The sequence below is a fragment of the Pseudomonas sivasensis genome, assembly GCF_013778505.1.
Taxonomy (GTDB): domain Bacteria; phylum Pseudomonadota; class Gammaproteobacteria; order Pseudomonadales; family Pseudomonadaceae; genus Aquipseudomonas; species Aquipseudomonas sivasensis.
In genome coordinates this window covers 448844-505647 of sequence record NZ_JAAOWU010000002.1, presented here as the reverse complement: position 1 = coordinate 505647, position 56804 = coordinate 448844, and the positions used below count along the sequence as shown (strand labels likewise).

Sequence of the window (56804 nt, the reverse complement as noted above, 5' to 3'; positions counted from 1 at the left end):
CGGGCACTTCATGTCCACACCACCGTCGTCGGTAGGGAACGTGTGGGCCGGCAGGTTTTCCACTTCACCACCGGACTCCACGCCACGGATGCGCGAGCACCAGCCGTAGTGCTTGAACGAACGGTTGATGTTCACCGCCATCGCGTATGCGGCGTTGGCCCAGGTGTACTTGGAGCTGTCGGCGCCGTCGGTATTTTCTTCGAAGGCGAAAGCTTCCACCGGGTCGGTCTTGGCGCCATAAGGCAGACGCGCCAGGAAGCGCGGCATGGTCAGGCCGATGTAGCGCGAATCTTCCGATTCACGCAGCGAGCGCCAGCCGGCGTATTCCGGGGTGGTGAAGATCTTGGTCAGGTCGCGCGGGTTCGACAGTTCCTGCCACGAGCCCATGCCCATCACGGTCGGCGAGGCCGCAGCGATGAACGGGGAGTGCATGGCCGCGCAGACTTTCGACAGCTCGCCCAGCAACTCGACGTCCGGAGGCGACTGATCGAAGTAGTAGTCGCCGACCAGGCAGCCATACGGTTCGCCGCCGAACTGGCCGTATTCTTCTTCGTACATTTTCTTGAAGATCGGGCTCTGGTCCCACGCGGTGCCCTTGAATTTCTTCAGGGTCTTGTGCAGGTCCGGCTTGGAGATGTTGAGCACGCGGATCTTGAGCTGCTCATCGCTCTCGGTGTTGTTGACCAGGTAGTGCAAGCCACGCCAGGCGCTTTCCAGCTGCTGGAAGTCCTGATGGTGGATGATCTGATTGACCTGGGCGGTGAGCTTGGCGTCGATGGCGGCGATGATCGATTCGATCGACTTGATCGCGTCGTTGGACACCAGGTCTGTTTGCGCCAGAGCCTGTTCGGCCAATGTACGCACAGCGGTTTCCACGGCTTCGCGGGCACGCTCGGTCTTGGGTTTGAACTCTTGTAGCAGCAGGTTGGCGAACTCGCTGGCTTCTTCGGTGGCACCCAGGATCTGGCTGCCTTCGCGGGCGGTATTGTCAGTCATGATTATTGGTCCCCTGCAGGCTTAGGCGCGCTGGCAAGTGCCTGAAGCAGTGCCGGGTCCTTGATTGCCTTCATGATGATTTCTTCAGCGCCGGTCTTGCCGTCCATGTAGGTCAGCAGGTTGGCCAGCTGGGTGCGGGCTTCGAGCAACTGGTTCAGCGAGTCGACTTTGCGCGCCACGGCGGCCGGGCTGAAGTCGTCCATGCTTTCGAACGTGATATCCAGGCTCAGGTTGCCTTCGCCGGTCAATTCGTTCGGTACGTGGAACGCTACGCGCGGCTGCATGGCCTTGAGGCGCGAGTCGAAGTTGTCGACGTCCACTTCAAGGAACTTGCGATCAGCCACTGGCGCCAGAGGCTCGGCAGGTTTGCCGGCGAGGTCGGCCATCACACCCATCACGAAGGGCAGCTGGACCTTTTTCTCGGCGCCGTAGAGCTCGACGTCGTACTCGATCTGCACCCGAGGCGCGCGGTTGCGCGCGATGAATTTCTGAGAACTTTGCTTCGCCACGTTGCTGCTCCTGGTCGCTTGAGCGACGGTGTTGTTACTGCGCAGTCGGACGGCTTACTCGCCGTCCGGCCCACGCAGGTTTTCAAATTGGGACATGCCATCGGGAATCAGATTGCGCACGATCGCGGCAAAGTCGGCATGCACCAGATTCTTCGCTCGGTTCAACAGCACCGGCAGCGGGCTCGAAGGCTCGTGACGGGTGTAGTACGCAAGGATCTTGTCCAGGCTGCGCAGTACATCATCGCGGCTGGCGATATCGCCGGCCGGGCGCGATGCCGCAGGGGCAGCGGCGTACTCGACCGAGGGGGCATTGTCGTCACTGACGGCCTCGGGTTCGCTGCTGCCTTGGGTGTCTGGAACCGCTTGATTAAGCACTTGCAGCGCCTGCTTGAGCGGTTGTTTCAAGAGGGTCAGGTCCACGCCTTGGGCTGAACCGACCTGGTCGCTGACCTGCTGCTCGATGGCTTCGCAAGCCGCACGCGCGGCGCTCAAGGCGTCGCGGGTGGCTTGCAGGTGTTCGGGGTCGCTGTCGAGGAACGCGGCGTTCAGTTGCTGGGCGCCGAGCTGTTCGTCGGGGAAATTCATCAGGCCGCTGGCATTCAGCGCGGCGCGCAGGCTCACGGGGCCGAAGGTGCGCGAGCGCGTGAGGATGCTTTCGCGCAGCAGGCGAATGGTCGCGTCACTGGTCAGGCCAGACAGGGCGTTGATGCGCACGGTCGGGTCGTTGTCGTCGTCGGCATCCAGGCGCGGGTGCAGGTCGGACCAGTATTCGCGCAACAGGGCGTCGATCAGTTTCAGAACGTCGGCCAGCCCGGCCACACCCTGGAGGGCGAGGGAACTTTGCAGGAGGAAATGGGTGATGCGCAGGTCTTTGCTGCGCTGCAGCAAGTCGAGGCTCTGCTGCTGGATGCTGCGCCAGTCCGGCGGCTCGGCGGGCAAGATGGAATCACCCATGCTGCGCTCAGGCTGGCCCTTGGCATCACGCTCCAGTTGGAGAAATTGCGCGTCATATTCCATGTCTTCGCCACAAGGCGAAGTCGCGGAAACGGCGGTGAGCAGCAACGGCACATCCACTGAAATTGATCTCCCTATCAGCCCGTTATATGGCGGGCAATTCATGCATTAGTTGCGCGAGGAACTTTGCATGTTTTCTTGGTCATATAAGCACGGTGCTACTAATGTGCCATCATTGGTGTTCAAGAAGTTGTGCATTTTTGGTGTAGTAGTTAGGGCTTGTCAAGGTAAGCTATTCGCCCTCTGTGACAGATGTGCGGTGCTTAACAACCTGCGCGACTGGTGGGTCGAACGGCGCACCGGGACAGGATTTTTGTCATAGAGCCCAGTTAAGATCAGCGATCATGCTGGCATCGGCAGGTTGTAGACGGTCGGAGGCACGATCTGATGGGGAACTCGCGGGATTCTCTGTCCCGTGAATCGCTCGCGCGCGAAGTATCAGCAAGGAGGCAAGATGTCGCTGTGTTTGACTATCACTAGTTATCACAAGATTACCCCAGGGCAGTGCGCCGAAAAGTCCATGAATCAGGGCTCGATGGCGATCGGCCGCAGTTCGGATAATGACTGGGTATTGCCTGATCCTGAGCGGCTGGTGTCTTCACAACATTGCGTAATTCAATACAAAGATGGCCGTTATTATTTAACCGATAACAGCACAAACGGTGTGGAGTTGGTTAACGCCGGTGTTCGCATGCGCCGGGGTAATAGCGAGCTGCTGCAAAATGGCGAGCTGATCCGCATCGGCGATTACGAGATTCAAGCGCGTATCGACTTCAACGTTCAGGTCGCCGATAGCCAGCCGTTTGCCGGTGAATCGCCGAACAGCTTTGAAGCACTGATGGGGGCCGTGGTGAACGCTCCGCTGGCGACCCCAGTAATTGCGCCGCAGTTTCAGGGCGCCTCGTCGATGGACACCTTGCCGGACTTGTTCGACTTCCTCAGCCCCACCGCCGTGCCGCCGCCGACCGTGCCGGACCACGTGCCCTGCGAACAACACGACTTCCGTCCGCCGACACCTGTGGCTGTACCGGTGGTCGAAGCGCCCCCAGTGTCGGGCTCGGTGATTCCTGAAGACTGGGACTTGTTCGGCGACGCGCCAGCGCCGTTGGTCAGCGCGCCGCCACCCCCACCTCCAAGCGCGCCGATCATCCCGCCGCCACCCGTGGTCGAGCCTATGCTCCCCGTGGCCGACAGCCAACAACCCGACCTCTTGCAAGCCTTCCTGCGCGGCGCTGGCCTCGACCAGTTGCGTCTGGACAAAGCCCAAGCAGAAGCCCAGATGGAAAGCATCGGCCGCAGCTACCGGCTGATGGTCGAAGGCTTGATCGATGTGTTGCGCGCACGCGCCAGCCTCAAGGGCGAATTCCGCATGCAGCAGACGATGATCCAGCCTGCTGAAAACAATCCGTTGAAATTTGCCCCGAATGCTGAGGAAGCGTTACTGCTTTTGCTTCGTCATGGAAACCAAGCGTTTATGGCGCCGGACCTTGCCGTGCGGGACAGTTTCGACGACTTGCGTGCCCATCAGTTGGCCGTGATGGCCGGGGTGGAAGCCGCAATCAAACACCTGCTCACGCGCTTCGAACCGGCTCAGCTGGAGGAACGCATGGGCAAGCCCGGCGGGCTGTCGAGCATTTTCAACGGCTCGCGCCAGGCCCAGTACTGGCAGCAGTTCACCGAGCTCTACAGCAATATTTCCCGCGAGGCCCAGGAAGACTTCCAGGACCTGTTCGGCCGCGAATTCAGCCGAGCCTACGAAGAACACAGCGCACGACAGCGTCGCTAATCGCCGCGCCGCAACAATGGATCAACGGATAGCTAAGTACGTCATTGAGGACGCAGGATGATTCCCAGGTTTTTACTCGCAGTCGCCACCGCGCTGCTGCTGACGGCGTGTGCCAATGACGCCGTCAAACCCGAAGCGGCGGCCGAGGAGCAAGCGGATACCGCTGCGGTCGAGTTGCACTTCCATGCGATTTCCGGGCTTAACCCCGGCCCCAACGGCCAGGCCGCGCCGGTTCGGGTGCGCATTTTCGAGCTGAAAAACGCCGCCACCTTCGGCCGCTCCGACTACTTCGCCCTGGCGGACCGCGCCCAATCTACCCTCGGCCTGGACCTGCTGGACCAAGACGAAGTGATGGTCCAGCCCGGCCAGCAACTGAGTATCCAGCGCGATCTCGACCCGTCCACGCGCCAGATCGGCTTGCTGGTGGGTTACCGCGAGTTGGACCGCGCGCAATGGCGCACGGTGATCAACGTGCCGGCGCGCCAGTACACCGAATACCAGATCAGCCTCGATGTGCGTGCCGTGCGCGCCGACGTCGTGGTTTCCCCATCCAGCCCTGCCCAATAACAAGCAATCGGAGCCCCCATGTCCTGGAACAATCGCGTGGTCTGGTCGGAAGGCATGTTCATCGGAACGCAGCACTTTCAGCAGCATGACCGTTACCTGGAAAACCTGATCGACGCCCGCAGCCGCCCGTTGGCCGCTGGTGCCTGGGGCTTTTCCGAGTTGCTGATCGACCAGGGCCTGCTGGCCCAGGGCAAGCTGGCCATCGTCTCGGCGCGTGGCCTTTTGCCCGACGGCACGCCGTTCAATATCCCCCAGGACGACCTGGCACCAAGCCCGCTGAACATCGACGACAACCTGCGCGATGGCCTGGTCTACCTGGCCTTGCCGCTCAAACGCGCGGGTGCGCGGGACACGGTTGACGAAGGTGAAGCGCTGGAAGCCGCACGTTACGTGAGCCAGGTGCGCGAAGTGCGCGACGACAACGCCCCGTTCGAAAACCGTGCGCCCGTGGCCGTGGGGTCCCGTGCCCTGCGCCTGCTCACTGCCCAGGATGGCATCAGCGATTACGCCGCCATCGGCCTGGTGCGTATCAAGGAAAAACGTGCAGACCGTGCCCTGGTGCTCGACGATACCTACATCCCTCCGGTACTGGACGTGGCCGCGAGCAAGCCGCTGACCGCGTTTCGCAGCGAACTGCTGGGCCTGTTGCACCAGCGCGGCGAAGCCCTGGCCGGCCGCGTGGTCGCCTCGGGCGCCGGTGGTGCGTCGGAGATTGCTGACTTCATGCTGCTGCAATTGGTCAACCGCGCCCAACCGCTTATCCAGCATTTCAGCCAGTTGAGCCCACTGCATCCGGAGCGCTTCTTCAGCGAACTGGTGAGCCTGGCCGGTGAGTTCTCGACCTTTTCCACCTCGGGTCGTCGTCCCCAGGAATACCCGCAGTACCAGCACGATGACTTGGCCCTGAGCTACGCCCCGGTGATGGCGGCTCTGCGTGAAGCGCTGTCGATGTTGATCGATAGCAAAGCCACACCGATCCCGATTGTCGAGAAAGCCTACGGCATCCACGTGGCGATGCTCGCCGACAAAACCCTGCTCGACAACGCCAGTTTCATCCTGGTGGTGCGTGCCGATGTGCCTGGCGAAACCCTGCGCGGCCGCTTCGGCCAGCAGAGCAAGGTCGGTGCGGTGGAGCACATCCGCGACATGGTCAACCTGCAACTGCCGGGCATTGGCCTGGTGCCGTTGCCGGTGGCGCCGCGCCAACTGCCGTACCACGCGGGCAGCACTTATTACGAGCTGGACCGGGGCAGTGAGCATTGGCAGCAACTAAGCAACTCCGGCGGCTTTGCCTTCCATATCGCCGGGCAGTTCCCGGGCTTGAACTTGGCCTTCTGGGCGATCCGAGGATAATCCGCGATGCATCCCAATGATGACGACCGCACCCAGTTCATGCCCCGCCCAGGTGGCCGCGCGCCTGAACCTGTGCGCGCAGAGCCGGCTCCGCTGTCGATGCCGGCAGCACCGATGCTCACCGGCAAAAGCCAGGGCCTCAACCCGCTGGAAAGCGCCGCCGGCCCGCTGCTGGCTTTGCTGACGCGCCTGCGCAACACCATCGCCCACCCCGCGCCAGCCAGCCTGCGTGCGCAGTTGCTGGCCTACCTGCGTCAGTTCGAAGAGCGCGCCGAAGCCGCCGGCGTGGCGCGCAACGAAGTGCTGCTGGCCCGTTATGCGCTGTGTACCGCCCTGGATGAAGCCGTATTGAGCACGCCATGGGGCAGCACCAGCGATTGGGGTAAGCAAAGCCTGCTGATCACTGTGCACAACGAAGCCTGGGGCGGCGAAAAAGTCTTCCAGTTGCTCGACCACTGCCTGCAAAGCCCACGGGAACGTCTGTACCTGCTGGAGCTGTTGTACCTGTGCATGTGCCTGGGTTTCGAAGGCCGCTACCGCGTGATGAACGACGGTCGCAGCCAGTTGGAAGCCCTGCGCGAGCGCACCGCTGCGGCGATTCGCAGTGCTCGTGGCGAGCATGAGCGCGAGCTGTCGCCGCACTGGCGTGGTGTGACCGTGGCCCGTGATCGCCTGGCGCAATTCATGCCGCCGTGGATCGCCGTAGCCATTGGCGTGGCGCTGTTGTTGGCGTTGCTGTTCACCTTGCGCATGCTCCTGGCGTCGCAGGCGGAGCCGGTGTTCAAGAATATCCATGCCCTGGGCGAGATCCCGGTGCAGGCCATCGACCGTCCGGTGGCGCAGCCTAAAGTCATCGAGCGGCCGCGTTTGGCGGGGTTCCTGGCTGAAGACATCAAGGCCGGTCGCGTTGCCGTTGAAGATAAAGTCGACCGTTCCGTGGTCACCATTCGTGGCGATGAACTGTTCGCATCGGCCAGCTCCAGCATTGTCGATGACTACCAGCCGCTGATGCTGCGCATCGCCGATGCCATTCGCAAAGTGAAGGGCCAGGTGCGCGTGACCGGCCACAGCGACAATCGTCCGATTGCCACGCTGCGCTTCCCGTCCAACTGGGCGCTGTCCGAAGCACGGGCCAAGTCGGTGCTGGAAATCCTCGCGGCCAAGACTGGCCAAGCGGATCGCTTCAGTGCCGAGGGCAGAAGCGACACCGAGCCGTTGGCCACCAACAGCACAGCCGAAGGCCGCGCCCGCAATCGTCGGGTTGAAATCACCGTATTGGCGGAGGGCGTCGAGTGAAGGCGTTTTTCAGTTTTATGATTCGCTGGGTGATCCCGCTGCTGGGCCTGATCGCCTTGAGCCTGATCATCTGGTTTCTCGGGCCGTTGCTCGACGTGCTGGTGCCGGAAGGGCGCCGTTGGGCGCTGATCATCCTGGTGTTCGCGGTGTGGATCGCCTACCGCGTGTTCCGCATCATCCAGGCGCGGCGCCAAGCGGCCGAAGTGATGCGCAGCCTGGCTGCCGAAACCCCGGCCGACCCCAACAGCGTGGCCACTGCCGAAGAGCTCACCACCCTGCGCCAGCGCATGGACGAAGCCCTGGCGCTGCTGAAAAAAGCCAAGCTCGGCGGTGACGAGCGCCGCAATCTCTATGAGCTGCCGTGGTACGTGATCATCGGCCCGCCGGGTTCGGGCAAGACCACCGCGCTGGTCAATTCCGGTTTGCACTTCCCGTTGGCTGCGCAGTTGGGCGCCGGTGCGGTGCGTGGCGTCGGCGGTACGCGCAACTGCGATTGGTGGTTCACCGATCAAGCAGTATTGCTCGACACCGCTGGCCGCTACACCACTCAGGACAGCAACTCCACGGTGGATAAAGCCGCGTGGCTGGGCTTCCTTGACCTGCTGAAAAAGCAGCGTTCACGCCGCCCTATCGACGGCGCATTTATCGCCATCAGCCTCTCGGATTTGCTGCTCGGCACTGATGCCGAGCGCGCTGCCCATGCTGCCGCGATTCGCCTGCGCATCCAGGAGCTGTACACCCAATTGGGCGTGCGTTTCCCGATCTACCTGATGCTGACCAAGCTCGACCTGGTGCCGGGTTTCATGGAGTACTTCGACAACCTGAGCAAGGAAGAGCGCGCCCAGGTGTGGGGCATGACCTTTGCCCTGGACGACGGTAAAAACAGCGACAGCCCTCTGGCCCATCTGCAAAGCGAATTCGCGGGTCTGGAGCAGCGCCTCAATGAGCGTTTGGTTGAGCGTCTGCAACAGGAGCGCGACCCGGCGCGGCGCGACCTGATCTACGGCTTCCCGCAGCAGTTCGGCGCGTTGAAGGATTGCCTGCAAAGCTTCCTCGAAGGCGTGTTCAAACCCAACGCCTTTGAAGAGCGCGTGTTGCTGCGCGGTGTGTATTTCACCAGCGGTACCCAAGAAGGCAGCCCGATTGACCGCCTGATCGGCGCCATGGCCCAGAGCATGAACCTGGACCGCCAGCACCTGGCACGGCAGAGCGGCACCGGGCGCAGTTACTTCATCGAAAAACTCTTCACCGCGGTGGCGTTTGCCGAGCGTGGCTTGGTGGGGGTGAACCCGAAGGTCGAGCGGCGGCGCAAGTGGATTGCGCGCGGCGTGCTGGCGGCCACCGTGGCGTTGGTGGTGGTGGTCAGCGGCCTGTGGTGGGTGAGTTATCGCGCCAACCAGGCGTATATCGCTCAGGTCGACCAAAAGGTCGCGCCGTTGGGCCAGACGGTGCAGAACCTAAGCCCGGCGCAGCGTGAAGTCCTCGCCGTGCTGCCGTTGCTCAACGCGGTGAAGAACCTCGCGGGCGACTCGCCGAGCTGGTCCGAAGGTCTTGGCTTGTATCAGGGCGACATGCTCGAAGCCGAATCCGCCAGCGTGTACCGCAAGTTGTTGATCGCGGTCTTCGCGCCACGCTTGGTGACGCGCATCGAGGAGCAGCTGCACGGCGGTGGCAATTCCGATTTCCTCTACGAAGGCCTCAAGGCCTACCTGATGCTCGCCGACAGCGAGCATTACGACCCGGACTTCATCAAGGCCTGGATCGCCCTCGATTGGGACCGCAACCTGCCGCGCGACCTGCCGGCCGATCAGCGCCAGGCGCTGACCGGGCACTTGCAGGCGCTGTTTGATCGTCACCCTCCGAGCGCACGCCTCGATCCGCGCTTGATTGATGACCTGCGTCGCCAGTTGCAACAGCTGCCAGTGGCCCAGCGGGTCTACGACCGGGTCAAACGCCAGAAACTGCCTGAAGGCATCCCGGACTTCCGTATCAACGAAGCCGCCGGCCGCGATGCCGCGCTGGTGTTCAGCCGTAAAAGCGGCAAGCCGTTGGGCGAGCCGTTGAGTGGTTTTTTCACCGCCAAGGGCTATCGCCAGGCATTCCTGCTGAGCAGCCTGAACCAGACCGGCACCTTGGCTGAAGAGCAGTGGGTGTTGGGCCGCGAGCAGGCCGATCAGCAGAACGTGGTCAGCCTCGCCGCCGATGTGCGTCGCCTGTACTTCCAGGACTACCAGCGCCAGTGGGATGCCTTGCTCGCCGACATCGACTTTGTGCCGATCACCAGCGTGGCCCAGGCGGCCGATGTCCTGCGGGTAATTTCCGGGCCGACTTCACCGCTGAAAAAGCTGCTGGTTGCGGTGGCCAAGGAAACCGATCTGCAAACTGAAGAGCGCCAATTGGCCGCCAAAGGCGTGCCGGTGGAAGGCGGCGTCGACAAGCTCAAGGAGCGCCTCGGCAGCCTGCTCGGCCAGGAGCAACCGACGGCCAATGCGCCGGCGGCAGCGGATGATCCGGTCACCGCGCACTTTGCCGAACTCAACAGCATCGTCAGTAAAAATGAAGGCGAGCCAGCCGCTATTGATGGTTTGTTGTCGGACATGAACGCGCTGTATGTGCAGGTCAGCGCCATGGTCGGTGCCAGTGGCGACGCGTTGCTCGGTGAGGCGAAGAACCAGGCGGCGGCTGCTGCCACGCGGGTCAGTCTGAACGCCGAACGCCAGCCGCCGCTGGTGCAGGGCATGGTCAAGTCGGTGGTCAACTCCACCACCAACAGCATGATGGGCGGGGTGCGTAACCAACTGAACGCGGCATGGGTCAGCGAAGTGGTCAACGTGTATCGCCAGTCCCTGGCGGGGCGTTATCCGATGTCGCCGGGCAGTGCGCGGGACGCCACGCTGGATGACTTCGGGCAGTTCTTTGGTGTGGGCGGGGTGATGGATAACTACTTCCGTAAATACCTGCAGCCGTATGTGGACACGTCCGCGCAGACTTGGCGCTGGCAGCCGGGCGCGGCGCAGAAGCTGGGGATCGCGCCGGGTGTGCTGCAAACCTTCCAGCGCGCCGCGACAATCCGCGATGCGTTTTTCCGCTCCGGGGGCACGCAGCCCATCGTCCGTTTCGAACTCAAACCGGTGTCGATGGACCCGACCATCACCCAGTTCTTGCTCGATCTCGACGGCCAGCAACTGAGCTACGACCACGGTCCAAGCCGTCCGGTGGCGATGCAATGGCCGAACCCCGGCAGCATTGGCGTGGTGCGCATTTCCATCATGCCGCCATCGGCCAGCGGCCGTTCGGGCGTGACACTTGACGGCCCATGGGCGTGGTTCCGCCTGTTGGAGCAATCGGACCTCACCGCTGGCAACTCGCCGGACCGCTTCAACCTGCGGCTGCGGGTCGACGGCGCGAGCATCGCCTACGAGTTGCGCGCCAACAGTGCTTTCAACCCGTTCAAGAACCGCGTGCTCAGTGGCTTCAGCCTGCCGGAGCGGCTATGACGACACTGGGTTTCTACGGCAAGTTGGCCAGTCGCGGGGATTTTGTCAGCCGCGCATTGCCCCAGAGTTTTGTCGGTCCGTGGGACAGTTGGCTGGCCGCGGGTTTGCTGGCCAGCCAGAACAGCCTGGGCGGTGATTGGCTCAACGTTTACCTAGTCAGTCCGCTTTGGCGTTTTGTACTGGCGCCGGGCGTGTGCGGGCCGGATGCGGCGGCGGGTGTGGTGATGCCGAGTATCGATCGGGTCGGGCGCTATTTTCCGTTGGCGGTGGTGGCCTTGCTTGATCACGACACCAATCCCGCCTCATTGGTAGGCGGGCCGGACACGTGGTTCGAGCATGCCGAAGAGCTGTTGCTCAGCACGTTGGACACCGGCGCGACCTTTGAAAGCTTCAACGATGGCCTCGATACCCTCGGCTTTCCAGCCAGTGAGCCGCGCGCGGTCGATAGCCGTTTCGCGGGCCTGCAAAGGGTGTCCGCCACCGTGCCCCATGGGCGCATGACCGCGCTCGCCGAACAGGCCTGCGAAGGCGCAAGCCTGTGGTGGGGCCGAGGGTCGGAACGTATTTCCCCTGGTTTATTACGGTGTCAGGGCTTACCTGCCGCCGGTGATTTTGCGCAGTTTTTGCTCGGACAAGAAGGTGTGGTGTAGATGGGGGCGACGTACAAATCCGCGAGCAAAAGCCATGTGGGCATGGTGCGCCAAGTTAACGAAGACGCGTGCCTGGACCTGCCGGAAAACCGCCTGTGGGTGGTGGCCGATGGCATGGGCGGGCATGCGGCAGGGGATTATGTCAGCAGCCTGATCGTCGACAGCCTGCGCAGTGTGCCGTTGGGCCGCTCCCTGGACGAATACTCGGCGGCCCTGCGCAATGACCTGATCCGCATCAACGCCGCCGTGCGCGAAGAAACCGCCAATCGTGGCGTGACCATGATGGGCAGCACCGTGGTCGTACTCGCCACGCGTGGCTTGCGCGGTGTATGCCTGTGGGCTGGTGACAGTCGCCTGTACCGCCTGCGCGATGGCGTGCTCGAAGGTATTTCCCGCGACCACAGCTACGTGCAAGATCTGCAAGACAGCGGCCTGCTCAGCGAAGCCGACGCCCGCGTGCATCCGCGCGCCAATATCGTCACTCGCGCCATTGGCGTGGAAGCCCAGCTTGAAGTGGCGGTGGTCGACCTGTTGATCGCCCCCGGCGACAGCTACCTGCTGTGCAGCGATGGCCTGAACAAGACCGTCGAAGACCATGAAATTCGCGAAGTGCTCAGCCACGACGCGCCGGATGAAATCGTGCGCAGCCTGGTGCACCTGGGGCTCAATCGCGGCGCGCCGGACAACATCACCGCCATCGTTGTGAAGGTATCGGCATGAACATTGTGATTCCTGGCTACGACATCGAAGGCGAGATCGGCGAAGGCGCCATGGCCAGCGTGTACCTGGCGACCCAGCGCTCGCTGGAGCGCAAGGTGGCATTGAAGGTGATGGCGGCGGCATTGGCAGCCGACCCGAGCTTCTGCGAGCGCTTCCTGCGCGAGGGCAAGACCCTGGCGCGCCTGTCGCACCCGCATACGGTGACCATCCATGACATCGGCAATGTCGGTGAGCTGTATTACATGGCCATGGAGTTCCTGCCCAACGGTACGCTCAAGGAGCGTATCGCCGCGGGTATGACCCCGGAGCAGGGCGTGACATTGATCCGCCAGATCGCTTCGGCGCTGGGGTATGCCCACGCTCAAGGATTGGTACACCGGGACGTCAAGCCGGCGAACATCCTGTTCCGCGCTGACGGTACGGCGGTGCTCTCGGACTTTGGCATCGCCAAGTCCCTGGACGACCGCACCCAGTTCACCCAGGCCGGTTTCGCCGTCGGTACGCCGAGCTACATGAGCCCGGAACAGGCGCGGGGCCAGGAGATCGACGGGCGCGCCGACCTGTATGCGTTGGGCGTGGTGCTCTATGAAATTCTCGTCGGCAAGCTGCCGTATAGCGGCACCGACGCGCTCTCCACCGCGCTGGCGCACCTGACCGAACCGTTGCCAGAATTGCCGGTGCACCACGGTCGTTATCAGGGCGTGTTGCGTAAGTTGTTGGCCAAGGATCCGGCCGAGCGGTTCCCGGATGCAGCGGCATTGCTGCTGGCGCTGGACCAACTGCCGGCGGATTCGCCGGAAGCCACGCTGGTGCGACCACTGCCGATCCCGGTGAGTTTTGACCTAGCGGGTATCACGCCGGAGTCCATCGAAATCCCGACAGCCAAACCCGAGCCAGTGCGCCAACCGGTGGTGCCGCCGACGCAGCACAGCGAGCAGCGTCGCGGGCCTGTGTTGGCGCTGGCAGCGGTGGCTGTGGCGGTTGCCCTGGCGATTGGCGGCGCTTCCTATTGGTGGCTGAGTGGCGATGATGAACCGGCCAAACCACCGGCCGCCGTAGTCCCCGCAGCAACACCCCCAGCAACACCTGCAGCGGCAGTGGTTGAGGCGGATGGCGGTCAACGTCCGCTGTTGATGGCGGGCAAGAAAACCCTGTTCCAGCGCGTCCTCAGCAAGCCGGGCGCGAAGCTTTCGGATGAGGCAGGCAGCGCGGCTGGCAAGGCGCTGCCGGCGTTCTCGGTGCTTTACGTGTACCAACGCAAAGACATTGAGGGGCAACCGTGGGTACGCGTCGGCACCGCCACCGATGGGCGCAGCGACGGTTGGTTGCCGGCCTCGCAAGTCAGCGACTGGAAACAAAGCCTGGTGCTCAAGTTCACCGAGCGCTCGGGCCGTGCGCCGGTGATGTTCCTGCGGCAATCGGGGGAAGTGGAAAAGCTGCTCGCCGACCCGGCCGCCGCCAAGAGCGCGCTGGCCAAAGCGCAGAAAAACAGCGAAGACAACGGGCAAATCCTTGCCCTGGAACCGACGGCCAGCGCCGTGCCGCAGAACCAGTTTTACCTGTTGCCGATCTTTGACTCCAAAGAGAGCTTCGACGAAAACGGTCAGCCGGTGCAGTTGCTCAATGTCGCTTCCATCGACCCCGGCAGCAGCGCCGTGGCCAAGCCTGCCACGCCGGTGATCAACGCCAATTCCGATGCCTTCCGCACTGCGGTGGTGCTGGTAGTGGATACCACCGTGTCGATGCAGCCGTATATCGACCAGATCCGTGACGTGGTTCATGAGCTGCAAACCCGCATCGCCGAACGCGGCGAACTCGATAGCGTCAGCTTCGGCATGGTCGGTTTTCGCAGCAGCATCAAGAAAACCCCTGGCCTGGAATACGTGGCCAAAACCCTGATCAGCCTCGACCAGGGGCGTGATCCACAACGCTTCCTCGACATGGCGCGGCAAGTCAAAGCGTCCAGCGTTTCCAGCCATTCGTTCAACGAAGACGCGTTTGCCGGGGTGATGCAGGCTGTGGACGGCATGGACTGGTCTGGTTATGGCGGGCGCATCATTCTGCTGGTCACCGATGCTGGCGCGCTGCGCAAGAACGACCCATTCGCCGCCACCCAGATGAACGAAGCCGAAGTGCGCCAGGCCGCGCTGGGCAAGCAGATCAAGATTTACGCTCTGCACCTGCGCACCGACGCCGGCAAGAAAACCCACGCTGGCGCCGAGAGCCAGTACCGCATCCTCACCGCCGACGCCAACCCGCAGATCGGCGACTTGTACACACCGGTGCCCGGTGGTGATGTGCGTAAGTTGGGTGAGCGCGTCGATGAGATCGGCAGCGTATTCGCCAACCTGGTGCATCAAGTGCGCAGCAACACGCCGCAACCGGTCCCGCTGCTCAGTTCGGCACCGACCTTGGCGGATAAATCTGCCGCCGTTGGTTACGCCATGCACATGGACTTCCTCGGCCGCAAAACCGCGAGCCAGGCGCCGCAGCTGGTTAGCGCCTGGACTGCCGATCGCGACCTGACCAACCCGGCGCTGCCGGCGTTCCAGGTGTGCGTGATGCTGACCAAGTTGCAGCTCAACGATTTGCAGCAGTCGCTGAAACTGATCGTCGACGCGGCGCGCAAGACCCAGACGTCACCCAAGGATTTCTTCCAGGAAATTGCCAGCGCCTCTGCCTACATGAGCCGCGACCCGCAAGCCCTGCGCAAGGGCGGCAACTTGGCCGATGGCGGCATTCTCGGCGAATACCTGGAAGGCCTGCCGTACCGCAGCAAGTCGCTGAACATGACCCAGGACTTGTGGTTGTCGTTGAGCGTGGCCGAGCAGGAAGACTTTATCGACGAGCTGGATTCGAAAATCCGCCTCTACGAAACCTTCCATAACGACGTGGCCAACTGGGTCCGTTTCGGCGATGCCGAGCCGGGCGATGCGTTGTACCGCGTGCCGTTGTCGACGCTGCCGTAATGCTGACCCTGAGCGCGGTGCACAAGAGCCGGGGCGTCGGTAGCCAGCGCTATAGCCTGGTGATCCCGGCGCTGGCGCTGCGCGCGGGTGAGCAAGTGGCGATTGTTGGGCCCAGCGGTTGCGGCAAGAGCACCTTGCTGGATTTGCTGGCGTTGGTCCTGGCGCCGGATCAGGTGGGGCACTTCGAATTTAATGCGATCGACATTGGCAGTCTGTGGCGTGCGGATCAGCAATCGCGGCTGGCGCAGTTGCGCAGCCAGCACTTGGGCTACGTGCTGCAAACCGGTGGCCTGCTTGGCTTTCTCGATGTGCGCGGCAACATCGCCCTGTCCCGGCAACTGCTGGGCTTGAAAGACGATGGCAGTGTGGCGCGCCTGGCCGAGCAGTTGGAAATCAGTGACCAGTTGGCGAAGAAACCCTCGGCGCTGTCGGTGGGCCAGCGCCAGCGCGTGAGCTGCGCCCGAGCCCTGGCCCATGCACCGCAACTGGTGCTGGCGGATGAGCCGACCGCGTCCCTTGACCCGCTGAATGCCGAGCGCGTGATGCACGCCCTGTTGGCCCAGGCCCATGAGCACCGCGCCGCCTGTGTGATCGCCACCCATGACGAACCTCTGGCCCGTGCCAGTGGCTTGCAGATTAGGCGTATCAGTTGCCGCCGCGATGCTGACGGTGGCGTCACCGCCACCCTTGGGGAGGCGTGCTGATGCGCATGCCCTTGATCGCTTCCCTGGCCTGGCAGGATTACCGCAACGACGCGTGGCTGTCGGCCTGTTCGGTGCTGGCATTGGTGGCGGTGATCGCGCCGTTGCTGGTGTTATTCGGCCTGAAATTTGGACTGGTTAGCAGTTTGACCGAACGTTTACAGACCGACCCCGCCACCCGTGAAATTATTCCGTTGGGCGGTGGTCGATTCAGCAGCGCATTGATTGAGCAGCTTGCCCAGCGCCCCGATGTGGCGTTTGCCATACCGCGTACGCGGCAGATTGCGGCGACGGCGCAGGTGGGCGCGCTGACGTTGGAGATGCTGCCGACAGCGCCAGGTGATCCGTTGTTGGGTGCGCTGGTGCTGCCGCATGGCCTGAACCAGATCGTGCTGAGCCACACCGCTGCCGAGAAGCTTGCAGCGCGGCCTGGGGATCTATTGGAAACCCGCTTTGCCCGCCAGGTAGCAGGACGTGTCGAGGAGCAGCGCACAAAGGTACAGGTGGTTGCGGTACTGCCGCTGGAAGCCTTCGCGCGGGACGCTTTGTTCGCCGATCTGGCCCTGCTGGAAGCGGCGGAAGATTACCGCGATGGTCGCGCCGTCACGGCGTTGGGATGGACGGGCGAAGAGGTGGCGGTGGGTGAGCAGCGGGTGTACCCGGCGTTTCGCCTGTACGCGCGCAATCTCACTGATGTAGAAACCTTGCGGGTGTATTTCGCTGGGCAGAACGTGTTGGTATCGACCCAGGCGAACACCATCGCCCAGGTGCAGTCGTTGAGCCGCAACCTGTCGATCGTATTCTGGGTTATCGCCGGGCTGGCGTTGGCGGGGGCGTTTGCGGCGATCTTCGCTGGGGCCTTGGCTGCCGTGGCGCGCAAGCGACGGGAATTGTCAGTGCTGCGCCTGTTGGGGTTTTCCACCGGCGGGTTGTTGTTGTTTGTAGTGGTGCAGGCGCTGTATAGCGCAGGGTTTGCGGCCTTGCTCAGCGCCGGGCTGTATGGCTTGGCCGAAGCAGCGTTGAACAAATTATTTGCGCAGGTGCCGGGCGAGTACGCCAGTCATCTGCTGGCGCGTCATTACGGCCTGGCCCTGGTTGCAGTCCTCGGCGTCAGCGCCGTGGCGGCGGCGTGTGGTGGCTGGCGAGTGGCGCGTATCCAGGCTTCTGAAGGAATCAGAGATGTATAAGTTACTGGGCGCCGTCGTGGCGCTGAGCCTGGCCTCGATGGCCTGGGCCGATGAAGCAAGCGATAAACTGGACAACCCCAAACCGTTGCCGGATGACGTGAGCCTGCCGCTGCCATGCGAGGGCAACATGGTGTTCCGCTACGCCTACGTGCTGGCCCAAGGCACGCTGGATGACCGCGAAATCAGCCTCGGCTACCCCTTCGCCGAAGGCGAGGCCGGTTACCAGCAGTCGTTTATTTCCGGCTATCGCCGCGACTTTATCAACGGCCAGTTCACCCTCAAGGATTTGCCGAAAGACTGGAACAAAGTCATCGCGCCGTTGATGCCGAAGACAGACGCCAAGACCCCACTCAAGCCGATGCTGTACTTCATCGGCAAGTATGAAGTGACCGCTCGCCAATACGCCCAAGTGATGGCCCAGGCGCAGTCCCTGGCCAGTGGCGAGCCGGCGCCGGCCTGCGATGCGCCGACCGGTATGGCCGGGCGTTTGCCCAAGGTGAAACTGTCGCGGTTTGAGGCCGAGCGTTTCTCTGCGGTGTACAGCGCCTGGCTGATGAAGTACCACCGCGACTTGCTACCGGTGAGCGGGCGCGGTTCGTCGGCGGAAGACGGCGGCCTTGGCTTTGTGCGCTTGCCCACTGAAGTGGAGTGGGAGTTTGCCGCACGCGGTGGCCAGGCGGTGAGCCGTCAGGATCTGGAAGGGCGCCTGTTTCCTCGTCGCACTGAAGGCAGCGAAAGCGATGGCCCTCTGGGTGATTACGCCGTGTTCAACCAAGTTGCTGGCGGTACTGGCCAGGCGGCGCGCCTGATGCCCATTGGCACCAAATTACCCAACCCAATTGGCATGTTCGACGTGATCGGCAACGCGGCGGAAATGGTCCAGGAGTCTTTCCAATTGGTCCATGCCGGTCGACGCCAGGGCACTTACGGCGGCTTTGTGGTCAAGGGCGGCAACTATCTGGAAGGCGAGGGCACGCTGTTCACCGGCATGCGCCGCGAATACCCGCTTTTCGCCGCCGACGGCACCGAGCAAAGCAATGAAACCACCGGTTTCCGCGTGGCGATTGGTGCGTTGTCGGCCCCGCGTTCACGTTACAAGGAGTTGTTTGCGCAGTGGCAAAAGGAAGGGCGCCTGGCCGCGCTGACCGACGCCATCGATGACGCCCAAGACCCGACCAAACGCCTGGACAGCATCATCGCCGCCAGCGTCGACCCCAAGTTGCAAGCCGAATTGGGGCTGGTCAACGAAGAGCTCAAGCGCAACGTCTCGCTGATCGCCCAGCAACGCGAAGAAGCGGCGGGCAACCTGATTCAGTCGGCTGCATTGGTGGCTGAGACCATCAGCAACTACAACATCCGCCTGGCCAACCTGCAGAAGAGCCGCCAACAGTCTATGGACAACAAGGATGAGGCCAGCGCGAAGCTGTTTGATATGGCCATTGCCAACGGCCGCAGTGCCCTCGACGGCGCGGTCGCGATTTACATCGATAACTTGGCGACGGGCACGCGCTACACCGATGCGGTGATCCAGGCGCAGTTTCAAAGGATCAAGGAAGAGTTGGATCGCAAGCCAGTGCTCGGCAAGAGCCTGGTGACGCGCGCGACACTGTTCGTCCGCCATGTCGGCAACTACCGCAAACAACAGCGGGCTGACCCGGCGACGATCTTGAAGGAATTGCTCGCAGCGAGCGGTCAGCGGTCTTGATCGTTGGCTGTATAGCGAGCTTGGAAGGGACTCAGGCGGCAGTTGCCGCGCTGGGCAAGTCAAACTTAGAAGAGAACACAACCTATGCTTTTTTCCCGTAAGGCGGTTTCCAAGCGTCACCTGTTGCTGATTGCCGCTGGCTTCAGCACCGTGCTGACAGGCTGCGCCACATCGCCGGCCTCCAAGGTGGCGTCCAGCACCAAGGTCGAGTACTACCCCAACTGCTACGAGCCGGTGCAGCACTTGCGCGCCACCGATTCGAACATGACCAAGTCGGTTGTCACCGGCGCGGCCATCGGCGCGGCCGGCGGTGCACTGCTGGGCGCCCTGACCGGCGACTCCGAAAAGCGCGGCCGTAATGCTGCCATTGGCGCAGCGGGCGGCGCCCTCGCCGGCGGCGCGGCGGGTTACTACACCGAGCGTCAGAAGCAGATCGCCGACGACAACCAGCGCATTGCTTCGTATGCGGCTGACGTAAACAAAAGCGCCTCCGACATCGACCGCAGCACCGCGTATGCCAAAGCGTCGCAACAGTGCTATCAGAGCGCGTTCACCAAGCTGGTGGCTGACCGTAAGGCCAAGACCGTCAACGACACCGAAGGCCGCAAGCGCCTGGCGGAAATCGTCTCGGGCTTGAAGGAATCCAATGACCTGATCGTTGCAGTCAACGGCAAGGCCAGCGAAGACCTGAACAACTACACCCAGGCTTATGAGAAAGACCTGCAGCAGGTTGGCGTACAGCGTGCCGACGTGGTCACCGTGGCCCAGGCCGATTCAAAACCCGTTGTGACACCGGGCAAGAAGAAAGGTACAGGTACTAAACCGCCGAAGAAGCCGCCTCTTCCAACCGTCCCAACAGAAGCAGTGAGCACCGAAAAAACCTTCCAGACTGCCCAGACCAAGCAAGATGAGAGCAAGAAGGTCGCCAGCGCCGGTAAAGCGCAGATCGAAGGCACTTGCCGCGATCCAAACCTGGCCGACTGGGCGCCGGTGCCTTGCCCTAACGTTTAAGTCACAGCCTTAGGTTACGCTGAGCATTGAAAACGGCCGCCTCACTTAACAGTGGTGGCGGCCGGTATTCAGGCTGACTTATTGATGTTGCATTCTGTTTAAACGTCTAAGCCAGTGACTTTGAAAGCCTTACTGGAAAACGTTATCTTTGTTGGGATTGCGTTAGTTCCCGTGGCTTGGAAAATAATATCACCGGTGAGCGTTTGGGTGCGCTCGTTGTAGTTGAATGTGATTTCACCTGACTCTGCATGATATACATCACCATAAAGTAGGGTTGATAGCGCGGACTTCCCACTTTCGTCCTTATTGATGGGTAGCGTTTGCGTGGTGCCGTCGCCAAGTTTTGCTTTAGGGATATAAACTAACAGGAGCTGGTTACCTACCGCTGCATCAAGCGTAAGGAAGCCAGGGTGGTCGGGTACCTCGACGAACTTCATGGAAAAAGTCTTTGGCGTAAAACTGGAGTTGCCAGGTTCAATAGTTCCCGTCAGCTCGCCGGTTGTTGTAACTTCAAGCGGCTGATGGAACGCTATTTTACCTAGACTTAGGTACGCTTCTTCCGTGATCAGGGGATTTACGTTTTTCGCCACACAGTTGAACGTAGCGTCAATGCGTTCAATAGTAGCAGTTGTGTTCAGATAAAATGAGCCGCTCTCTGAGTGGAACGAGTTCAATATGTTAGTCTTTGGTGCTATGTAAACTAGATCTACGAGATTGTTTGATCCATTATCCAAACTGTAGTTTCCTGGGCTCAAGCCATCGGTAATTCTTGCTTCAAAAGTATGCAGTCCACCTGCTGGGCCGCCACCCAATACCAATCTGGAGCCATTAATTAATAGTTTTCCATTTTTCAAGGTTATGCTTGGGGAAATGACAATTGTGTGATCTATTTCGCCGAGCTTTATATGAAATTCTATCTCTTTGACGCGTGCATTTTGTTCGGGCTTCATGGCGCGGGTCCTGTTTCAATATAGACAGATGTAGGGGTGATAATCTTGGCTTTCAGCAGGTCTTTTAAATACTGTTAGGATTCACAGTCTTTTATATTGATTTCGAATACTTATTATTCCGTTAGTGAGCACGTCAGGTGTGTAGCGTTTAAAGTGACTCATTAGTCAGCACTTAAGAGGCGTGTTGAGTTGTCCACTCTGCTATGACGAAGTGGCGTTCTCCCGGCGAATCGCTAAACTGCGCCAGTCCTTATTATTCCGAGGCTGTGCATTTATGAAATTTCGTCTTCTCCTCTGGGTGCTGGGCCTGATGATGGGCAAAGCCAGCCGAACCAATCCCGCCTTCCAGCAACAGTTGGGTGATAAAGACCTGGCGTTCCAGTTGCAGACCCTCGACGGCAAGGTTGCCCGTCACTTCATCGTCAAAGACCAACGTATTACCAGCCGCTCAGGGGTTCATCCTGCGCCGGCGTTCGCCATTGCGTTTAAAGATGCCGCGTACGGCTTCGCCACGCTGCAGGCAAAGAACAAGCAACTGGCGTTCATGACGGGGATTCAGGACAAGTCGATCCAGATCAAGGGCAACCCGGCGCTGGTGATCTGGTTCCAGGGGTTGACCAAGTATTTGAAGCCGAAGAAAAAGAAGTAGGCGTTCAGGGAAACCAAGTTGGATTCATCGGGGGCAAGTCGCACCGCCCCCGATAGCTATCTGAGAGGCGACAGATTCAGTTTTGAGTGAACTGGGACGCCAACTCACGCAACAGCACTTCTGCATCCAGCACCTTGCCCACCACTTCTTCAGCCTTGTCACGGCTCAACCCCAGGCGCTCCAGCAACGCATCCGGGATCGCCTCATCCGGCCCAGAACCAATCCCTCGGCTGCGCAATAGGCGCACGGCCAGGCAAACCAGATTCGGGTATTCGGCATATTGGCCGTCGTAGGTTGGGTCGTGCTGAAAGCGCAGGGCGGTGGACAGTTCGTCCGGCATGTCCCAGTAGCGCATTAACCAGGCACCGATCTGCTCGCGACTGATGCCCAGCAAATGTTGCTCCACGTAGCTGTGGCACAGGTGCGGGTTGACCTCCAGGTGGCGGCAGATCAGCGAGAAGTGCGGCGGGAACACGTGGGCCAACAGCAGGTAACCGAAGTTATGCAGCAGGCCGGCCAGGTAGGTCAGGCCTGCTTCCGGGCGCTGTGCGCGGGGCATGGCACGGGTCAGGCCTTCGATCACGGCGGCGGTGTAGATCGACTGGTGCCAGTACGGCGTGGCCTGGTGAGGGTGGTCTTTGGGCAGGCTCAAGGTCTTGCCGAGGGCCAAGCCCAGTGCCAGGTTGATCACCAGATCGAAACCCAGTACGCGCACGATGGCGTCTTCTACTGAACGGATCTTGCCGGGCGACGCGTAGTACGGCGACGCGGCCCAACTGACTACTTGGGCCGCCAAGGCCGGGTCGGTCTCGACCACGCCGGTGATGTCGTCGATGGTGGCGTTAGGGTCGACGCGCAGCTTGATGATCTTCTGCGCGGTGTCAGCCAGTGGTGGAATCTCGATAGTCGCTTCCAGGCGCTGCTGGATACGGCGAGCGGTGAACGCCTGCATCGCCTGGGTGATTTCCTCTCGGTCATCATTGGGGCGGTCGAGGTTCGGTCGGATATTACTCAGCGGCTCGCCGAAGTTTGCAGCGCTGGCTTTGGTGAGCATGGTCTTGAACGCATCGCTGGCGATCTCCAGCAGCAGCCCTGGCTCGCCCGAATGCACCAGCAGGCTCGGCTCGTCGAGCAGGCTGCCTTCGTACAGGCACGGCGAGCTGGTGAGTGCCGGCAGGCCTGGCAGCAGGCTCAGCTCATGCTTGTCCAGCATACGCTTGACGCGATCCGGCGACACCGCGATGAGGCGGCGACCGGTGAGTTCTGCGAGGCGGTTGAGGTCGAGCAACTGGTTTTGGGGGAACAGCACCATCAGTGCACCCACCGCATCTTCCAGCAGCACAGCCTGCACCTTTTGCGCAGGATTCAGGCCAGGGTGTTCAGCAACTTCCGTGTAGGGGATGGCGAGCTTTGCGAGCAGAGCCCGGATGACCGGTGGGGCGGTCAGCGGGGCTGTGGCGAGGGCAACTTCTGACATGGCCTGATCCAATTTCTTACAGTCATCGGAGTATAACCAGCTTGATACATTTGTAGGTCGCTTAAGTGAGTCAGGCGTCACACTTGGCCGTATTGCTGCCCATGGCGTAGCCAGCGATCCAACAGCGGGCTGACGTGATCCGGCCAGCGCTCCATCAGGGCCTGTGCCGCATCGCGCACGGCGGGCAGCAGGTCGGCGTCGCGCATGAGGTCGGCGACTTTGAATTGCAGCAGGCCGGTCTGGCGGGTGCCGAGCATTTCGCCGGGACCGCGCAGTTCGAGGTCTTTTTCGGCAATGACGAACCCGTCGTTGGTCTCGCGCATGATGCCCAGACGCTGGCGACCGATCTGCGACAGCGGCGGGTGATACAGCAGCACGCAGTGGCTGGCCGCGCTGCCCCGGCCGACGCGGCCGCGCAGTTGGTGCAGTTGCGCCAGGCCCAGGCGCTCGGGGTTTTCGATGATCATCAGGCTGGCGTTGGGCACGTCCACACCGACTTCGATCACCGTGGTGGCCACCAGCAGTTGCAGGTTGCCGGCCTTGAAGTCGGCCATCACGGCGGCTTTTTCGGCGGGCTTCATGCGCCCGTGGATCAGCCCGACCTTGAGTTCGCCGAGGGCGCTGGTGAGGTCTTCATAGGTGGTCTCGGCGGCCTGGCAGGTCAGTTCTTCAGACTCTTCGATCAGCGTGCACACCCAGTAAGCCTGGCGCCCTTCGGCACAAGCGCCGCGTACCCGTTCGATCACTTCGACACGCCGGGTATCGGTGACCAGCACGGTGTTGACCGGGGTGCGGCCGGGCGGCAGTTCGTCGAGGATCGAGGTGTCGAGGTCGGCGTAGGCACTCATGGCCAGCGTGCGCGGGATCGGCGTGGCGGTCATGATCAACTGGTGCGGGTTCATGCGACCGCCCACGCCTTTCTGGCGCAGGGCCAGGCGCTGCTGCACGCCGAAGCGGTGTTGTTCGTCGATGATCACCAGGGCCAGGTTCTTGAACTTCACCTCCTCCTGGAACAGCGCATGGGTGCCCACCACCATCGGGGCGCCGCCGGCGATCTGCTCCAGTGCCGCTGCGCGGTTCTTGCCCTTAAGCTTGCCCGCCAGCCACGCGACTTCCAGGCCCAAGGGTTCGAGCCAGCGCTTGAAGGTGATGAAGTGCTGCTCGGCGAGAATCTCGGTGGGTGCCATCAGCGCCACTTGGTAACCGGCTTCCAGCGCCTGCAAGGCGGCGAGGGCGGCGACCACTGTCTTGCCTGCACCCACGTCACCCTGAATCAACCGGAGCATGGGTTCTTTTTGGCTGAGGTCGTAGGCGATTTCATTGCCTACACGTTGCTGGGCACCGGTCGGCGCGAAGCCAAGATTGGCCAGGTATTGCGCAGGCAGGCGCGTGGCCTTGGGCATCGCTGGGGCGCGCAGGGAACGCATGCTTTCGCGCAGGCGCTGCTGGGACAGTTGATGAGTGAGCAGTTCTTCGAAGACCAGGCGGTGCTGGGCCCAGTGGTGACCCAGGGCCAACTCGTCGACGTCGGCGTCGGCCGGCGGGTGATGCAGGTAGCGAATTGCGTCGTCCAGCGGCGCCAGTTGGTAGTCGCGAGCCAGCTCCAGTGGGAGCCAGTCGGGCAGGCTTTTCGGGCCGAGCATGGTCAGGGTCTGCGTGCACAGTTGGCGCAGGCGTTGCTGGGTCAGGCCTTCGGTGAGCGGGTAGATCGGCGTGAGGGTGGTGTCCACCGGAGGCGGTTCGTCGCTGGTGATCGCGCGGTATTCAGGATGGTAAATCTCCAGGCCCGAGGCACCGGGCCGCGCCTCGCCATAGCAGCGCACGCGTGTGCCGCGTTTGAGGCCTTCCTTCTGCGCGTTGCTGAAATGGTAGAAGCGCAGGCTCAGACCGCCGGTGCCGTCCTGCAGGCGCACGACCAGGCTGCGGCGCTTGCCCATGACCACGTCGGCCCCGCTGACGGTGCCTTCCACGACAGCGTCTTGCCCTGGGCGCAACTGGCCGATGGGCACCACGCGGGTGCGATCCTGATACCGCAAGGGCAGGTGGAACAATACGTCCTGGAGATTTTCCAGCCCGACCTTGGCCAGCTTCTCGGCCATGGCTTCACCGACACCCTTGAGTGCCGTCACCGACACCTGCGACAGCTCAGTCATACGGCTACTTAGCTCGCAGCAGGCGGCTTGGCCACCGAACAGAGGCGGATCGAGTCGGCGAGGATCTCAATGGCTTTAGGCCGTGGGAAGCTGGCACGCCAGGCGATTGCCACGGTGCGGAAGGGCACCGGAGGAGTGAGCGGGCGTACTGCAATAACGCCGGGGGCGTAGTGATGGCTATCCACCGCTGATAGCGGCAGGATCGAAATGCCCAGGCCGGAAGCGACCATATGGCGAATGGTTTCCAGGGAGCTGGACTCCACGGTGGTGTGCTTGGCGCCGTCGTTGCCTTTGGTCAGCGTCGGGCAGGCTTCCAGCACTTGGTCGCGGAAGCAGTGGCCCTCGCCAAGCAGCAGCAGGCTCTTGTCATTGAGCAGGCCGGCGTCGATGGTGTCTTTCTGCGTCCACGGGTGGGAGGCGGGCATCAGCACGTAGAACGGCTCGTCGTAGAGCGGCAGCGTGAGCACGTCGGCCTCGTTGAACGGCAGGGCGATGATGATCGCGTCCAGCTCGCCGTTGCGCAGTTTGTCGCGCAGCACGTGGGTGAAGTTTTCTTCGATATACAGCGGCATCTGCGGTGCGACGCGGTGCAGTTGCGGGATCAGGTGCGGGAACAGGTACGGGCCGACGGTGTAGATGGCGCCGACTTTCAGCGGAGCGGTCAGCTGGTTCTTACCGGCCTGGGCCAGCTCGCGAATGCTTTGCGCTTGTTCCAGGACTTTCTGGGCCTGGGCAACAATGCCTTCACCCACCGGGGTAAGGCGCACGGCGCTTTTGCTGCGCTCGAAAATCAGCACACCGAGTTCGTCTTCAAGCTTTTTCACGCCCACCGACAACGTCGGCTGGCTGACGTGGCAACGCTCGGCCGCATGGCCGAAGTGCTGCTCTTGGGCGAGGGTAACGATGTAGCGTAATTCTGTAAGAGTCATAGCAGGCGTCCATGAAGTTGCGGGCCAAGCATACCGGCTGCAATCGATAGACGCACGTTATCAGAAGTTTGTTGGGGATTGAGCGGGGGATTTTGCTGTTTGCTGAGAATGGCAAGGGTTGCCCCTTGCCACAGTCATATCAGCGGCGACGCTTTTCGATGTTGTACACGAATGGTGCAACGATCTCGACACTGCCGCTTTTCACCATGTCGGCCGGTGGCTTGGGCAGCGGTTGGGCACGACGGATCATGTCCAGGGTTGCACGGTCCAGGTCAGCGTTGCCGGAACGGCCCACCAACTCGTAGGACAGCACGTTGCCTTCGGCATCGACCACGAAGCGCAAGCGGTTCAGGCCTTCCTTGCCACGGGCCTGGGCGCCTGGCGGGTACTTTTTGTACTTCTGCAAATGCGCCAGCAGGGTGCCTTCCCAAGAGGCCTTGGCTGCAAGCTGCTGCGGCGACGGGCCTGGAGCCGGCTGCGCCGATTTTTCGGCCGGCGCTTTGGTCGGCGGAGCATCGCTCGGCGGATCCTCGGAAGGTTTCTCCTTGGGTGGCTCGATCTTTTTCTCTACCGGCTTGGGCGGCTGAGGTTTGGGCTTGGGCTTGACCGGCTTGGGCACCTGGATCGTTGGCTTGGGTGCCTCGGCCAGTTTCGGCAAAGGCAACTCTTCCACCGGTGCGGGCGGTTGCGGTGGCGTGACCACTTTCGGTGGAGCCGGTGGCGGCGGTGCTGGCATCGGCGCCAGGTCAATGACCATGGCGGCCGGCGGCAGCTGCACAGTGCGCGGCGCCGACCAATGGAGCGCGATAGCAATCGCGACGGCGTGCACGCCCAGCACGACGGCAAGGCTGGTGCCATAACGCGTCAGTTTGTGGCGCGTCGTGATCATTTCTTGGCTGCCGTCTCAAGTCCGACCAAGCCTACCTTGAGGTAGCCGGCTGCCCGCAGGGCATCCATCACGCTCATCAGGTCGCCGTAGTCCACGCCCTTGTCGGCCTGGAAGAAGATCGTCGTGTCTTTCTTGCCTTGGGTCTTGGCGTCGAGGACCTGGCCCAAGGTTTCAGCTTTGACTTCTTCTTCGCCCAGGAACAGGCGTTGGTCCGCCTTGACGCTGAGAAACACCGGTTTCTCGGGCCGCGGCGCAGGCTTGGCGCTGGACGCGGGCAGGTCGACCTTGATATCCACGGTTGCCAAGGGAGCGGCCACCATGAAGATGATCAGCAGTACCAGCATTACGTCGATAAACGGCGTGACGTTGATTTCGTGGTTCTCGACGAGTTCATCATCGCCTTGATTCAAATGCAGGCCCATGGCCGATTACCCCACTTTCACCATGTGCGGTTGCGAGCTGCGCTCGGTAGGCAGGTGATCGAGGTCGCGGCTGACCAGCAGCAGGACTTCTGCCGACGCGTCGGATACCTGGGCTTTATAGCCGGCAATCGAACGGGCGAAGACGTTGTAGATCACCACCGCAGGAATTGCAGCAACCAGGCCCAGGGCGGTTGCCAGCAGGGCTTCGGCGATGCCCGGGGCAACGACGGCGAGGTTGGTGGTCTGGGTTTTGGCGATGCCGATAAAGCTGTTCATGATGCCCCACACGGTACCGAACAGACCGACGAACGGCGCGGTGGAACCGATGGTGGCGAGTACGCCGGTGCCGCTGCTCATGTTACGGCCGCAGGCTGCTACCAGTCGCTCCAGGCGGAACGCCACGCGCTCTTTGATGCCTTCCTTTTCACGGGTGTTGGCCGACAGGCGCATTTCTTCCAGTGCGTCATGCACTAAGGTATTGGCCAGGGTGCCCTTTTTGGTCGCGCTCTCGCTGGCTTCCTTGAGGGTAGTGGCCTTTTTCAGGTGGACGATTTCAGTACGCAGACGGCGCTTGGCACCCAGCAACTCGAAGCCTTTGGCGATCCAGATGGTCCACGTGATGATCGAAGCGATGGCCAGACCGATCATCACGGCCTTCACCACGACGTCTGCGTTCTGGTACATGCCCCACGGCGACAGGTCATGGGCCATGCCCAGGGTGTTGTCTTCTTCCAGCACGACGCCAGTTTCGTCAGTGGCGGCTGGGGCAGCAGCCTGGGCTGGATCGGTGGCGGCTGGAGCGGCCGGGGCAGCAGCGTTTTGCTCGACGGCCGCCGGCGTGGCTGGGGCGTTGGCATCAGCGAATGCGGCGGTCGGCGCCAGCAGCACGCTGAACAGCATCGCAGCAATCGCGCGCCAGGCGCGGGACGGGCTGTGAAGCTTGGTTGGCGAAGCGGGGGTGGTATTACGTGTCATGCTGGCCGGACCTGAGAAGAAAAAATGAGTGATCGTCCTACCAGACCCTAGGCGGCCGAGGACAAATGGGCGGTCATTATTGCAAGTAATTCTTGTTAACAAAAGTAATACAGTAACTTTATTTGTGCTTTTTCTGGCCGCTGGTCAGCCGAGAAGGCTAACCTAGACCTTTGAGAATGGAGTTTTGTGATGTCTGCACCTTCTGTTGTGATTGCCGGATGCGGCGATGTGGGTGGTCGCCTGGCTAGCCAATTGCTGGCCTCGGAATGGGAGGTTTATGGCCTGCGACGCGACATTTCGCGTTTGCCCAACGGCGTGATCGGCATTGCCGGCGACCTCTTCAACAAGGATTGCCCCGACACCTGGCCTATTGGCGGGGTGGATTACCTGGTGTATTGCGCTGCCGCGACGGATCACGATGAGGCCGGTTATCGCGCGGCCTACGTGCAAGGATTGCAGCATGTGTTGGAGTGGCTAAAAGATTACGGTCAGGAACCCAAGCATTTGTTGTTTGTATCCAGCAGTAGCGTATATGGGCAACTGAATGGCGAGTGGGTCGACGAAACCTCTGAAACCAAGGCGAAGGGCTATTCCGGGCAGGTCATGCTGGAGGCCGAACAGGTCGCACTCAATAGCGGCATTCCTGCGAGCATTGTGCGTCTGACCGGCATTTACGGTCCGGGCCGCGAGTGGCTTCTGACCCAGGTACGCCAGGGTTATCGCGTGGCGATCGATCCACCTTTATATGGCAACCGCATTCACGCGGACGACGCGGCGGGTTTGCTGGCCTTCTTGTTGCGCCATGTGGAGCAGGGTGGTTCGCTGGATAAAATCTATATCGGCGTCGACGATGCGCCGGCTCCCTTGGCCGAGGTGGTGGCCTGGTTGCGTGACTACCTGGGCGTAACGGAGTGGTCCGATGACGCCAGCGTGCGGCGTGCTGGTAGCAAGCAATGCAGCAATGCTCGCATCAAAGCGCTGGGTTGGGTGCCGACGTATCCGAGCTATCGAGAAGGGTATGCGGCCATTCTAAAAGGCTGAAGCCCCTCCCCACCGTTGGATCTGTGTTATTGCTGTTCTAGCAGCCATTGGCGCGGGCCGGGCGTGAACGTGGGTATTTCGTCGTTTTGCGCGCCGTTGATTGCCTGGAGGATTTCCATCTGCTTGCCCTTGCGCACGAAGATCCAGGTATTACCGACGTCTCCATTGGTCAGGAAAAGGGTGTTATTGCCTGCGCCTTGGGAGGCGCAGTCACCGTCCAGGCATAGTTCGTATCTGTCCGTTTTTGCAAGCCCTGAGACCTGGCCATCCGCGGTGAACGTTACAGTTTCACCTGTTCCTGGCCCCTCGATGATGCGCCATTTTCCACCCATGTAAGCTGCGTTCAGGGCCCTCCTGAAAGTGCTGCCCCACCTTTCTTCGGTTTTAGCGGTGTCGATAGGGCGGCTGAACACCTGTTCCTTCATATGCTCTTTGCCCAGTTGGATGAGCTGTTTGCCGTCGAGGCGCAGTGCGTCACTGCTATAGCCGCCATAGTCGACGGTCCAGGCGTCAGGGGATGTTTGCAACAGGTTGCCTTCGGCCATTTCGAAGCCGCTGCTCACCTGCGCCTTGCCGGCGTGGATATCGATATTCCATTCCAGATTTGAGCCCTGAGTGTTCAGCGATTGGCTCAACGCAGCGGCATCAAGGATTGTCTGGTTGATCCAGATGCCGCTGATATCCGTTTTCGGCGACGTATGGGTGCATCCGCCAAGCAGTAGCAGGCCGAAGGTAAGCAATGCGCGCATGGAGCCATCTCTGAGGGTAAGAAACCGTGGCGCAGGCTAAAGAAAAAGGAGCCTTTGGGCTCCTTTGTTCTGTATCACTATTTTTCCAGCAACCACTGACGTGGCCCAGGCGTAAACGAAGGCACCTCATCGGTCTGTGCAGTGTTGATCGCCTGGAAAATTTCCAGCTGTTTGCCTTTGCGGGCAAAAATCCATGGGTTACCCACGCCGTTGAGTTGCAGCCACATGCTGTCGTAGCCGCCGCTCATGGATGCGCAATCACCTGCCAGGCACAGTGAGTACCGATCGACGCCAGGTAAGCCGGCGACTTTGCCGTCAGACTGGAATTGCACCGTGGCCCCGCTGCCGAAGCCGTCGGTGATCTTCCAGTCGCCGCCCATATAGGCCGCATACAGCGCGCGTTCGAAGTTCGCGCCCAGTGGCGCACCTTCCGGGGCTGGATCTTTGGCGCGAGCAAACAGCTGTTCGGGCTCATTGTCGTTCGCCACTTGCAGCAGTTGTTTGCCTTTGCGCTTGAGCTCAGTGGCGGAGCTGCCGTAGAAATCCACGCTCCAGGCGCCGGATTGCTCGCCGAGCAGCTTGCCTTCGGCAACCTCAAAACCGTTGTAGTAGCGCGCCTGCGCCGCCTTGGAGTTGACCTCCCACTCGAGGTTCGGGCCAAAGCTCTGCAGTGCTTCGCGCAAAGGGCCGCCTTTGGCTGCCGCATCGATGGCGACCTGGTTGATCCAGGTGCCGCTCACATCCAGGTCGGCCGGGTTGCTGGCGCAGCCGCCGAGCATCAGGGCGAGCAACGAAGTGGCTACAAGCGCTTTGCGCATCATGAAATCCTTTTAAAACGAAGTCGGCGCGGCCTGTGAGGGCTGCGCCGGGTGTTTTACTCGATGACCAGAATCGCGTCCATCTCAACCTGCGCGCCCTTTGGCAGAGCAGCAACGCCGATGGCGGCGCGGGCTGGGTAAGGCTGTTCGAAGTACTTGCCCATGATCTCGTTGACCTTGGCGAAATGGCTCAGGTCGGTAAGAAAGATGTTCAGCTTGACGATGTCCTTGAACGAACCGCCGGCAGCTTCGGCGACGGACTTGAGGTTCTCGAAAACTTGCACGGTCTGTGCTTCGAAGCCTTCCACCAGTTCCATGGTCTTCGGGTCCAGGGGGATCTGGCCGGACATGTAGACAGTGTTGCCCGCCTTGATTGCCTGGGAGTAAGTACCGATGGCGGCCGGGGCCTTGTCGCTGGTGATAACAGTCTTGGTCATGAATGACTCCTTGTAATGGGGCGATGACTTATCTGAACAGCTATGCGCGCATGCGGGTGATGCGGATCACGCCGGTCAAGGCACGCAGCTTCTTGATCACGCGGGCCAGGTGCACGCGGTCGTGCACGCTGACCACCAGTTGGACAACGCTGATGCGACCATCGCGTTCGTCCATGCTGATTTTCTCGATATTGCCGTCGGCCGCGTTGACGCTGCTGGCCAGCAAGGCGATCAGGCCGCGCTGGTGTTCCAGCTCCACCCGCAGCTCAACGTTGAATTCGCCGGTGACATCCTTGGCCCACGAGAGCTGGATGCATTTTTCCGGGTTGTGGCGGATTTCGGTGATGTTGCGGCAGTTGTCCAGGTGCACGACCATGCCTTTGCCTGCGGACAGGTGGCCGACAATAGGGTCGCCCGGGATCGGCGTGCAGCACTTGGCGTAGCTGAGTACGAGGCCCTCGGTGCCGCGAATTGCCAGTGGGCCTTCGGGGCTTGGTAACTGCTCGCCTTCGCCAAGCAGGCGGCGGGCGACCACGTAAGCCATGCGGTTGCCCAGGCCGATATCTTCCAGTAAGTCTTCGACGGTTTCCTGGCGATACTCGTGGAGCATCGCTTGCACACGCTCCTGCGGGATTTTATCCAGAGCACTGTCGAAACCGTTGAGCACCTTGTTCAGTAGGCGTTCGCCGAGGCTGATGGACTCGGAGCGGCGCTGCAGTTTGAGGGCGTGACGGATGTGCGTACGCGCCTTGCCGGTGACCACGAAGTTGAGCCACGCCGGGTTCGGGCGTGCGCCAGGCGCGCTGACAATCTCCACGGTTGAGCCGCTTTGCAGCGGCTCGGACAGTGGAGCCAGGCGACGGTTGATCCGGCAGGCGATGCAGCTGTTGCCCACGTCGGTATGCACCGCGTAAGCGAAGTCGACCGCCGTGGAGCCTTTGGGCAGCTCCATGATCCGGCCTTTGGGTGTGAACACGTAGACCTCGTCCGGGAACAGGTCAATCTTCACGCTTTCAATGAATTCCAGGGAGTTGCCAGCACGTTGCTGCATTTCCAACACGCCTTTGACCCATTGGCGGGCGCGGGCATGGGTGCCTTTTGGCTGCTCGTCGCCACTGGACTTGTACAGCCAGTGGGCGGCGATGCCGTTGTTGGCCATCTCTTCCATTTCGCGGGTGCGGATCTGGATTTCTATCGGCACGCCATGCATACCGAACAGCGTGGTATGCAGTGACTGATAGCCGTTGGCCTTGGGAATCGCGATGTAGTCTTTGAAGCGGCCCGGCAGGGGTTTGTACAAATTATGTACAGCGCCCAAAACGCGGTAACAGGTGTCAACCTTGTCGACGATGATCCGGAACGCGTACACGTCCATTATCTCGTTGAAGGCCCGACGCTTGCCGCGCATCTTCTTGTAGATGCCGTAGATGTGCTTCTGCCGCCCGCTGACTTCGCCCTCGATTTCGTCGATCGCCAGGCAATGGCTTAGCGACTCTTCGATCTTGTTGACGATTTCCTTGCGGTTGCCACGGGCACGCTTGACCGCTTGGTAGATGCGCGCCGAACGCATCGGGTGCATGGCCTTGAAGCCGAGGTCTTCGAACTCGATACGAATGGCGTGCATGCCCAGCCGGTTGGCGATGGGCGCATAGATTTCCAGGGTTTCCTTGGCGATGCGCCGACGTTTTTCGCCGGACAGCACTTCCAGCGTGCGCATGTTGTGCAGCCGGTCGGCCAGCTTGACCAAGATCACCCGGATGTCTCGGGCCATGGCCATGGCCATCTTCTGGAAGTTTTCCGCCTGGGCTTCAGCCTTGGTTTCGAAGTTCATCTGGGTCAGTTTGCTGACCCCGTCGACCAGTTCGGCCACGGTTTCGCCAAATTGCGCGCTGAGCGCTTCCTTGGCAATACCGGTGTCTTCGATCACGTCATGCAGCATCGCGGCCATCAGGCTCTGATGGTCCATGTGCATGTCGGCCAGGATATTCGCCACCGCAAGAGGATGGGTGACGTACGCCTCACCGCTTCGGCGGCGTTGGCCGTCGTGGGCTTGTTCGGCGTAGAAATACGCTCGGCGGACCAGGTTAACCTGGTCGGGGCCGAGGTAGGTCGATAAGCGATCGGCGAGGGCGTCTATGCTCGGCAAAGTGTGAACTCCTGCCGAAGGCTGTGACTCCGCGCCGTGCTACGTCGACCAGGCATAGGCTTAGACGGCCTCGTTGGACTCGTCCTCGAACGCTGCAAACAGCGGTTCGTCTTCAACGATCTCAGCGTTGGCGATGAACTCGTAGCTCATCAGGCCTTCAGCGATTTCACGCAGGGCTACAACGGTAGGTTTGTCGTTTTCCCACTGGACCAGGGGCTCTTTGCCGCCAGTGGCCAGTTGACGGGCACGCTTGGTAGAGAGCATGACCAGCTCAAAGCGGTTTGCCACGTGGTCTAGGCAGTCTTCAACGGTTACGCGGGCCATGATATTCCTCGGAGCGAATGCAAGATGCGCGCTGCCCGGTTGGGCGAGCGGACTGAGCAGTTTAAAAAATCACCAGCGTTTAGGGAAGCGCTGATTTTTCGCAGGCCCTCGCAAAACCGCTACAAGGGCCAATGTAAAGCCCTTACAGCCGTTTTGGGAAGACCCAATCAGCCAAGCAGTTCGGCCAGTAATTTGCCGAAACGCTGCTGTTGACGCTTTTGCTGGAGCTGATTCGTGCGGAAAATCGCCTTCAGGTCGTCCAGTGCGTGGGAAAAATCGTCGTTAATGATCAGGTAGTCGTAGTCGACGTAGTGACTCATTTCACTGACGGCTTCACGCATGCGGCCTTCGATGATCTCGTCACTGTCCTGACCACGATTGGTCAGGCGCTGATGCAAGGCTTCGAGCGACGGCGGCAGGATGAAGATCGAGCGTGCCTTGGGCATCAGCTGGCGAACTTGCTCGGCGCCCTGCCAGTCGATTTCCAGGATCAGGTCGTGGCCTTCGTCCAAGGTCTGCTGCAGGTGGCTCTGCGAAGTGCCATAGAGGTTGCCGAACACTTCGGCACGCTCCAGGAAGTCGCCGTGCTCAATCATTTTGACGAACTCGGTACGCTCGACGAAGTGGTAGTGCACGCCGTTCACCTCGCCCGGGCGCATGGCACGGGTGGTGTGGGAGACCGAGATGCGAATCTGCTCGTCAGCGTCGGTCAGGGCCTTGACCAGGCTGCTCTTGCCCGCGCCCGAAGGGGCGGAAATGATGTAAAGGGTGCCGGTGCTGTGGGTCATGTAGGTTGCCTTACTCAATATTCTGTACTTGTTCGCGCATTTGCTCGATCAACACTTTGAGGTTGACGGCAGCCGTGGTGCTGCGCGGGTCAAATGCCTTGGAGCCGAGTGTATTGGCTTCGCGGTTGAGTTCCTGCATCAGGAAGTCCAGGCGCCGACCGGCGGCGCCGCCGGATTTGAGCACGCGACGCACTTCGAGGATGTGGGTGCTCAAGCGGTCCAGCTCTTCGGCGACGTCGCTCTTTTGGGCCAGCAGGACCATTTCCTGCTCCAGGCGCGTCGGGTCGAGGTCGGCCTTCATGTCGGTGAAGCGGTCGAGAACCTTCTGACGTTGGGTGGCGAGCATCTGCGGCACCAGCTCGCGCAAGATGACCACGTCTGCTTCGATCGAAGTCAGGCGCTCGTTGATCAGGCGTGCCAGTTCGGCACCTTCGCGTTCGCGGCCGGCCTTGAGCTCCTTCAAGCCCTGATTAAACAGGGCGAGGGCTTCGGCATTGAGGGCTTGCGGATCGGAGGCGTCGGCCACCAGCACGCCGGGCCAAGCCAGCACTTCCAGAGGGTTCAGCGCTGCGGGCTGCTTGATCAGGCCGGCGATGGTTTCGGCGGCAGCGACCAGTTGCGCGGCGCGCTCGCGGTCTACCTGCAGCGGCTTGCCGGTGGTTTCTTCGGTAAAGCGCAGGGTGCATTCCAGCTTGCCGCGGGAGATGCTCTGGCGCAGAGCCTCACGCACGGCGCCTTCGAGGTCGCGGAAGGATTCCGGCAGGCGCAGGTGCGGCTCCAGGTAGCGGCTGTTGACCGAGCGCAGTTCCCAGCTCAGGGTGCCTTGGGCGCCTGCTTTTTCGACGCGGGCGAAGGCGGTCATGCTGTGCACCATGGAGGTACCTCGCGATGCAGTCCCGCAAACACGGGCTGATGGGTAAATTGAAGCCGACAGGCTGCGAAGGCGCAGGATTGTAGCGCAGTGGGGCGAGTGCGCCCAAACAATGGGCGATAGGCTGACCATTCGTAACCAGATTTTTAGAAGTGCCCCGAATCGGCTCGCGGCTCTATAATGCTCGGCAGTTTTTCGTCCTCAGTACAGGTATCCCCTATGAAACGTCCAAGTGGTCGCGTTGCCGATCAGCTCCGCTCGATCCGCATCACCCGCAACTACACCAAACACGCCGAGGGATCTGTACTGGTCGAGTTTGGCGATACCAAGGTTATCTGCACCGTCAGCGTTGAAAATGGCGTGCCGCGTTTCCTTAAAGGCCAGGGCCAGGGTTGGTTGACCGCCGAATACGGCATGCTGCCGCGCGCCACCGGCGAACGTAACCAGCGTGAAGCCAGCCGTGGCAAGCAAGGCGGCCGCACCCTGGAAATCCAGCGCCTGATCGGTCGCTCCCTGCGTGCAGCCCTGGACATGTCCAAGCTGGGCGACGTGACCCTTTACGTCGACTGCGACGTGATCCAGGCCGATGGCGGCACCCGCACTGCATCCATCACTGGCGCGATGGTGGCCTTGGTCGACGCACTGAAAGTGATCAAGAAACGTGGCGGCCTGAAAGGCGGCGACCCGCTCAAGCAAATGATTGCCGCTGTATCGGTGGGTATGTACCAGGGCGAGCCTGTGCTGGACCTGGACTATCTGGAAGATTCGGCTGCCGAGACTGACCTGAACGTCGTGATGACCAGCACCGGTGGTTTCATCGAAGTGCAGGGCACCGCTGAAGGCGCGCCATTCCAGCCGGCCGAGCTGAACGCCATGCTGGCCCTAGCCCAGAAAGGCATGACCGAGATCTTCGAACTGCAGAACGCCGCACTGGCTGACTAAGCTGACTTCAAGGAGAAGCGCCATGAGTGACAGTCAATTGCCGGTTCCGGCACCGACCAAGGAAGTTCGCCAATGGGCGATGTTGTGTCACTTCGCGGCGTTTCTGGGGTTGGTATTCCCCTTTGGTAGCCTGTTGGGGCCGTTGATCGTGTGGCAGATCAAGAAGGATATGGACCCGCTTATCGATGATCAGGGCAAGGAAGCCCTGAATTTCCAGATCACAGTGGCCATCGCCTGGCTGGTCTGCATGGTGCTGGGGCTTGTGGTGATCGGCTTTGTGTTGATGCTGGTGCTCGTGGTTGCGGCGCTGGTGCTGACGATCATTGGCGGCGTTAAAGCCAACAACGGCACAGCCTACCGATACCCATGGACCTGGCGTTTGGTCAAATAGTGATCGCCCACAAAAAAACCGACAGCGATGTCGGTTTTTTTGTGCCTGGAGAAAGACCTTAGATGGTCAGTGTCCAGTCGTAGTCCACGATCAGCGGCGCGTGCTGCGAGAAACGCGGCTGGCGCGGCAAACGTGCACTGCGTACGAACCGGCGCAGACCTGGGGTCAGCAACTGGTAGTCGAAGCGCCAGCCCAGGTTGAGCATTTCAGCCTGTTCATTGTCTGGCCACCAGCTGTACTGGTCGCCTTCGCGGCTGACTTCACGAAGGGCATCCACATAGCCCATGTTGCCGACAATCTCGTCCATCCAGGCCCGTTCCGGCGCCAGGAAACCTGGGGATTGCTGGCTGTCGCGCCAGTTCTTGATATCCAGCTTTTGTTGCGCCACGTACAGCGAGCCACAGTAAATGTACTCGCGACGTTTACGCCGCTGTTTATCCAGATAACGGGCGAAATCGTCCATTAGCTTGAACTTCTGGTTCAAGTCTTCATCGCCGTTCTGCCCCGAAGGAAGCAGCAAGGTCGCGATGCTGACCTTGTCGAAATCGGCTTGCAGGTAGCGCCCGTAGCGGTCGGCTGTCTCGAAGCCGAGGCCGCTGATGACCGCCTTGGGTTGCAACCGCGAGTACAAAGCCACGCCACCTTGGGTGGGCACTTCGGCATCGCAGGCATAAAGGAAGTAGCCATCCAGTTGGAAGGCTGGGTCGTCCAGTTCAAAGGCGGAGGCGCGGGTGTCCTGCAGGCAGATGACGTCGGCATTCTGAGCTTGCAGCCAACTGAGCAAACCACGCTCGACTGCAGCCTGAATACCATTAACGTTCACACTGATGATCCGCATAAATGGCCCCAAAAATCGCGTGCGTGTATGATACACGCCGTCTACCTAATTAGCTAAATCCGTGGTATCTGAGGCTTTTTTCATGCAGGCGTATCAACGCGATTTCATTCGTTTTGCCATCGATCGCGGGGTTTTGCGCTTCGGTGAGTTCACCCTCAAGTCCGGGCGCACCAGTCCGTACTTCTTCAATGCGGGCTTGTTCAACTCGGGTTCGGCCCTGGCTCAGTTGGGGCGTTTCTACGCGGCAGCCATTGTTGAAAGCGGTATTTCCTTCGACGTGCTGTTTGGCCCGGCCTACAAGGGTATCCCCCTGGCAGCTGCAACAGCCGTGGCCCTGGCGGAACACCATGGGCGCGATCTGCCATGGTGCTTCAACCGCAAGGAAGCCAAGGCTCATGGCGAAGGCGGCAGCCTGGTGGGCGCGCCGCTGACCGGCGACGTGCTGATCATTGACGACGTAATCACCGCCGGCACCGCCATCCGTGAAGTGATGCAGATTATCGCTTCCCAAGACGGCGCCAAGGCTGCTGGCGTGCTGATCGCGCTGAACCGCCAGGAGCGCGGCAACGGTGAGTTGTCGGCGATCCAGGAAGTGGAGCGTGATTTCGGTATTCCGGTGGTAAGCATCGTTTCGTTGAACCAGGTGTTGCAGTTCCTGGAAGATGATCCGCAGCTCAAGCAGCACTTGCCGGCAGTTAAGGCGTATCGCGAGCAGTTCGGCGTTCAGTAATCGCCGAACCATAAAAAAGCCCCGCTCAACCAAGTTGAGCGGGGCTTTTTGTTTTTAGCGTTTTAAGGGCGCTTGCGGTTGCTGATCAGCGTACCCACACCTGTATCGGTAAAGATTTCCAGCAGGATTGCATTCGGTACACGGCCATCAAGGATCAGCGAGCTGCCAACGCCGCCTTGCACTGCTTCCAGCGCGCAACGGATCTTCGGCAGCATGCCGCCGTAGATGGTGCCGTCGGCGATCAGTTCGTCCACCTGTTGGGTGGTCAAGCCGGTCAGCACCTTGCCTTCCTTGTCCATCAGGCCGGCGATGTTGGTCAGCAGCATCAGCTTTTCAGCCTTCAGCGCCTCGGCGACCTTGCCGGCGACCAGGTCAGCGTTGATGTTGTAGGACTCACCGTTCGCACCCACGCCGATCGGCGCGATCACCGGGATGAAGTCACCCTTGACCAGCAGGTTCAGCAGGTCGGTGTTGATGCCGATCACTTCGCCTACCTGGCCGATATCGATGATTTCCGGCTGGGTCATTTCCGGCGTCTGACGGGTAACGGTCAGTTTTTTCGCGCGGATCAGCTCGGCGTCCTTGCCGGTCAGGCCGATGGCGCTGCCGCCGTGGCGGTTGATCAGGTTGACGATGTCTTTGTTCACCTGGCCGCCGAGGACCATCTCCACCACGTCCATGGTCTGCGCGTCAGTGACACGCATGCCATCGATGAAGTGACTCTCGATCGACAAGCGCTTGAGCAGGTCGCCGATCTGCGGGCCGCCACCGTGCACCACCACAGGGTTGATCCCCACGGCTTTCATCAACACGATGTCGCGGGCAAAGCCGGTTTTCAGCTCTTCGCTTTCCATGGCATTGCCGCCGTACTTGATCACCAGCGTCTTGCCGACGTAGCGTCGAATGTAAGGCAACGCTTCGGACAGGACCTTGGCGGTGTTGGCAGCGGCTTCGCGTTCGAGGGTCATTCAGGGCTCCGGTAAAAAATCAGAACGGTAATTGGAGATCAGGGGCAACACGTTTCAACTGGGCGTGGAACACGTCCTTGATGCGCTGCAACTCAGCCTCGGTATCCGCCTCGAAACGCAGCACCAGCACCGGTGTGGTGTTGGACGCGCGAACCAGGCCCCAGCCTTTGGCGTAATCGACTCGCACACCATCAATGGTGGTCAGGTTGGCGCCTTCGCCCCATTGCGCGTCGTGCAGTGCGTCAATGATGCTGAATTTGCTCTCCTCGGTCACATGGATATTGATCTCTGGCGTAGAAATATCATTCGGGAAGGTCTGAAACAGCTCTTCGGCAGTGGATTTTTCCTTGCTGAGGATCTCCAGCAGACGAGCGGCGCTGTAGATACCGTCGTCAAAACCGAACCAGCGCTCTTTGAAGAACACGTGACCGCTCATTTCACCGGCCAACAGCGCGCCGGTTTCCTTCATTTTCTTTTTGATCAACGAGTGACCGGTCTTCCACATTAGCGGGCGGCCCCCGTATTCCTTGATCAGCGGCGTGAGGCGGCGGGTGCACTTCACGTCGAAGATGATTTCTGCGTTGGGATTGCGCGCCACTACGTCACGTGCGAACAGCATCAGCAGGCGGTCGGGGAATACGATCTCGCCGGTCTCGGTCACCACACCTACGCGGTCGCCGTCACCATCGAAGGCCAGGCCGACATCGGCGCCGGTTTCCTTGACCTTGGCGATCAGGTCCACCAGATTTTCTGGCTTGCCTGGATCCGGGTGGTGGTTGGGGAAGTTGCCGTCAACCTCGCAGAACAACGGGATCACTTCGCAGTTCAAGGCTTCGAGCAGTTGCGGCGCGATCACACCAGCCGCGCCGTTGCCGCAGTCCACTACCACTTTGAGGCGGCGGGCGAGCTTGACGTCGCGGGTGATTTCGTCGGAGTAGCGCTGCAGGATGTCGACTTTGGTGATGCTGCCTTTGCCGCTGGTCAGGTCGTTGGTTTTCAGGCGGGTATGCAAGGCCTGGATCTGTTCGTTAGCCAGGGTGTCGCCAGCGATGACGATCTTGAAACCGTTGTAATCCGATGGGTTATGGCTGCCAGTGAGCATCACCCCGGACTTGCCGGCCAGGACGTTGGCGGCGTAGTACAGAGCTGGCGTTGGTACCAGGCCGACGTCGCTGACATGGCAGCCGGCGTCGGCCAGGCCTTGGATCAGTTGCTCCACCAGCTCCGGGCCGGACAAACGACCGTCACGGCCTACCGATACGTTGGGCTCATCCTGAGCCAGGCTCTGGGCGCCGATGGCGCGGCCGATCCAGTAGGCCGTTTCGGCAGTCAGGGTCTTGGGCACCACGCCACGGATGTCATAGGCGCGAAAGATGCTGTCGGGGAATGTCGGGGCTACTCGGGCTGCGGTACTCATCGCGGGGGGAAACTCCATCTGAAGGGGGCAAGGCTGGCCTTAAAGTGGCTGACCGGCAGGCTCAAACTGAAGGGTATGACGGTGTTTTCGGCAGAGAGTTCGTGGTGCAAAAATGCCATCGGCGTTTGGAAGCCAGGCTTATTTCTGCGTAATACATTGATTTAGCTAGGGAAATCTCGCTGATAAATTCCGCGCATTCTTCATCCTGAAAAGCCATGCGGTGGCGTCTGGCCGGGCAAAAGCACCCGGCCACGTTCAGCTTAGTCAGAGACTGCCTGAATGCCCAAAGCCGCCTGCACCACGTTGGGTTTCGTCGAATTCCTGCACCAGTTCGAAGTGCGCCTGTACCACCGGCACAAGAACAAGCTGGGCAATGCGCTCGCCGACCACGATGTTGAATGCGGTTTGGCCGCGGTTCCAGCACGACACCATCAACTCGCCTTGGTAGTCCGAGTCGATCAGGCCTACCAGGTTGCCCAGCACGATGCCGTGTTTGTGGCCCAGGCCGGAGCGCGGCAGGATCAGCGCAGCCAGACCAGGGTCGCCCACGTAGATCGACAGGCCGGTAGGGATCAGGACGGTCTGTCCCGGCTCAAGCAGGGTGTCTTGCTTGAGCATGGCACGCAGGTCCAGGCCGGCAGAGCCTGGGGTGGCGTAGGCCGGCAGTGGGAATTCGGTGCCGATGCGTGGGTCGAGGATCTTGGCTTGCAAAGCGTGCATGGAAATTAAACCTGGTTCAGCCGTTGGGCGATAAAAGAGATCAGTTGGCGGGCAATCTTGCCCTTGCTGGTCTGGGCGAAAAGGGTCGCGTGCAGGTCGCGGTCAATCACGCTGCAGGCGTTTTCCTCGCTGTTGAAGCCGATGCTCGGGTTGGCGACATCATTGGCAACGATCAGGTCGAGGTTTTTGTCTTTCAATTTGCGTGCGGCGTAGTCCAGCAGATGCTCGGTCTCGGCGGCGAAGCCGACGCTGAACGGGCGGTCAGGACGTGTGGCGATGGTGGCCAGGATGTCCGGGTTGCGCACCATTTGCAGGAGCAGGCCGTCGCCGCTTGTAGGGTCTTTCTTGAGCTTTTGCGGGGCGACGACTTCCGGGCGGTAGTCCGCAACCGCTGCCGAGGCGATAAAAAGGTCGCAGGGAATAGCCGCTTCGCAGGCCGCGAGCATGTCTCGGGCGCTGACTACATCGATTCGCGTGACGCGATCAGGGGTCGGTAGATGTACCGGTCCGGTGATCAGCGTGACGCGGGCGCCTGCCTCGACCGCGGCTTCTGCCAGCGCAAAGCCCATTTTTCCTGAGCTATGGTTGGTGATGTAACGCACAGGGTCGATGTTTTCCTGGGTCGGGCCGGCGGTGATCAACACGTGCTTGCCGGTCAGGGCCAAGTGCTGGAAGCACTCGGCGGCACACAGGGCCAGGTCGGTGGCTTCGAGCATGCGGCCCATGCCCACGTCGCCACATGCCTGGCTGCCCGATGCCGGGCCGAACACCTTGAGGCCACGGCTTTGCAGGAGTTGGGTATTGGCCTGAGTGGCCGGATCGCGCCACATGGCCTGGTTCATCGCGGGGGCAATGGCAACGGTGGCGTCGGTGGCCAGTACCAAGGTAGTCAGCAGGTCATCGGCGATACCTTGGGCCAGGCGTGCGATCAGGTCGGCAGTGGCCGGGGCGATCAGCACCAGGTCGGCCCATTTGGCCAGTTCGATGTGGCCCATGGCGGCTTCGGCCGCCGGGTCCAACAGGTCCAGGTGAACCGGGTGGCCGGACAGGGCCTGCATGGTCAGGGGTGTGATGAACTCGCTCCCGCCACGGGTCATGACCACGCGCACTTCGGCACCTTGGTCCAGGAGCCTGCGAACCAACTCTGCGCTCTTGTAGGCGGCAATGCCGCCGCCGACGCCGAGAACGATGCGTTTCCGATACAGACGCTGCATTGGTTTGCCTTTCCAGTTCAGTGAAGCCAGTTCAGTGGTGCGTGCGATCTCCCCTCCCCAGGTGAAATCGCACGCAAAAAAGAGGGCCTACGATAACACAGCGTCTGCCCCGCAACAGCGGCGCACATGCACAGGGAGGTGGGATGAGTATTCGTGATTGGCCGGCGGCAGAGCGGCCCAGGGAGAAGCTTTTGGCGTGGGGCGCGGCGAGTCTGTCTGATGCTGAACTGCTGGCAATCTTCCTGCGCACCGGTGTCGCAGGTCGGAGCGCGGTGGACCTGGCGCGCCATCTGCTGGCGCAATTTGGCGGCTTACGCCCGCTGCTGGAAGCAAGCCAGGCGCTGTTCAATCAGCAACTGGGCTTGGGGCCGGCGAAGTTTGCCCAGTTGCAGGCGGTACTAGAGATGTCCCGGCGGCATATGGCCGAACAGTTGCGCAATGAATCGGCACTGGAAAGTCCGGAAGTCGTGCGGGGATACCTCAAGGCGCTGTTGCGTCATGAGCCCCACGAGATCTTTGGCTGCCTGTTTCTCGATTCAAAGCATCGGGTGTTGGGCTTCGAGGCGTTATCCGAGGGCACCATCGACGCTGCTGTGGTGTACCCCCGGCAAGTGGTCAAGCGCGCGTTGGCTTACAACGCGGCGGCGTTGATCCTCTGTCATAACCATCCTTCGGGAAGCGTGGAGCCGAGTGCAGCTGATCGAAAATTGACCAAAGTCCTGCAAAAAGCGCTGGAGATGGTGGACGTGCGGGTGCTGGATCACATCATCGTGGGAGATGGTGATCCGTTATCGATGGCGGAATACGGATGGATGTAACCCCACCCTTTCAGGTGGGGTTACGGTTCAGGGCTTGACGCTGACCTTCGAGAAATCCTGGCGCCCGAACGGACTTACTTGATAGCCGTCGACACTCTTGCGCGCGAGGGCGAACGCCGTCGGATGCGCCAGTGGCAGCCACAGCGCCTGCTGCTGGATTTGCGCCTGGGCCTGTTGATACAGCTTGCTGCGCACCCCTTGCTCGCTGGTGGTTTTGCCAGCACTGATCAGTTTGTCCAGCGCCGGGTCGCAGTAGCGAGCGAAGTTGGTGCCTGACTTCACTGCTGCGCAGGAAAACTGCGGGGTCAGGAAGTTATCAGGGTCACCGTTGTCGCCGGCCCAGCCCATGAACAGCAGGTCATGCTCGCCGGCTTTGGCGCGGCGAATCAGTTCGCCCCATTCGATCACTCGGATCTCGGCCTGGATGCCGACTTTGGCCAGGTCGGCTTGCAGCAATTGCGCGCCGAGGTTTGGGTTAGGGTTCAGCAGGCTGCCAGTGGGACGTGTCCAGATGGTGGTCTTGAAGCCGTCCTTGAGCCCCGCGCGATTCAGCAGGGCCTTGGCCTTAGCGAGGTCCTGTGGATAACCCGGCAAGTCCTTGGCGTAGCTCCAGGTGTTGGGAGGATAAGGGCCGTTGGCGGCTTCGGCGGTGCCTTCAAATACGGCTTTGAGGTAGCTGGCCTTATCGAAGGCCAGATTGATCGCTTGACGTACTTCGGGTTTATCCAGGGGAGGGTGCTGGCTGTTGATCGCCACGAATGCAGTCATGAATGCAGCGGTCTTTTCCACCTTGAGGGCTGGGTCTTTCTCTGCCTCGCCTACATCCAGGGGCTTGGGCGACAGGGCGATCTGGCACTCATCGCGGTGCAGCTTCTGCAGGCGCACGTTGGCATCCGGCGTGATGGCGAAGATCAAGTTATCCACAGCCGGTTTGCCGCCGAAGTAGTCCGGGTTGGCTTTGTAACGAACCACAGCGTCTTTCTGGAAACGGCTGAAAATGAACGGACCGGTGCCAATCGGTTGACTGTTGAGTTTCTCCGGCGTGCCAGCCTTGAGCAATTTGTCGGCGTATTCGGCCGGGTAAATCGAGGCGAAGCCCATGCTCAGGGCTGCGAGGAAGGTGGAGTCGGCATGATCCAGAGTGAAGCGCACCGTCAGCGGGTCGAGGGCATCGATCTTCTTGACCAGTGTTGGCAGTTGCAGAGACTGGGCGTGAGGGAAGCCGCTTTGGGCGATCTTGTGCCACGGGTTGGCCGGGTCGAGCATGCGTTCAAAGCTGAAGCGCACGTCTTCGGCGGTCAGGCTGCGGCTTGGGGTGAAATACTCGGTGCGGTGGAACTTCACATCCGGGTGCAGCTTGAAGGTGTAGGTCAGGCCGTCCGGCGACACTTCCCAGCTGTCCGCCAGACTTGGCACCAGCTTGCCGCTGGCGGCATCGAAGTCCACCAGGCGGTTCATCAGTACGTCGGCGGAGGCGTTGGTGGTGGTCAGCGAGTTGTATTGCACCACATCAAACCCTTCAGGGCTGGCCTCGGTGCACACGCTCAGGTTGGTGGCGGCAGAGGCCAGCGGCGCGATAAAGAGAGGGGCAAGCAACAGCGGTAGGGCAGCGAGGCGCATATTCGGTTTCCTTTGCAGATCGAAGGCCCATCTGCGAGTGCAGTCTGGAAAAGTCCTACCGTAGTGCTCTGATTGATAAATGACTAGCCCATTTTTGCCTGTGCTTTTGGCTCAAATGCTGTTTTGATGGCGCCTCAGATTGTTTCGCCGTGCACTTTACGGTGCGTGCGGGCGCTGAAAATCATTCTGTGCGACGAGCGGTCGGCTGTTGTATCGGCCCCTCCTGGCAACGGTTCAGGCGTCAATGGTCGAGATTTACTCCGGTAAAAACACACTCGCTGTTGTTGCACCAAGGTCTTTCTGGTATAAAGCAGCGCTCTTTTCTAGGGGCCCGGTTCCTTCGCTTGTAGGTGTAGCCGGTAAGACCCTAAAGAAACGCGGCGCCTGGCGCCAAATGACTGAGAGATTAAGCGGCCAACCCATGCCGGGTTGGGCATGTGGTTTTAGAGGGCTGAGGCATGTCGAGAGTCTGTCAAGTTACCGGTAAGGGTCCGGTGACTGGGAATAACATTTCCCACGCAAATAACAAAACCCGTCGTCGTTTCCTGCCGAACCTGCAGCATCACCGCTTCTGGGTTGAAGAAGAGAAACGTTTTGTTCGCCTGCGTGTATCTGCTAAAGGCATGCGTATCATCGACAAGCGTGGCATCACTGTCGTGCTGGCCGAAATCCGTGCCGCTGGCAAGATCTAAGGAGCTCTATCATGCGTGAATTGATTCGAATGATCTCTAGCGCCGGTACTGGTCACTTCTACACTACCGACAAGAACAAGCGTACTACCCCGGACAAGCTCGAAAAGAAAATGTTCGACCCGCGCGTTCGCAAGCACGTGATCTACAAAGAAGGCAAAATCAAGTAATTGATTTTCTTCCTTGTGAAAAAAAGCCCGTCTCTCACGAGTCGGGCTTTTTTTTGCGTGGAATTTGGTTGATCAGGTCTTCTGTTCAAACACCACGTAGATCTTGCGGCATGGTTCCAGTACTTCCCAGGTGCCGCTGAAGCCAGCAGGAATCACAAAGCGGTCGCCGGCGCGCAAGGTCTTGGCATTTCCCTCGGCGTCGCGCAGCACGGACACACCCTGCACGATTTCGCAGTACTCATGCTCGGTGTAGCTGACCGTCCACTGCCCGACATCACCTTCCCAGACCCCGGCGCTCATCTGGCCGCATGGGCTGTTGTAGTGGTTGTAGACCGTTTGTTCGGGATCGCCCTTGAGGATTTTTTCGGCGGCAGGGCGATAGCGGTCGGGGGCGGTGGTGGCTTGGCTGAAGTCGACGATGTCCTGGATGCTCATGTGCGTGTCCCGTCTGGCCTGGGGTTGAAGTGCCCAAAGTCTATGTTTATTAAAATGAACATCGCAAGGGCGTTTACCCGCGTTATGTCAAATATATTGAAACATCCCCAGCCGCTGGTTTAGGGTGGCAGCTGCCTTTGAGCCGAACAGCTGGTTGGCGGGCAAGCATTCTTTGAGGCTGCCGGGGGACATCGCCTGGCCCTTGTATTCAATAAGAGGAGGACACTCGCATGACCACCCTGACCCGTGCCGATTGGGAACAACGCGCCAAGGATCTGAAGATCGAAGGCCGCGCCTACATCAATGGCGAGTACACCGACGCTGCTTCCGGCGACACCTTCGAATGCATCAGCCCGGTCGATGGCCGTCTGTTGGCCACTGTCGCCAGCTGTGACGCCGCCGACGCCCAGAGCGCAGTGGAAAATGCCCGCGCCACCTTCAATTCCGGTGTCTGGTCGCGCCTTGCGCCGGCCAAACGCAAAGCCACCATGATCCGTTTCGCTGCGCTGCTCAAGGCCAATGCCGAAGAGCTGGCACTGCTTGAAACCCTGGACATGGGCAAGCCAATCAGCGATTCCCTGAACATTGACGTACCCGGCGCGGCGAATGCCCTGAGCTGGAGCGGCGAGGCCATCGACAAGATCTATGACGAAGTCGCCGCCACGCCGCACGATCAACTGGGCCTGGTGACCCGCGAGCCGGTCGGCGTGGTTGGCGCCATTGTGCCGTGGAACTTTCCGCTGATGATGGCGTGCTGGAAACTCGGCCCGGCGCTGTCCACTGGTAACTCGGTGATCCTCAAGCCTTCCGAAAAATCTCCCCTGACGGCCATCCGCATCGCGGCCCTGGCTGTTGAGGCCGGTATTCCGAAAGGCGTTTTCAACGTGCTGCCGGGCTACGGCCACACCGTCGGAAATGCCCTGGCGCTGCACATGGACGTCGACACGCTGGTATTCACCGGTTCGACCAAGATCGCCAAGCAACTGTTGATCCGCTCCGGCGAGTCGAACATGAAGCGCGTATGGCTGGAAGCTGGCGGCAAGAGCCCTAATATCGTGTTCGCCGATGCGCCGGACCTGCAAGCTGCCGCCAACTCCGCAGCCAGCGCCATTGCCTTCAACCAGGGCGAAGTCTGTACCGCGGGTTCGCGCTTGCTGGTGGAGCGCTCGATCAAAGATACATTTCTGCCGCTGGTTATCGAGGCCCTCAAGGCCTGGAAACCTGGCAACCCGCTGGACCCGGCGACTACCGTCGGTGCGGTGGTGGATACCCAGCAGATGAACACCGTGCTGTCTTACATCGAAGCGGGTCACACCGATGGCGCCAAACTGGTGGCCGGTGGTAAGCGCATCCTGGAGGAAACCGGCGGTACCTACGTGGAGCCAACGATTTTCGATGGTGTGACCAACGCCATGAAGATCGCCCAGGAAGAGATCTTCGGCCCAGTCCTGTCGGTAATTACGTTCGACAGCGCCGAAGAGGCTATCAAGATCGCCAACGACACGGTGTATGGTCTGGCCGCAGCCGTGTGGACTGCTGATATTTCCAAAGCGCACCTGACCGCCAAGGCCCTGCGCGCCGGCAGCGTGTGGGTCAACCAATACGACGGCGGTGATATGACCGCGCCGTTCGGTGGCTTCAAGCAGTCGGGTAATGGTCGCGACAAGTCGCTGCACGCGTTCGACAAATACACCGAGCTGAAGTCGACCTGGATCAAGCTCTAAGCAACACCGCAGGCCAAATGTGGGAGGGGGCTTGCCCCCGATAGCCGTGTGTCAGGCACTAAAAGTGCCCAATGATTCACCGCGATCGGGGGCAATCCCCCTCCCACACTGCTTTGTGTGTCCTCAAGAATTATCCACAGGAGTGTGGCAATGCGTTGGGCGACCTATTTCGCCGTGTTGGCCTCGGTACTCAGTGTCGGTCTGGCCCTGGGGGTGAGCATGCCGCTGGTGTCCCTGCGCCTGGAAGGCTGGGGTTACGGCAGTTTCGCCATTGGCGTGATGGCCGCCATGCCGGCCTTCGGCGTATTGCTCGGTGCCAAGGTCTCCAGTCGGCTGGCCTCCTGGCTCGGCACTGCCAACCTGATGCGCCTGTGCCTGTGGGCGGGGGCTGTGTCCATCGGTTTGCTGGCGATTCTGCCCAGTTACCCCGTATGGCTGGTGCTGCGGCTGATGATCGGGGTGATTCTGACCATTGTGTTTATCCTCGGCGAAAGCTGGATCAACCAACTGGTGGTGGAGCAGTGGCGCGGCCGCCTGGTGGCGTTATATGGCTGCAGTTATGCCCTGAGCCAGCTCTCGGGCCCATTGCTGCTAGGCCTGATTGGCACCGACCATGACTACGGCCTCTGGGTCGGCGTTGGCCTGTTGCTGGTGGCGCCGCTGTTGCTGCTGGGACGCTCAGGTGCGCCCACCGCTGACTCGTTCAGCGTGACCTTCGCTGACCTGTGGCGCTTCTGTAAGAGCCTGCCGGCGATCGCCTGGGCGGTGGCGCTGTTCGCCGCGTTCGAGGCAATGATCCTGACGCTGCTGCCGGTGTATTGCCTGCAACAGGGTTTTACTGCCGAGATCGCCTTGGCGATGGTCAGCACGGTGGTGGTCGGCGATGCGCTGCTGCAATTGCCCATCGGTGCGCTGGCCGACTACCTGCCTCGACGTACGCTGTTTCTGAGTTGCGCGGTGCTGTTACTGGCGTCCAGCCTGGCGATCCCATTGACGTTGCACACGCTGTTGATCTGGCCGATATGGGTAGTGTTCGGCGCCAGTGCTGGCGGGTTGTTTACCCTCTCGTTGATCCTGATTGGCGAGCGCTATCGTGACGATGCGCTGGTGCGCGCCAATGCCCATATCGCTCAGTTGTGGGGCATCGGGTGCCTGGTTGGCCCGCTGGTGGCCGGTGCGGGCAGCCAGTGGATCAACGGGCATGCGCTGCCGCTGTTAATGGCAGCCGGGGCGTTGGGGTTGGTGGTGCTGTTGCTGCGCCAGGGCGCATTCGGTACCGCACAGCCAGCCTGATTTGAAAGGCGATCGAATGTGGAAGGGGGGCAAGCCCTCTCCCGCATTGGATCTTCATTGTGCTTAGAGCATGCGTTCCAGGCCGACCGAAGTGGCAAACCAGGCATTGAAGCGCCGCCACCAACTGCCAGGTTCGCGGGTCAGGGTGTGCAGTTGACCGTTATCTTCGGTCACCCACACCACGTTGCCGTCCTGCAGTTTCGCCTCATAACTCAAGGCGGGCGCCATGCCTTGCAGCGCCAGTTTGCGCACGTGTTCCGCCAGTTCGGGGCTGTCCACCAGGACACCGACTTCGGTGTTCCACAGCACAGAGCGTGGGTCGAAGTTGAACGAGCCGATAAACGATTTCGTCCGATCAAAGATCATTGCCTTGCTGTGCAGGCTGGAATCCGAACCTCGGAAGGTGCCCCGGCGAAACAAGTGCGGGCCGCTGCCACCCCCGTCGCCCGGTTGGCGGCGTAGTTCATAGAGTTTGACTCCGTGCTCCAGCAGCGCCTTGCGATACGGCGCATAGCCACCGTGCACCGCCGGCACGTCGGTGGCTTCAAGGGAGTTGGTCAGCAGGCTCACGGACACACCCGCGTCGGCGCGCCCCGTTAGGTACACCAGTCCTGGCTGCCCCGGTACGAAGTACGCCGAGATCATTATCAGCTCTTGGTTGACACCCTCCAGCTCCGGCGCCAGTTGGGTGGTCAGCAGTAGGCGTGGGTCTGGGTCGGCCTTGGACAGCACCTTGCTCGGCGCGTCCCACAACGCCTGATTCCAGGCCCAGATCAACTCGCGACGCCAGATGTCCATGCGCGGTTGGGTCTGGTAGGCGCGCAGGCGGTTGTACAGCGCGTGATTCTGCTGGCGCGACTCGGCCAACGACGCCTCCAGGCGCACGCGCGCGACGGCCAGGTCGCCTTTGGAGGGGCTGTTTGAGACGAAGTCGTCGATGGGTTTGCTCAGGGCGCTGTTCCAGTACTGATCGAAACTGTGCCCGAGCTGCTCGGCCACCGGCCCGACGCTGAGCATGTCGATATCGGTGAAGTTCAGATTGGGCTCGGCGTCGAAATACTCATCCCCCAGATTTCGCCCGCCGACGATGGCCACGCTGTTGTCCGCCAGCCACAACTTGTTGTGCATGCGCCGGTGTTGCAGCGACAGGTCGAACAGGCGACCCATGGCCCGCGTCACACCCGTGCTGCGCCCCAGGTGCAGGGGGTTGAACAGGCGAATTTCGATCTTGGGGTGGGCGGCGAGGGTGGCGATGATTTGGTCGAGGCCGTCGCTGGTGGTGTCGTCCAGCAGGATGCGCACGCGCACGCCACGGTCGGCGGCTTTGAGCAGTTCATCTACCAGCATGCGCGTACTGATGCCGTCGTGGACGATGTAGTACTGCAGATCGAGGCTGGTCTGGGCGTTACGGATCAGCTCGGCGCGGGCCATGAAGGCTTCGCTGCTGTTGGGCAGCAGGCGGAAACCGGAGCGCCCCTGGTAAGGCGCGGCCTGTGCCTGGATCGAGCGGCCGAACGACGACTGTGCAGCCGGCAGTGCGTCGCTGGGGATGCGCTCAGTGCTCACCGTGGCGCAGCCACCCAGGCTCAGTGCTCCCAGCAGGAAAAGCGGTAAAAGCCGTCGAATCATCAAGGGAGGCGCTTCCAGATCAGGGCAGTTGTCGGCATATGACGGCAATTTCCCGCGAAAGGTCAGTCGGTCGACTCGGCCAACATCTTTATCGCGGCGGCACCGACCTTGCGTACCGCTTCTTCAATCTGCGGGGTTGGTTTAGCACCGTAGTTCATGCGCAGGCAGTTGCGGTACTTGCCCGACGCAGAAAAGATACTGCCTACCGCAATCTGTACACCCTGTTCCACCAGCACCCGGTTGAGCTTGAGGGTATCGAAGCCTTCGGGCAATTCCACCCAGAGCATGAAGCTGCCTTGGGGGCGGCTGGCGCGGGTGCCCGCCGGGAAATAGCGGCTGACCCAATCGAGCATCAAGTCGCGATTACGCTGGTATTGAGTGCGCATCCGCCGCAAATGAGGTTCGAAATGCCCGCCCTTGAGAAATTCGGCAATCGCGATCTGCGGTTGGGTCGCGGTGGAGCCGGTGCTGATGTATTTCATGTGCAGTACCCGCTCAAGGTAGCGCCCCGGTGCTACCCAGCCAATACGCAGGCCCGGCGCAAGGGTTTTCGAGAAGGAGCTGCAGAGCAGCACTCGGCCGTCTTCGTCGAAGGATTTGATAGTGCGCGGGCGCGGGTAGCTGTAGGCCAATTCGCCATAGACGTCGTCTTCGATGATTGCCACGTCAAAGCGTTGGGCCAGGGTCAGCAGTGCGCGTTTGCGTGCCTCCGGCATGATGTAGCCCAAGGGGTTATTGCAGTTGGGGGTCAACTGGATGACCTTGATCGGCCACTGCTCCAAGGCTAGTTCCAGTGCTTCAAGGCTGATGCCGGTGATGGGGTCGGTGGGAATCTCCAAGGCTTTCATGCCCAGCCCCTTGAGGGTCTGCATGGCGCCGTGAAAGCTCGGCGAGTCCACCGCGACGATATCCCCAGGATCACAGATAGCGTGGATGCTGGCGGACAGCGCCTCATGGCAGCCAGTGGTGATTACGATGTCTTCGGCGGTCAGTTGGCAGCCGGAATCCAATGACAGCCGTGCGATTTGCTCACGTAATTCCATACAGCCGAGGATGTTGTCGTAGTACAGCCCGGGCAGATCCTGACGCCGGCTTACGCGCGCGAGGCTGCGCAACAAGGGCTTCAGGGTGGGCGACAATACATCCGGCATGCCCCGGCCCATCTGTATGACGTCTTTGCGTGGCACGGCGCGAATCAGTTCCAGCACTTGGTCCCACTGAGAGATTTCCACCGGCCGCTGTGCTGGCCGGCCCACCTCCGGCAATGCCGGCAGCTCGCGGCCGACGGGTACAAAGTAGCCGGACTTGGGCTTGGGCATCGCCAGACCGTTGTCTTCCAGCACGCGATAAGCCTGTTGCACGGTGCTCAGGCTGACCCCGTGTTCCACGCTCAAGGCTCGTACAGATGGCAATCGATCACCGGGGCGATAGAAGCCCTGTTCGATACGAGTGCCCAGCAATTCGGCGAGGTTGACATAGAGGGTCATGACGGTCACTCCCAATGGACCAGTACAGATAGGGGGAAAATACAGGATTCAGCCGCTCAGAGGCAGTGTCTGTATGGATTTAATAAAGGTGGGTTGAATCTGTAATGGTTTTTGCCGATCGCCCATTCTTGTCACTCAAGGCAACACGCCACTGAGGGGCAACAAAATGAACGGCATGAGCGATGTGAGGCTGGCGTTACACAGTCAGGAACTGGAAGCAGGGCAGCAGCGGGCACTGTCTGCGCTGACGGGTAACCGCTGGAGCCTGTTCTGGCATCGTCGCCATACCCGCAAGGCCCTGCTGACGCTGACCTGCGAGCAATTGCAGGATATCGGGCTGACTGTCGAACAGGCATGCCAGGAAGGCTTGAAGCCTTTCTGGCGCGGTTGATCACACCAGCTCTTTGAGGCGGTGCCAGAGCATCCCCAGCGCCAGCAGCGGCGAGCGCAGGTGCTTGCCGCCGGGGAAGGTGATGTGCGGCACCTTTGCGAACAGATCGAAACGCCCTTGCTGTTGGCCGCTGATGGCTTCGGCCAGCAGCTTGCCTGCCAGGTGCGTGGCGTTCAGGCCATGGCCCGCGTAGGCCTGGGCGTAATACACGTTGGGTTGATCCGCCAACCGGCCGATCTGCGGCAAGCGATTGGCGCCGATGCCGATCATGCCGCCCCACTGATAGTCGATTTTTGCGTCGGCCAACTGTGGGAACACCTGTAGCATTTTCGGCCGCATGTAGGCGCTGATGTCCTGGGGATCACGACCGGAGTAGTGGCACGCCCCCCCGAACAGCAGGCGACGGTCGGCGGACAGGCGGAAGTAGTCCACCGTCACTCGTTGGTCGCACACCGCCATGTTTTGCGGCAACAGGCTGGCGGCCTGAGCTTCGCTCAAAGGTTCGGTGGCGATGATGTAGCTTCCGGCGGGCAGCACTTTGCCGCTCAGGTGTGGGTTGAGGCCGTTGAGGTAGGCGTTGCAGGCCAGCACCAGAGTCTTGGCACGCACATGGCCATTGGCGGTATACACCTTGACCTCGGGGCCGTAGTCGATGCGCGTCACTTCGGACTGCTCAAACAACTGCACGCCCAACCCCTGTGCGGCGGCCGCTTCGCCGAGCGCCAGGTTCAGCGGGTGCAGGTGGCCTGAACCCATGTCGATCATGCCGCCCACATAGCGGTCGGAACCGATCACACTGCCCATCTCGGCGGCTTGCAGTAGGCGCACTTCATGGCGATAGCCCAGGCTGCGCAGTTCTTCGGCGTCTTCGGCCAGGCCGTGCAGGTCACGAGGCCTGTTGGCAAGGTCGCAGTAGCCCCACGTCAGGTCGCAGGGGATCTGGTAGCGCTCGACACGCTCGCGCACGATCTCCACAGCCTCCAAGCCCATCAACTTCATCTCGCGCACGCCATCGGCGCCGATCACGTTGGTGAACTGGTCCAGGCCGTGGCCGACGCCGCGAATCAGTTGCCCGCCATTACGCCCGCTGGCGCCCCAGGCGATCTTGCGCGCTTCCAGCAACACCACGCGCAAGCCGCGCTCGGCCAGTTCCAGGGCGGTGTTAAGCCCGGAAAACCCCCCGCCGATCACACACACGTCGGCAGTCACTTCGCCTGTCAACGCCGGGTAATCGGGTTGCGGCACGCTGCTGGCGGCGTAGTAGGAAGCGGTGTGCCGGGCGCTGGCGATCATGGGCGGAATCCCTGTTTGGAAAATTTGACGCAGGATACAACGGTCGGGCGAAGCTGTCTGCGCAGGGCGTTTTGCGTCAGAATCCACGCCTATTTGCCGTTCGGTACGTGTTTCGATGAGTTGCAACAGTCAGAAAGTCAGCGCATTGCGCCGTCAGATTCCTTCGTTCGAGTGCGTCCCCGGTTGTCACGACTGCTGTGGGCCGGTGACCACATCGCCCGAGGAAATGTCGCGCCTGCCGCGTAAGACCGCCGCCGAGCAGGACGCGGCCATGGACGAACTGAACTGCGTGCACCTAGGGCCCAACGGCTGCACGGTGTATGACGAACGGCCGCTGATCTGCCGGTTGTTCGGTACCACTTCGACCTTGCCGTGCCCCAATGGGCGGCGGCCGGTGGAGCTGATTCATCCTCGGGTGGAGAAGCAAATCCATGAGTACATGGCGAGCACCCGGCAAGTACTCGTCTAGCGGGTGTACTCGATCAAAATGCGGGAGGGCGTTGCGTCGGTTAGTCAGGAATCGGCAGGTTCAGGCTCTCTTTCACCTCTTCCATCACGATATAGCTCTTGGACTCCCGCACATGGGGCAGCTTGAGCAGAATGTCCCCCAGCAATTTGCGGTACGACGCCATCTCGGAAATCCGCGCTTTCACCAGGTAATCGAAGTCGCCGGACACCAGGTGGCATTCCAGCACATGGGGCAGTTTCAGTACGGCGCGGCGGAACTCTTCAAAGGTGTCGCCGGATTTGTAATCGAGGCTGATCTCGACAAATACCAGCAAACTGCCCTTCAAATGCTGGGGATTGAGCCGCGCGTTATAGCCCATGATGATCCCTTCACGCTCCAGCCGGCGGACCCGTTCGGTGCATGGCGTGGTCGACAACCCGACCTTTTCCCCCAGCTCTGTGAACGAGATACGCCCGTCGGTCTGCAGGATGCGCAGAATGTTGCGGTCGATCTTGTCCAGTTCCCGTTTGGTCTGGGTGTTGGTACGCATAGGGGATACGCCTCTGTGAAAAGGGTTTTTGCCGAGAATTGTCGCCAAATATAGGCATTTATATAGTGAAATGCACTGGTGATTGCTTTTTATACTGCGCCCATCATTGCTCGAATAACACACGTCAGCGGCTAAGCCCGCGATGAGGATATAAAAATGCGCGTTCTGGTCTTGGGTAGCGGCGTCATTGGTGTGACCAGTGCCTACTATTTGGCTCGGGCTGGCTTTGAAGTCGTTGTGGTCGACCGTCAGCCCGCTGCTGCCATGGAAACCAGTTTCGCCAACGCCGGCCAAGTGTCCCCAGGCTACGCTTCGCCATGGGCCGCGCCAGGTGTGCCGCTCAAGGCCATCAAATGGCTGCTGCAACGCCACGCACCGCTGGCGATCAAGGCCACGGCCGATATCGATCAATACCTGTGGATGGCGCAGATGCTGCGCAACTGCACCGCCAGCCGTTATGCGGTGAACAAGGAGCGGATGGTGCGCTTGTCCGAGTACAGCCGTGACTGCCTCGACGAGTTGCGCGCCGAGACCGGCATTGCCTACGAAGGTCGCAGCCTGGGGACTACTCAACTGTTCCGCACTCAGGCCCAGTTGGATGGGGCCGCCAAAGACATCGCGGTATTGAAAGAATCCGGCGTGCCCTTCGAACTGCTCGACCGCGCCGGCATTGCCCGCGTTGAGCCGGCCCTGGCCAATGTCACCGATATCCTTGCAGGTGCCTTGCGCCTGCCGAACGACCAGACTGGCGACTGCCAGATGTTCACCACCCGCCTGGCCGAGATGTGCAAGCAGTTGGGCGTGGAGTTTCGCTTTGAACAGGACATCCAGCGCCTCGACCGCGCCGGTGACCGCATCAACGGCGTGTGGATCGACGGCAAGCTGGAAACCGCCGACCGCTATGTGCTCGCGCTCGGCAGCTACTCGCCGAAGCTGCTCAAGCCGCTGGGGATCAAGGCGCCGGTTTACCCGCTCAAGGGCTACTCGCTGACAGTGCCGATCACTAACCCTGCGATGGCGCCGACTTCGACCATTCTTGACGAGACCTACAAGGTCGCGATCACCCGTTTCGACAACCGCATTCGCGTCGGAGGCATGGCTGAAATAGCCGGTTTTGACCTGTCGCTTAACCCGCGTCGGCGTGAAACCCTGGAGATGATCGTCAACGACCTTTATCCTCAGGGCGGCGATCTGGCAACCGCCGAGTTCTGGACCGGCCTGCGCCCGACTACACCCGACGGCACACCAATTGTCGGTGCCACCCCGTTCAAGAATCTGTTCCTGAACACCGGCCACGGCACCCTCGGTTGGACCATGGCCTGCGGTTCCGGTCGTTTGCTGGCTGATCTGATGGCTAAGAAAACCCCGCAGATCAGCGCCGCAGGCCTCGATATTTCCCGTTACGGCAACCACCAGGAGTCCGCACAACATGTCAATCCAGCGCCAGCTCACCAATGA

Annotated in this window: 53 protein-coding genes and 1 pseudogene (2 of these 54 running past the window's edge); 26 read left to right on the top strand and 28 right to left on the bottom strand. The window is 60.9% G+C overall.

Going from position 1 to position 56804, the window contains the following annotated elements:
* The 3 genes in view from tssC to tssA are tightly spaced (at most 54 nt apart) and all read right to left on the bottom strand, a layout consistent with a single transcriptional unit that may run on beyond the window.
* Nucleotides 1-996, bottom strand: the 5' portion of a protein-coding gene (tssC, locus tag G9Q84_RS05920; RefSeq protein ID WP_032884437.1) for a type VI secretion system contractile sheath large subunit. The gene continues 501 nt to the left of window position 1, outside the view; the window shows 996 of its 1497 coding nt (coding positions 1-996); its start codon is at nt 994-996; its stop codon lies off the left edge, out of view.
* A gap of 2 nt (nt 997-998) precedes the next feature.
* Nucleotides 999-1505: a type VI secretion system contractile sheath small subunit gene (tssB, locus tag G9Q84_RS05915; RefSeq protein WP_010207547.1), complete on the bottom strand. Its 507-nt coding sequence runs from the start codon at nt 1503-1505 to the stop codon at nt 999-1001.
* 54 nt (nt 1506-1559) lie between these two features.
* Entirely contained in the window at nt 1560-2579 is a 1020-nt protein-coding gene (tssA, locus tag G9Q84_RS05910; RefSeq protein WP_099601763.1) for a type VI secretion system protein TssA, read from the bottom strand.
* A gap of 394 nt (nt 2580-2973) precedes the next feature.
* On the opposite strand from tssA, the gene tagH reads away from it, so the two are divergent.
* From tagH to tagQ, 12 genes are all read left to right on the top strand, one after another.
* Nucleotides 2974-4305 (top strand): type VI secretion system-associated FHA domain protein TagH, encoded by a 1332-nt coding sequence (gene tagH / locus G9Q84_RS05905; protein WP_179179744.1) that lies wholly within the window; start codon nt 2974-2976, stop codon nt 4303-4305.
* A gap of 57 nt (nt 4306-4362) precedes the next feature.
* Nucleotides 4363-4872 carry a type VI secretion system lipoprotein TssJ gene (gene tssJ / locus G9Q84_RS05900; protein ID WP_122681905.1) on the top strand — a complete coding sequence of 170 codons (510 nt, stop codon included), beginning with the start codon at nt 4363-4365 and terminating at the stop codon, nt 4870-4872.
* 18 nt (nt 4873-4890) lie between these two features.
* Nucleotides 4891-6225 (top strand): type VI secretion system baseplate subunit TssK, encoded by a 1335-nt coding sequence (tssK, locus tag G9Q84_RS05895; RefSeq protein ID WP_095185217.1) that lies wholly within the window; start codon nt 4891-4893, stop codon nt 6223-6225.
* Nucleotides 6226-6231: 6 nt separating this feature from the next.
* Complete coding sequence (locus G9Q84_RS05890) at nt 6232-7521, top strand: DotU family type VI secretion system protein (protein ID WP_032884432.1); 1290 nt, start codon at nt 6232-6234, stop codon at nt 7519-7521.
* A complete protein-coding gene (gene tssM, locus G9Q84_RS05885; protein ID WP_181643019.1) occupies nt 7518-11018 on the top strand; it encodes a type VI secretion system membrane subunit TssM in 3501 nt (1166 codons plus the stop codon). The genes G9Q84_RS05890 and tssM overlap by 4 nt, the downstream gene beginning before the upstream one ends.
* Nucleotides 11015-11668 carry a type VI secretion system-associated protein TagF gene (gene tagF / locus G9Q84_RS05880; RefSeq protein WP_095185215.1) on the top strand — a complete coding sequence of 218 codons (654 nt, stop codon included), beginning with the start codon at nt 11015-11017 and terminating at the stop codon, nt 11666-11668. The genes tssM and tagF overlap by 4 nt, the downstream gene beginning before the upstream one ends.
* The gene (locus G9Q84_RS05875) at nt 11669-12388 is read left to right on the top strand and encodes a PP2C family protein-serine/threonine phosphatase (protein ID WP_032884427.1); all 720 of its coding nucleotides are present in this window, start codon (nt 11669-11671) and stop codon (nt 12386-12388) included.
* Nucleotides 12385-15357, top strand: coding sequence for a serine/threonine-protein kinase (locus G9Q84_RS05870; RefSeq protein WP_181643018.1), 2973 nt, complete (start codon nt 12385-12387; stop codon nt 15355-15357). The genes G9Q84_RS05875 and G9Q84_RS05870 overlap by 4 nt, the downstream gene beginning before the upstream one ends.
* Entirely contained in the window at nt 15357-16061 is a 705-nt protein-coding gene (locus G9Q84_RS05865) for an ABC transporter ATP-binding protein (RefSeq protein WP_032884425.1), read from the top strand. The genes G9Q84_RS05870 and G9Q84_RS05865 overlap by 1 nt, the downstream gene beginning before the upstream one ends.
* Entirely contained in the window at nt 16061-17245 is a 1185-nt protein-coding gene (locus tag G9Q84_RS05860) for an ABC transporter permease (protein WP_181643017.1), read from the top strand. The genes G9Q84_RS05865 and G9Q84_RS05860 overlap by 1 nt, the downstream gene beginning before the upstream one ends.
* Complete coding sequence (locus tag G9Q84_RS05855) at nt 17238-18950, top strand: formylglycine-generating enzyme family protein (RefSeq protein WP_181643016.1); 1713 nt, start codon at nt 17238-17240, stop codon at nt 18948-18950. The genes G9Q84_RS05860 and G9Q84_RS05855 overlap by 8 nt, the downstream gene beginning before the upstream one ends.
* Before the next feature lie 84 nt (nt 18951-19034).
* The gene (gene tagQ / locus G9Q84_RS05850) at nt 19035-19961 is read left to right on the top strand and encodes a type VI secretion system-associated lipoprotein TagQ (protein ID WP_032884422.1); all 927 of its coding nucleotides are present in this window, start codon (nt 19035-19037) and stop codon (nt 19959-19961) included.
* Nucleotides 19962-20059: 98 nt separating this feature from the next.
* Here tagQ and G9Q84_RS05845 read toward each other — a convergent pair whose 3' ends face one another.
* The gene (locus G9Q84_RS05845) at nt 20060-20911 is read right to left on the bottom strand and encodes a hypothetical protein (RefSeq protein WP_181643015.1); all 852 of its coding nucleotides are present in this window, start codon (nt 20909-20911) and stop codon (nt 20060-20062) included.
* A gap of 274 nt (nt 20912-21185) precedes the next feature.
* Between G9Q84_RS05845 and G9Q84_RS05840 the strand changes: the two genes are divergently transcribed.
* Nucleotides 21186-21560, top strand: coding sequence for a helicase (locus G9Q84_RS05840; protein ID WP_069077358.1), 375 nt, complete (start codon nt 21186-21188; stop codon nt 21558-21560).
* A 76-nt stretch (nt 21561-21636) separates the two neighbouring features.
* On the opposite strand, the gene G9Q84_RS05835 is transcribed toward G9Q84_RS05840, so the two are convergent.
* The 6 genes from G9Q84_RS05835 to exbB all read right to left on the bottom strand — a co-directional run bounded on the left by G9Q84_RS05835 (nt 21637) and on the right by exbB (nt 28405).
* Nucleotides 21637-23037: an aminoacyl-tRNA deacylase and HDOD domain-containing protein gene (locus tag G9Q84_RS05835; RefSeq protein WP_181643014.1), complete on the bottom strand. Its 1401-nt coding sequence runs from the start codon at nt 23035-23037 to the stop codon at nt 21637-21639.
* 77 nt (nt 23038-23114) lie between these two features.
* Nucleotides 23115-25190, bottom strand: coding sequence for an ATP-dependent DNA helicase RecG (recG, locus tag G9Q84_RS05830; protein ID WP_181643013.1), 2076 nt, complete (start codon nt 25188-25190; stop codon nt 23115-23117).
* Between the two features lie 8 nt (nt 25191-25198).
* On the bottom strand, nt 25199-26119 hold the full coding sequence (locus G9Q84_RS05825) for a hydrogen peroxide-inducible genes activator (protein ID WP_003213305.1): 921 nt from the start codon (nt 26117-26119) through the stop codon (nt 25199-25201).
* 139 nt (nt 26120-26258) lie between these two features.
* Entirely contained in the window at nt 26259-27008 is a 750-nt protein-coding gene (locus G9Q84_RS05820; RefSeq protein WP_032884417.1) for a TonB family protein, read from the bottom strand.
* A complete protein-coding gene (exbD, locus tag G9Q84_RS05815; protein ID WP_032884416.1) occupies nt 27005-27430 on the bottom strand; it encodes a TonB system transport protein ExbD in 426 nt (141 codons plus the stop codon). The genes G9Q84_RS05820 and exbD overlap by 4 nt, the downstream gene beginning before the upstream one ends.
* Nucleotides 27431-27436: 6 nt before the next feature.
* Nucleotides 27437-28405 (bottom strand): tonB-system energizer ExbB, encoded by a 969-nt coding sequence (gene exbB / locus G9Q84_RS05810; protein ID WP_032884415.1) that lies wholly within the window; start codon nt 28403-28405, stop codon nt 27437-27439.
* A gap of 189 nt (nt 28406-28594) precedes the next feature.
* On the opposite strand from exbB, the gene G9Q84_RS05805 reads away from it, so the two are divergent.
* Nucleotides 28595-29446, top strand: coding sequence for an SDR family oxidoreductase (locus G9Q84_RS05805; protein ID WP_122822538.1), 852 nt, complete (start codon nt 28595-28597; stop codon nt 29444-29446).
* Nucleotides 29447-29472: 26 nt separating this feature from the next.
* Here G9Q84_RS05805 and G9Q84_RS05800 read toward each other — a convergent pair whose 3' ends face one another.
* The 7 genes from G9Q84_RS05800 to G9Q84_RS05770 all read right to left on the bottom strand — a co-directional run bounded on the left by G9Q84_RS05800 (nt 29473) and on the right by G9Q84_RS05770 (nt 35582).
* On the bottom strand, nt 29473-30195 hold the full coding sequence (locus tag G9Q84_RS05800; RefSeq protein ID WP_181643012.1) for a hypothetical protein: 723 nt from the start codon (nt 30193-30195) through the stop codon (nt 29473-29475).
* A gap of 77 nt (nt 30196-30272) precedes the next feature.
* Nucleotides 30273-31013 carry a hypothetical protein gene (locus G9Q84_RS05795; RefSeq protein WP_099601755.1) on the bottom strand — a complete coding sequence of 247 codons (741 nt, stop codon included), beginning with the start codon at nt 31011-31013 and terminating at the stop codon, nt 30273-30275.
* A 56-nt stretch (nt 31014-31069) separates the two neighbouring features.
* Nucleotides 31070-31450, bottom strand: a complete 381-nt coding sequence (locus G9Q84_RS05790; protein WP_003176922.1) for a RidA family protein — start codon at nt 31448-31450, stop codon at nt 31070-31072.
* A 40-nt stretch (nt 31451-31490) separates the two neighbouring features.
* Nucleotides 31491-33596, bottom strand: a complete 2106-nt coding sequence (gene spoT / locus G9Q84_RS05785; RefSeq protein WP_032884411.1) for a bifunctional GTP diphosphokinase/guanosine-3',5'-bis pyrophosphate 3'-pyrophosphohydrolase — start codon at nt 33594-33596, stop codon at nt 31491-31493.
* Between the two features lie 60 nt (nt 33597-33656).
* Nucleotides 33657-33920: a DNA-directed RNA polymerase subunit omega gene (rpoZ, locus tag G9Q84_RS05780; RefSeq protein ID WP_017735757.1), complete on the bottom strand. Its 264-nt coding sequence runs from the start codon at nt 33918-33920 to the stop codon at nt 33657-33659.
* Nucleotides 33921-34087: 167 nt separating this feature from the next.
* Entirely contained in the window at nt 34088-34708 is a 621-nt protein-coding gene (gene gmk, locus G9Q84_RS05775; RefSeq protein ID WP_032884410.1) for a guanylate kinase, read from the bottom strand.
* Between the two features lie 10 nt (nt 34709-34718).
* Entirely contained in the window at nt 34719-35582 is an 864-nt protein-coding gene (locus G9Q84_RS05770; protein WP_032884408.1) for a YicC/YloC family endoribonuclease, read from the bottom strand.
* 216 nt (nt 35583-35798) lie between these two features.
* Between G9Q84_RS05770 and rph the strand changes: the two genes are divergently transcribed.
* Nucleotides 35799-36521 carry a ribonuclease PH gene (gene rph, locus G9Q84_RS05765; protein ID WP_017735760.1) on the top strand — a complete coding sequence of 241 codons (723 nt, stop codon included), beginning with the start codon at nt 35799-35801 and terminating at the stop codon, nt 36519-36521.
* A gap of 22 nt (nt 36522-36543) precedes the next feature.
* A complete protein-coding gene (locus G9Q84_RS05760; protein WP_181643011.1) occupies nt 36544-36912 on the top strand; it encodes a DUF4870 domain-containing protein in 369 nt (122 codons plus the stop codon).
* Nucleotides 36913-36970: 58 nt separating this feature from the next.
* Here G9Q84_RS05760 and G9Q84_RS05755 read toward each other — a convergent pair whose 3' ends face one another.
* Nucleotides 36971-37750, bottom strand: coding sequence for an exodeoxyribonuclease III (locus G9Q84_RS05755; RefSeq protein ID WP_003195493.1), 780 nt, complete (start codon nt 37748-37750; stop codon nt 36971-36973).
* 82 nt (nt 37751-37832) lie between these two features.
* On the opposite strand from G9Q84_RS05755, the gene pyrE reads away from it, so the two are divergent.
* Entirely contained in the window at nt 37833-38480 is a 648-nt protein-coding gene (gene pyrE / locus G9Q84_RS05750) for an orotate phosphoribosyltransferase (RefSeq protein ID WP_027608288.1), read from the top strand.
* A 62-nt stretch (nt 38481-38542) separates the two neighbouring features.
* On the opposite strand, the gene argB is transcribed toward pyrE, so the two are convergent.
* From argB to coaBC, 4 genes and pseudogenes are all read right to left on the bottom strand, one after another.
* Nucleotides 38543-39448, bottom strand: a complete 906-nt coding sequence (argB, locus tag G9Q84_RS05745; protein ID WP_017735763.1) for an acetylglutamate kinase — start codon at nt 39446-39448, stop codon at nt 38543-38545.
* A 19-nt stretch (nt 39449-39467) separates the two neighbouring features.
* Nucleotides 39468-40889 (bottom strand): annotated as a pseudogene (locus G9Q84_RS05740) (phosphomannomutase/phosphoglucomutase); the annotation flags it as partial.
* A gap of 240 nt (nt 40890-41129) precedes the next feature.
* Nucleotides 41130-41585 carry a dUTP diphosphatase gene (gene dut, locus G9Q84_RS05735; protein WP_032884403.1) on the bottom strand — a complete coding sequence of 152 codons (456 nt, stop codon included), beginning with the start codon at nt 41583-41585 and terminating at the stop codon, nt 41130-41132.
* Nucleotides 41586-41590: 5 nt separating this feature from the next.
* Entirely contained in the window at nt 41591-42799 is a 1209-nt protein-coding gene (gene coaBC, locus G9Q84_RS05730; protein ID WP_016970585.1) for a bifunctional phosphopantothenoylcysteine decarboxylase/phosphopantothenate--cysteine ligase CoaBC, read from the bottom strand.
* A gap of 143 nt (nt 42800-42942) precedes the next feature.
* Here coaBC and radC point away from each other — a divergent pair, with 143 nt between their 5' ends.
* The gene (gene radC / locus G9Q84_RS05725) at nt 42943-43617 is read left to right on the top strand and encodes a RadC family protein (protein WP_032884400.1); all 675 of its coding nucleotides are present in this window, start codon (nt 42943-42945) and stop codon (nt 43615-43617) included.
* A 27-nt stretch (nt 43618-43644) separates the two neighbouring features.
* On the opposite strand, the gene G9Q84_RS05720 is transcribed toward radC, so the two are convergent.
* Nucleotides 43645-45237, bottom strand: coding sequence for an ABC transporter substrate-binding protein (locus tag G9Q84_RS05720; protein ID WP_032884399.1), 1593 nt, complete (start codon nt 45235-45237; stop codon nt 43645-43647).
* A 458-nt stretch (nt 45238-45695) separates the two neighbouring features.
* Here G9Q84_RS05720 and rpmB point away from each other — a divergent pair, with 458 nt between their 5' ends.
* Nucleotides 45696-45929, top strand: coding sequence for a 50S ribosomal protein L28 (gene rpmB, locus G9Q84_RS05715; RefSeq protein WP_003176907.1), 234 nt, complete (start codon nt 45696-45698; stop codon nt 45927-45929).
* An 11-nt stretch (nt 45930-45940) separates the two neighbouring features.
* Nucleotides 45941-46096 (top strand): 50S ribosomal protein L33, encoded by a 156-nt coding sequence (gene rpmG, locus G9Q84_RS05710; RefSeq protein WP_003176906.1) that lies wholly within the window; start codon nt 45941-45943, stop codon nt 46094-46096.
* 72 nt (nt 46097-46168) lie between these two features.
* Here the strand turns inward: rpmG and G9Q84_RS05705 are convergent, their stop codons facing one another.
* Entirely contained in the window at nt 46169-46531 is a 363-nt protein-coding gene (locus G9Q84_RS05705; protein WP_032884397.1) for a cupin domain-containing protein, read from the bottom strand.
* Between the two features lie 230 nt (nt 46532-46761).
* On the opposite strand from G9Q84_RS05705, the gene G9Q84_RS05700 reads away from it, so the two are divergent.
* Complete coding sequence (locus tag G9Q84_RS05700; RefSeq protein WP_032884395.1) at nt 46762-48255, top strand: aldehyde dehydrogenase; 1494 nt, start codon at nt 46762-46764, stop codon at nt 48253-48255.
* Nucleotides 48256-48405: 150 nt separating this feature from the next.
* Complete coding sequence (locus G9Q84_RS05695; RefSeq protein ID WP_181643010.1) at nt 48406-49548, top strand: MFS transporter; 1143 nt, start codon at nt 48406-48408, stop codon at nt 49546-49548.
* Between the two features lie 63 nt (nt 49549-49611).
* Here G9Q84_RS05695 and G9Q84_RS05690 read toward each other — a convergent pair whose 3' ends face one another.
* Nucleotides 49612-51177: a phospholipase D family protein gene (locus tag G9Q84_RS05690; RefSeq protein WP_095185204.1), complete on the bottom strand. Its 1566-nt coding sequence runs from the start codon at nt 51175-51177 to the stop codon at nt 49612-49614.
* A gap of 62 nt (nt 51178-51239) precedes the next feature.
* The gene (locus tag G9Q84_RS05685) at nt 51240-52664 is read right to left on the bottom strand and encodes an aminotransferase-like domain-containing protein (RefSeq protein ID WP_032884391.1); all 1425 of its coding nucleotides are present in this window, start codon (nt 52662-52664) and stop codon (nt 51240-51242) included.
* A gap of 166 nt (nt 52665-52830) precedes the next feature.
* Here G9Q84_RS05685 and G9Q84_RS05680 point away from each other — a divergent pair, with 166 nt between their 5' ends.
* Complete coding sequence (locus tag G9Q84_RS05680) at nt 52831-53055, top strand: DUF1127 domain-containing protein (RefSeq protein ID WP_181643009.1); 225 nt, start codon at nt 52831-52833, stop codon at nt 53053-53055.
* Here the strand turns inward: G9Q84_RS05680 and G9Q84_RS05675 are convergent, their stop codons facing one another.
* Nucleotides 53056-54348, bottom strand: coding sequence for an NAD(P)/FAD-dependent oxidoreductase (locus G9Q84_RS05675; RefSeq protein WP_095185202.1), 1293 nt, complete (start codon nt 54346-54348; stop codon nt 53056-53058).
* A 115-nt stretch (nt 54349-54463) separates the two neighbouring features.
* On the opposite strand from G9Q84_RS05675, the gene G9Q84_RS05670 reads away from it, so the two are divergent.
* Nucleotides 54464-54817, top strand: coding sequence for a YkgJ family cysteine cluster protein (locus G9Q84_RS05670; RefSeq protein WP_032884386.1), 354 nt, complete (start codon nt 54464-54466; stop codon nt 54815-54817).
* 40 nt (nt 54818-54857) lie between these two features.
* On the opposite strand, the gene G9Q84_RS05665 is transcribed toward G9Q84_RS05670, so the two are convergent.
* The gene (locus tag G9Q84_RS05665; RefSeq protein WP_003176896.1) at nt 54858-55346 is read right to left on the bottom strand and encodes an Lrp/AsnC ligand binding domain-containing protein; all 489 of its coding nucleotides are present in this window, start codon (nt 55344-55346) and stop codon (nt 54858-54860) included.
* 156 nt (nt 55347-55502) lie between these two features.
* Between G9Q84_RS05665 and dadA the strand changes: the two genes are divergently transcribed.
* Nucleotides 55503-56804 (top strand): D-amino acid dehydrogenase, encoded by a 1302-nt coding sequence (gene dadA, locus G9Q84_RS05660; RefSeq protein ID WP_032884384.1) that lies wholly within the window; start codon nt 55503-55505, stop codon nt 56802-56804.
* Nucleotides 56776-56804: the start of a RidA family protein gene (locus G9Q84_RS05655; RefSeq protein ID WP_017135862.1), read on the top strand. 325 nt of this gene lie beyond the right edge of the window; the window shows 29 of its 354 coding nt (coding positions 1-29); it begins with the start codon at nt 56776-56778; its stop codon lies beyond the right edge, outside the window. Before dadA ends, G9Q84_RS05655 begins: the two co-directional genes overlap by 29 nt.

Coding starts and splice junctions, on each gene's coding strand:
- coaBC (WP_016970585.1), bottom strand. CDS start 42,799: ATGCAGCGTCTGTATCGGAAACGCATCGTTCTCGGCGTCGGCGGCGGC.
- G9Q84_RS05695 (WP_181643010.1), top strand. CDS start 48,406: ATGCGTTGGGCGACCTATTTCGCCGTGTTGGCCTCGGTACTCAGTGTC.
- G9Q84_RS05665 (WP_003176896.1), bottom strand. CDS start 55,346: ATGCGTACCAACACCCAGACCAAACGGGAACTGGACAAGATCGACCGC.
- G9Q84_RS05790 (WP_003176922.1), bottom strand. CDS start 31,450: ATGACCAAGACTGTTATCACCAGCGACAAGGCCCCGGCCGCCATCGGT.
- G9Q84_RS05870 (WP_181643018.1), top strand. CDS start 12,385: ATGAACATTGTGATTCCTGGCTACGACATCGAAGGCGAGATCGGCGAA.
- G9Q84_RS05840 (WP_069077358.1), top strand. CDS start 21,186: ATGAAATTTCGTCTTCTCCTCTGGGTGCTGGGCCTGATGATGGGCAAA.
- G9Q84_RS05805 (WP_122822538.1), top strand. CDS start 28,595: ATGTCTGCACCTTCTGTTGTGATTGCCGGATGCGGCGATGTGGGTGGT.
- dadA (WP_032884384.1), top strand. CDS start 55,503: ATGCGCGTTCTGGTCTTGGGTAGCGGCGTCATTGGTGTGACCAGTGCC.
- pyrE (WP_027608288.1), top strand. CDS start 37,833: ATGCAGGCGTATCAACGCGATTTCATTCGTTTTGCCATCGATCGCGGG.
- G9Q84_RS05675 (WP_095185202.1), bottom strand. CDS start 54,348: ATGATCGCCAGCGCCCGGCACACCGCTTCCTACTACGCCGCCAGCAGC.
- gmk (WP_032884410.1), bottom strand. CDS start 34,708: ATGACCCACAGCACCGGCACCCTTTACATCATTTCCGCCCCTTCGGGC.
- recG (WP_181643013.1), bottom strand. CDS start 25,190: ATGACTGAGCTGTCGCAGGTGTCGGTGACGGCACTCAAGGGTGTCGGT.
- G9Q84_RS05795 (WP_099601755.1), bottom strand. CDS start 31,013: ATGCGCAAAGCGCTTGTAGCCACTTCGTTGCTCGCCCTGATGCTCGGC.
- tagF (WP_095185215.1), top strand. CDS start 11,015: ATGACGACACTGGGTTTCTACGGCAAGTTGGCCAGTCGCGGGGATTTT.
- dut (WP_032884403.1), bottom strand. CDS start 41,585: ATGCACGCTTTGCAAGCCAAGATCCTCGACCCACGCATCGGCACCGAA.
- G9Q84_RS05720 (WP_032884399.1), bottom strand. CDS start 45,237: ATGCGCCTCGCTGCCCTACCGCTGTTGCTTGCCCCTCTCTTTATCGCG.
- G9Q84_RS05685 (WP_032884391.1), bottom strand. CDS start 52,664: ATGACCCTCTATGTCAACCTCGCCGAATTGCTGGGCACTCGTATCGAA.
- tssJ (WP_122681905.1), top strand. CDS start 4,363: ATGATTCCCAGGTTTTTACTCGCAGTCGCCACCGCGCTGCTGCTGACG.
- G9Q84_RS05875 (WP_032884427.1), top strand. CDS start 11,669: ATGGGGGCGACGTACAAATCCGCGAGCAAAAGCCATGTGGGCATGGTG.
- G9Q84_RS05690 (WP_095185204.1), bottom strand. CDS start 51,177: ATGATTCGACGGCTTTTACCGCTTTTCCTGCTGGGAGCACTGAGCCTG.
- rph (WP_017735760.1), top strand. CDS start 35,799: ATGAAACGTCCAAGTGGTCGCGTTGCCGATCAGCTCCGCTCGATCCGC.
- tagQ (WP_032884422.1), top strand. CDS start 19,035: ATGCTTTTTTCCCGTAAGGCGGTTTCCAAGCGTCACCTGTTGCTGATT.
- tagH (WP_179179744.1), top strand. CDS start 2,974: ATGTCGCTGTGTTTGACTATCACTAGTTATCACAAGATTACCCCAGGG.
- tssK (WP_095185217.1), top strand. CDS start 4,891: ATGTCCTGGAACAATCGCGTGGTCTGGTCGGAAGGCATGTTCATCGGA.
- G9Q84_RS05800 (WP_181643012.1), bottom strand. CDS start 30,195: ATGCGCGCATTGCTTACCTTCGGCCTGCTACTGCTTGGCGGATGCACC.
- G9Q84_RS05845 (WP_181643015.1), bottom strand. CDS start 20,911: ATGAAGCCCGAACAAAATGCACGCGTCAAAGAGATAGAATTTCATATA.
- exbD (WP_032884416.1), bottom strand. CDS start 27,430: ATGGGCCTGCATTTGAATCAAGGCGATGATGAACTCGTCGAGAACCAC.
- G9Q84_RS05865 (WP_032884425.1), top strand. CDS start 15,357: ATGCTGACCCTGAGCGCGGTGCACAAGAGCCGGGGCGTCGGTAGCCAG.
- G9Q84_RS05670 (WP_032884386.1), top strand. CDS start 54,464: ATGAGTTGCAACAGTCAGAAAGTCAGCGCATTGCGCCGTCAGATTCCT.
- G9Q84_RS05835 (WP_181643014.1), bottom strand. CDS start 23,037: ATGTCAGAAGTTGCCCTCGCCACAGCCCCGCTGACCGCCCCACCGGTC.
- G9Q84_RS05855 (WP_181643016.1), top strand. CDS start 17,238: ATGTATAAGTTACTGGGCGCCGTCGTGGCGCTGAGCCTGGCCTCGATG.
- G9Q84_RS05825 (WP_003213305.1), bottom strand. CDS start 26,119: ATGACTCTTACAGAATTACGCTACATCGTTACCCTCGCCCAAGAGCAG.
- G9Q84_RS05890 (WP_032884432.1), top strand. CDS start 6,232: ATGCATCCCAATGATGACGACCGCACCCAGTTCATGCCCCGCCCAGGT.
- rpoZ (WP_017735757.1), bottom strand. CDS start 33,920: ATGGCCCGCGTAACCGTTGAAGACTGCCTAGACCACGTGGCAAACCGC.
- rpmG (WP_003176906.1), top strand. CDS start 45,941: ATGCGTGAATTGATTCGAATGATCTCTAGCGCCGGTACTGGTCACTTC.
- G9Q84_RS05760 (WP_181643011.1), top strand. CDS start 36,544: ATGAGTGACAGTCAATTGCCGGTTCCGGCACCGACCAAGGAAGTTCGC.
- G9Q84_RS05860 (WP_181643017.1), top strand. CDS start 16,061: ATGCGCATGCCCTTGATCGCTTCCCTGGCCTGGCAGGATTACCGCAAC.
- rpmB (WP_003176907.1), top strand. CDS start 45,696: ATGTCGAGAGTCTGTCAAGTTACCGGTAAGGGTCCGGTGACTGGGAAT.
- G9Q84_RS05770 (WP_032884408.1), bottom strand. CDS start 35,582: ATGGTGCACAGCATGACCGCCTTCGCCCGCGTCGAAAAAGCAGGCGCC.
- G9Q84_RS05755 (WP_003195493.1), bottom strand. CDS start 37,750: ATGCGGATCATCAGTGTGAACGTTAATGGTATTCAGGCTGCAGTCGAG.
- radC (WP_032884400.1), top strand. CDS start 42,943: ATGAGTATTCGTGATTGGCCGGCGGCAGAGCGGCCCAGGGAGAAGCTT.
- G9Q84_RS05820 (WP_032884417.1), bottom strand. CDS start 27,008: ATGATCACGACGCGCCACAAACTGACGCGTTATGGCACCAGCCTTGCC.
- G9Q84_RS05700 (WP_032884395.1), top strand. CDS start 46,762: ATGACCACCCTGACCCGTGCCGATTGGGAACAACGCGCCAAGGATCTG.
- exbB (WP_032884415.1), bottom strand. CDS start 28,405: ATGACACGTAATACCACCCCCGCTTCGCCAACCAAGCTTCACAGCCCG.
- G9Q84_RS05680 (WP_181643009.1), top strand. CDS start 52,831: ATGAACGGCATGAGCGATGTGAGGCTGGCGTTACACAGTCAGGAACTG.
- argB (WP_017735763.1), bottom strand. CDS start 39,448: ATGACCCTCGAACGCGAAGCCGCTGCCAACACCGCCAAGGTCCTGTCC.
- G9Q84_RS05705 (WP_032884397.1), bottom strand. CDS start 46,531: ATGAGCATCCAGGACATCGTCGACTTCAGCCAAGCCACCACCGCCCCC.